Genomic DNA, 57313 nt, shown 5'->3' with positions numbered 1-57313 from the left:
CCACCACACACGGCGGACCGCCGAGCGCCCTACCGGGATTTTCGACACCAGGCCATCGGGGGACTTCATGGAGTTTCGGGAGACGCCGCCTGCACCGGCGCTGCGCTTCCAGGTACTCGGTCCGGTCCAGGCGTGGCTCGACGGCAAACAGCTCGCACTCGGCTCCCCCCAGCAACAGGCCGTCCTGACCACCCTCCTGCTGCACGCCGGACGCCCGGTCACCACCCAGGACCTGGTAGACGGCCTCTGGGGCGACCGGCCCCCCGCGCAGGCCATCGCGGCACTGCGGACGTACGTCTCCCGGCTGCGGACCGTCATCGAACCGCGCCGCGAGGTGCGCGCGCCCGCCGAACTGCTGGTCTCGGTCGCCGACGGCTACGCCCTGCACATCCCCGGGCAGGCCCTCGACGTGACCGTCTTCGAGCAGCTCGCCGCCGAGGCCGCCACCGCCCGGACCGCCGGCGACCTCGACCGCGCCCACCGGCTCCTGCTCCGCGCACTCGCCCTGTTCGCCGGCCGGCCGCTGACCGGTGTCCCGGGCCCGTACGCCGACGCGCAGCGGCTCCGCCTCGCCGAGCGGCAGGTCGCCGTCGCCGAGGACCGCTGCACGGTCGCGCTCGACATCGGCCTGCACGCCGAGGTGGTCGGCGAACTGAACTCGCTCACCGCCGAACACCCGCTGCGGGAGCGGCTGCGCGAACTGCTGATGCTCGCGCTCTACCGGTGCGGACGGCAGGCGGAGGCCCTCGGCGTCTACACCGACACCCGCAAGCTGCTGATCGACGAACTCGGCGTCGAACCGGGCTCCGGGCTCTCCGCGATGCACTCCCGCATCCTCGCCGCCGACCCGGCGCTGACCCTGCCGGCCGTCACCGCCCCGGCGCCCGTCGCCCGGGACGACGGCCCCGCCGCGCCGCCCGCGCCGGCCCAGCTCCCGGCCGACGTCTCGGACTTCAGCGGCCGCTCCGAGATGGTGGCCGACCTCTCCACCGTCCTGATGAGCGCCACCGGCCAGGCCGTGGTCGTCACCTCGCTGGCCGGCATCGGCGGCGTCGGCAAGACCACCCTCGCCGTGCACGTCGCCCACCGCGTCCGCGCCGAGTTCCCGGACGGGCAGCTCTACGTCGACCTCCGCGGCGCGGGCGCCTCGCCCGCCGACCCGGCGGTGGTGCTCGGCGACTTCCTGCACGCCCTCGGCGTCACCGAGAACCCCGACTCACTGGAGCAACGCGCGGCCCTCTACCGGTCGTTGCTCGCCAGCCGGCGGATGCTCATCCTGCTCGACAACGCCCAGGACGCCGAGCAGATCCGACCGCTCATCCCCGGCGTCTCCGGCTGCGCCGTGCTCGCCACCAGCCGCTCCCGGCTGGCCGGCATCCCGGGCGCGCACCTGGTGGACGTCGAGGAGCTGACGCCCGAGGAGGCGCTCGCGCTCTTCTCCGCCATCGTCGGCGAACAGCGCGTCGCCGCCGAACCCGAGGCGGCCATGGCGGTGGTGACGGCCTGCGGCTTCCTGCCGCTCGCCGTCCGCATCGCCGCCGCCCGGCTCGCCAGCCGGCCCCGGTGGAGCGTCTCGGACCTCGCCCGCCGCTTAGCCGACCAACGGCGCCGCCTCGACGAACTCCAGCTGGGCAACCTCGCCGTGGAGACCACCATCGGGCTCGGCTACGGACAGCTCTCCCCCGCCGAGGCCCGGGCCTTCCGCCTGCTCTCGGTCGTGGACTCGCCCGACCTGCCGCTGGCGGCGGTGACGGCGCTGCTCGGCGTCGACGAGAACGAGGCGGAGGACCTCGCCGAGGCGCTGGTCGAGGCCAACATGCTGGAGACCTTCTCGCCGGGCCGCTACCGGTACCACGACCTGCTCCGGCTCTACGCGCAGCGGCAGAACGAGCGGACCGGGGACACCGCCGAACAGCAGGCCGCCGTCCGGCGCCTGCTCGACCTGCTGCTCGCGACCGTCCGCAACGCGGCGCAGGCCGTCGAGCCCGACGACCAGCTGCCCGAACCGCTCAACGCGCCGGAGTCGGACGGCATCCCGCTGATCACCAGCGACTTCGCCCAGGAGTGGCTGCGGACCGAGACCGCCCTGCTGCTCAGCTCGGTCGAGGCCGCCGTCCAGGGACCGGGCGAGCTGCTGCGGCCCGCCGTCGACCTGCTGATCGTCCTGAACAGCCTGGTCGAGGACCCGACGCACGGCGCCCGGGTGCGCCACATGCTGGAAGCCGCCGACCGGAACGCCACGTCGCACGCGGACTCCGCCGCGCTCGCCCGGGTCCACTTCGCCTTCGGCACCCTGCAGTCGATCACCAACGACTTCCAGAGCGCCGAACAGTCCCTGCGCAAGAGCCTGGACCTCCAGGACGCCGAGAACATGACCGTCCTGCGCTCCGCGGCCGCCAACGACCTGGGGATCATCCTCAGCCTGGCGAACCGGCCCGCCGAGGCGCTGCCGTTCTTCGAGCTGGCGCTCGCCATCAGCCGGGTGGTCGGCGCACCGATCGGCGAGGCCCGGCTGCTCGGCAACATGGCCCGGGCCCAGCTCGGCCTCGGCTTGATCGAGACCGCCGTCCGCTCCGTCACGGACGCCGTCGCCACCGCCCGCGCGTCCAAGAACGGCCCCTGCCTGGCCGACACGCTCTACCAACTCGGCGTCGTCCTCTCCTCCGCCGACGACCCCGCCACCGCCGCCGAGCACCTGCGCGAGTCGCACCGGCTCTACCAGTCGCAGCAGAACCGGCTGCGCGAGGGCTACACCCTCGCCCGGCTCTCCTCGTCCCTCCTCGCCGCCGGCCAGCAGGCCGAGGCCGCCGAGGCGGCGGAGGAGTCCCTCGCCATCGGGCTGGAGATGGACTCCGCCTACTGCCAGGGCCTCGCCAACGCCGCGCTGGGCGAGGCGTTGCTCGGCCTCGCCCAGCCCGCACGTGGACTGGCGTGTCTGCGCGAAGCCCACGCCGTCTTCACGCGGCTCGGTGTGCCGGAGGCCTCCCCCGTGGCGGACCTCATCTCCCAGCAGCACACCGAGCCCCTCTCTCCCCCCGCGCCGTAGGCCCCCGCTCCCCCGTGTTCCCCCCTGGAGGCCTTCCCCCGTGTGCGTTCGGCGCTCCCGCAGCCCCCCGGCTGCGGGAGCGCCTTCAACGCTTCCCCGGCGCTGGACTCCACTGTGCACCGGACCGATTGACGTTCGATAAACGTCGGATAGTCAGCCCGCGGATCGATGAAATCGCAGGTCAGAGCCCCGGCAGGGCCGTTCCGCCCGGCGCGGGGGCGGAACCGCACCACCCCGGCCCGCGCCCCGCGCTTCCGGGGCAGGGGTGCAGCTCCGGCCAACCACCACGAGTTGGCCGGAAACGGACCCCACGGCGGAGTGATCACGCATATTCTCGGATGCCAGTACACACACGAGTGCACTTCTCCGGTGGACCATCGGGAAAAGGCAGCGCGGCGGCGCTCCCACAGTGCAGAGTGTCCCTGTGCAAAGAGTCTGTGCAAAGTGTCAGAGTGCAGTCAGTGTGACAGTGTGACGCGGGGAGCGTGACGTACCGCCACCGGCAGCAGGCCGGCGGGGCAGCGCGGGCGCCGGGAGGACGGCAGCCCGGCCTCGCGCCTCGTCCAGCCGTCCGGAGGCCCGGGTGGAAAGGTGCCTCTCAATCGTGACGACCGGACAGATATCCGATCCGTTCCCCGTCGACGGGGACGCGGGCGGTGACGGCGGGCCCGACGTCCTGCGCCGTCGCGCCGAACGCGCCCTGCAGGCCGTCGCCTTCGACACCATCGGCTCCGGCTACGGCGACGCGTTCCCCGCGAAGGACGGACAACTGGCCTGCGGCTCGCGACTGCTGGCCGGGCTCGAACCGGGTGCCGCCGTACTGGACGTCGGCTGCGGCAGCGGCGAGCCGACCGTCCGGCAGCTGAGCGCGGCCGGCATGCGGGTCACCGGGATGGACCTCTCGGACGTCATGCTGACACTGGCCCGGGAGTCCGCCTTCCCTGGGCCGCACCCGCCGGTCTTCCACCGCATCGACATGTACGACCTGGCCACCGACCGCGCCGACCGGGCCTGGAACGTGCCCGAACTCGGTCCGCGCGGGCACGGCACCTTCGCCGCCGTCACCGCCTTCTTCTCCCTGATCCTCCTCCCCCAGGACGAGATCCCCACCGTGCTGGCCCGGCTGCGCACCCTGCTGCGGCCCGGTGGACTGCTCGCACTCGGTATGGTCGAGGCCGATCTGGACCACGTTCCCCTGCCGTTCCTCGGGCGCGAGCTGCGGATCAGCGGGTACCTGCGGGAGGATCTGGAACGGGTCCTGGTCGCGGCCGGCTTCGCCGTCGAGGAGCAGGTCGGGCATCCGTACGCACCCGCCAGCACCTCGCTGCCGCCGGAGGAGCAGCTGTTCCTCTGCTGCCGGCGGGTCGGCTGACGACCGGACGGCCGGACCGGCCGCGGACGACGGGGGGAGGCGCGAAGACCGGGGAACCCGGAACCAGGAACCCACGACCCGCAGCCCACGACCCTCAGCCCAGGACCCGCAGCCCAGGACGCGGGGCACCCCCCGAAACGTCGCACCGCAGACAGACCCACAGACCAATACCGATCCCAGGACAGGCACCCGTGCGCGACCAGCTCAAACCCGAGGCCGGACAGCCGCCTGCCCTGCCCAGCCAGCGCCGGCCGCCGCCGGCCCAGCCGGGACCGGAGACCGAACCGGACGGCCACGACCCGGTCGCCGAGCGCCTCGCCTACCTCGACTCCGCGACCCGGCGGATCAACAGCGCGCTCGACCTGGCCGCGACCCTGCGCAACATCTGCCGCGTCCTGGTCCCGACCCTCGCCGACGCCGCCGTCGTCCACCTGCGCGACCCGCTGCCCAACGTCGAACGCGAACCCGGGTTCCCGGAGCAGCTGCGGATCCACCACAGCCACGGCACCAGGCTGGGCCGCCGCGGCCGCCCGGCCGGCGACGACCGGCGCGACTCCCGGTACGGCTCGCACTACGGCAGCCGGTACGGCGCCCGCTCCACCGCGGACACCGGGCCGCCCACCCCGGTCACCCGCGGCGGGGCGCTCGCGCACATCCTGCTCAGCCGCCGCCCGGCCGAACCGGTCGTCCTCGGCGCGGCCGACGACACCGGCAGCTCGCGCACCACCGAGCTGCTGCGCGAGCTGTACGGCGCCCGCGGCCTCTCCCGGCTCGGCCCCGGGAGCTCGGTCCTCGCCCTGCCGCTGCGCGGACGCAAGACCGTCCTCGGACTCCTGGTGCTGATCCGCCGGCCGCCCGAACGCACCGGCCGGCCCTCCTTCGACGCCGCCGACACCGCGACCGCCGCCCACCTCGCCACCCAGGCCGGACTCGCCGTCGACACCGCGCTCCGGTACGCCCGCGAGTGGGAGATAGCCAACGAACTCCAGCGCAGCATGCTGCCGTTGCGCCTCCCCCAGCCGCACGGCGTCCGGCTCGCCCAGCGCTACCTGCCCGGCGAGCGCGGCGCCCAGGTCGGCGGCGACTGGTACGACGCCGTGCCGCTGCCCGGCAACCGGGTGGCACTGATCGTCGGCGACGTGATGGGCCACTCCCTCACCTCGGCCGCCATCATGGGTCAGCTCCGCACCAGCGCCCAGACCCTCGCCGCGCTCGACCTGCCACCGCACGAGGTGCTCTACCACCTGGACGAACAGGCCCAGCGGCTCGGCCGCGAACAGCACCTGGCCACCTGCGTCTACGCGGTGTACGACCCGATCGCCAACCGGGTGGTGCTCGCCAACGCCGGACACGTGCCACCGGTGCTCGTCCAGCCGGACGGGACGGCCGAACTCCTCGACCTGGAGTCGGGTGCGCCGATCGGCGTCGGCGGCGTCGACTTCTCCTCCGTCGAACTGCCCGCACCGCCCGGCTCGGCCCTGCTGCTGTTCACCGACGGCCTGGTGGAGACCCGCAGCCGGCCGCTCAGCGACGGCCTGGAACTGCTCCGCGCCCGCCTCGCCAACGCCCACCGGCACTCGCCCGAGAACCTCTGCCAGGAGGCGCTGCGCATCCTGCCGCCGGGCGACCGCGGCGACGACATCGCCCTGCTGGCCGCCTGCTTCGACGGCATCCCGGCCGGGGACGTCGCGCACTGGTACCTCCAGCCGCGCAACGAGACGCCGGGGCGGGCGCGCCGGCTGGTCGCCCACACGCTGCGCCGCTGGGGGCTGGAGGCACTCACCGAGGCGACCGAGCTGATGGTCAGCGAGCTGGTCACCAACGCCGTCCAGCACGCGACCCGCCCGGTCACGCTGAGCCTGGTCCGCACCAGCCGGCTGCGCTGCGAGGTCGGGGACGACAGCCCGCTGCTGCCGCGTCCGCGCCGGACCGGGCCGGAGGACGAGCGCGGGCGGGGGCTGCAGATAGTGGCCCGGTGCGCGGAGCGGTGGGGCGCCACCCGGCTGGGCACGGGCAAGGTGGTCTGGTTCGAGCAGCGGCTGCCGTAGCGCGGCCGGCCGCCGGACGCGGCGGGACGGCGTTGTTGTGCCGCAGAGCGGCTCCCGGCAGGCCTGCCGGGAGCCGCTCTGCCCCGCCCGGCCCCGTCCGGGTGCGGACGGGGCCGGGGTCGGTCAGACCTGCTCGGGCACCCGGTCCGCGCCGCCGGTGGCGGATCCGTCGGCCGAGTCGTCCGCCCGACCGCCCGTACGGTCCGCGGCGGGGGCCCCGGTGCCGTCGCCGGCCGCGGGCTTCTCCAACCGGGCCAGCAGCTGCTCGCCCTCCATGTCCACCCGCGGCACCACCTTCTCCAGGCTCTTCGGGAACCACCAGGCGGCCTTGCCGAACAGCGCCATCGCGGCCGGCACCAGCGCCATCCGCACGACGAAGGCGTCCACCAGCACGCCCACGGCGAGCGCGAAGCCGATCGGCTGGACGATCGGGTCGTGGCCGAAGACGAAGGAGCCGAAGACCGCGATCATGATCAGCGCGGCCGCGGTGACCACCCGGGCCCCGTTCTTCACCCCGGCCACCACCGCCTCCCGCGGTGCCATGCCGTGCACGTGGTGCTCCTTCATCCCGGAGACCAGGAACAGCTCGTAGTCCATCGCGAGCCCGAACAGCACCCCGATCAGCAGGATCGGCACGAAGCTCACCACCGGGCCGACCTTCGGCACGTCGATCACACCGTCCAGCCAGCCCCACTGGTAGACGGCCACGACGGCGCCGAGCGAGGCGGTGATGGAGAGCAGGAAGCCGAGCACCGCCTTGAGCGGCACCAGGACGGAGCGGAAGGCCAGCGCCAGCAGCACCATCGCGATGCCCGCGATCACCGCGACGAACGGCGGCAGCGCGTCGGACAGCTTGGCGGAGACGTCGATGTTGGCGGCCGTGGTGCCGGTGACGTCGATCCGGGCGCCGGTGGAGGCCTTCAGCCCGTCGCGCTGCTCGCGGATGTCGGTGACCAGCTCCCGGGTGTCGGCGTGGTCCGGGCCGGTCTTCGGGATGACGGTGAGCAGCGCGGTGCCGCTCGTCCCGTCGACGGCCGGCGGCAGCAGCGTCTGCACGCCGTCGATGCCGGACAGCTTCTCGGCGACGCCCTGGACGGCCTGGTCCGGCCGGGCGGCCCCCTCGGTGTCGACGACGACCACCAGCGGTGCGTTGAACCCGGGGCCGAAGCTGCGGTCGATCAGGTCGTAGGCGGTCCTGGCGTCGGTGCCCTTGGCCTGTGAACCGCCGCCGGGCAGGCCGAGGGTGAGGCTCGCGGCGGGCACCGCGAGGGCGACCAGCGCGGTCAGGCCGGCGAGCAGGACGACCAGCGGGCGGCGGACCACCAGTTCCCCCCACCGCTCGCCGAGCGTGGTCCGGCCGGGGGCCTTGAGCGCGCGCCGCCAGACCGGCAGCCGGTCGATGGCCCGCCCGGTGAAGCCGAGCAGCGCGGGCAGCAGGGTGATCGCGACCAGCACCGCGACCACCACGGCGCCGGAGGCCGCCAGGCCCATGACGGTGAGGAAGGGCACGCCGGCGACGGCCAGCCCGGCCAGCGCGACGACGACGGTCAGGCCGGCGAAGACCACCGCGCTGCCGGCGGTCGCGTTGGCGCGGGCGGCGGCCTCGTCCGGTTCCAGCCCTTCGGCGAGGTGGCGGCGGTGCCTGGAGACGATGAACAGCGCGTAGTCGATGCCGACCGCGAGGCCGACCATCAGCGCCAGCACCGGCGCGGTGGAGATGATCTCGAACGAGCCGGCCAGTGTCAGCAGCCCGGCGAGTGCGACGCCGACCCCGACCAGGGCGGTGACCAGCGGCAGTCCGGCGGCGACCAGCGAGCCCAGGGTGATCACCAGGACCACTCCGGCCACCGCGAGGCCGACCGCCTCCCCGCCGTCGACCTGTGCCATCTCGTTGTACGCGTCGCCGCCGAAGGCCACGGTCAGCCCGGCCGCGCGGGCCGGTTCGGCGGCGGCCTTGACCTCGTCGCGCTGCTGGTCGGTGATGTCGCCGAGCTCGCGGTCGAAGGAGACCAGGCCCAGCGCGACCTTGCCGTCCGGGGAGAGCGCGCCGGTCGCGTACGGGTCGGGCACGGCCGAGACCCCGGGGACGGCGGCGATCCGGGCGACCGCCTCGCCGACGGCCCGGGCGGTGTCCGGGGCCGTGATGCCGCCGGCGCCGTCGGTGGCGAAGACCACCTGGGCGGAGCCGTGCCCCTGCTCGGGGAAGGTGTCCTTGATCCGGTCCAGGGTGGCCTGGGCCTCGGTCCCGGGGACCTTGAACTCGTCGCTGGTCTTGCCGGCGAACGCCCCCGCGGCGCCGCCGACGGCGATCAGCAGCGCGAGCCAGACGGCGAGCACGGTCCGCCTTCGGCGGAAGCAGAGGCGGCCCAGGCGGTACAGGTACGTGGCCATGCGTGCACCTTCGATCGGGTCGGTCGAGGCAGGCGGGTGCCTGAACAGGTCTCGGACCACCGTACGCGCAAGTTTGTCGCGTGACAAAGTCGGCCGACGCGAACGTTTGACGCATTCGATTGATCTGGTTGTGTGAACATGGCGATACCCTGGCCCAATGGCACATGTCCCCGCCTCCGAGAGACGCCCCCAACTGATCCAGGCCGCCATCGACCTGATGGCCCGCGAGGGAATCGCCGCCGGCAGCACCCGGGCGATCGCGGCCGAGCTGGGCGTGGCACAGGCGACGGTGCACTACACCTTCGGCACCAAGAAGGACCTCTACCGGGCCGTCGTCGAAGAGCTGACCGCCGAGTTCATCAACCAGGTCCGCGCCGCCTCACCGGGCGACGGGTCCTTCGGCGAGCAGGTCCGGACGATGGTCTACGCGCTCTGGGAGAGCGCCGTCACCGAGGGCGGGCGGTGCGCGCTGATCACCGAGTTCACGGCACTGTCGCTGCGCGACCCCGACCTGCAGGAGATCATGCGGGCGGTCCAGTACGAGATCGAGAGCACCGCCGCCGAACTGCTCACCGCGCTCGCCGACGCGCACGGCCAGACCCTGGCGGTCCCCGCCGACGAGATCGCGGTCCTCTTCCTGGTCGGCTTCAACGGCCTCACCGACCGCTACATGGTGCTGCGCCGGGCCGGCGAACGGCCCGACGCCGTGGCACTGCACACGCTCGACCTGCTGATCGCCACCACCATCGGACTCTGCCTGGGGGAGCCGGCCCGCCTCCCCTGACGGACAGCCCGCCCCCACCCCGGACCCCGCGCGGGGTGCGGGGCCCGGCCGGCGACCGGCCTCAGGCCACCAGCCGGACCGGCAGCTCGGCCAGCACCTCGCGCAGCGAGGCCGCGAACCGGTCGTACTCGGCACTGCGCGCCGACCCCGGCCGGGTGGCGAGCCCGATCCGGCGCCCCGGCGCCGGGGCCGCGAAGCGGACGGCGGCCAGCCGGTCGGTGCGGCCCGCCTCGACGTCCAGCGCGGTGGCGGGCAGCAGGGTCACCCCGAGGCCGCCGGCGACCAGCTGGACCAGGGTGGAGAGACCGGCGGCCCGGGTGGTGGCACCGGCCGGGTCGGCACCGACCTCGCGGCAGATGTCGAGGGCCTGGTCACGCAGGCAGTGCCCCTCCTCCAGCAGGAGCACGTCCAGGTCGAGCAGCACGTCGCGCGGCACGTCGACCCGGCCGGCCAGCTCGTGGTCGGCCGGCGTGACCAGGACGAAGTCCTCGTCGAACAGCGGGACGTCCCGGGTGGGCGCGGTCCCGCCGGCCGGCAGCGCCAGCAGCAGCACGTCCAGCCGCCCCGCGGCCAGCCCCTCCAGCAGCGAGGGCGTCCGCTCCTCGTGGACGTGCAGCTCCAGCTCCGGGTAGCGGTCGCGGACCAGCCGCAGCACCAGCGGGAGCAGGTACGGCGCGACGGTCGGGATGACGCCCAGGTGCAGCGGGCCGGTGAACGGGCGGCGGGCGGCCTCCACCTCCTCGGTCAGGGCCTGCAGGGAGGCGAGCACTCGGCGTGAGTGTTCGAGCACGCGCTCCCCCAATGGGGTGATAATCACCTTCCGCGTCGTACGCTCGACCAGCTGCGCGCCCAGCGACTCCTCCAGTGCCGCGACCGCGCCGGAGAGTGCCGGCTGGCTCGTCCCGGTGGCCGCCGCGGCCTCCCGGAAGTGCCGGTGCTCCGCCACCGCGACGAAGGCCCTGAGCTGGGCGACCGTGGGTGCGCGGGGGCTGCGGACTGTGGCACTCGCCACAGCGCCCTCGGGTTTGCGGGCGGGGACCCTGCGCCCAGTGGGGCGGGAGGGGTGCTTGGGGGTATTGATAACTCTCTCCGATCAGACACATCGAGTGTAGCTATTTCCCTGATCAGTCCACGATGTGGAATGGTGGAGACCGTTCCGCAAACCGGACAAACCCCCCTCAGTCTCACTTCAGGAGAAGCGAACGTGCTCACGATCGGTGACAAGTTCCCCGAGTTCGAACTCAACGCCTGCGTCGACCTGGACGCCGCGAACGCCTTCGCCGAGATCAACCACAAGTCCTACGAGGGCAAGTGGAAGATCGTCTTCTTCTGGCCGATGGACTTCACCTTCGTCTGCCCGACCGAGATCGCCGCGTTCGGCAAGCTGAACGACGAGTTCGCCGACCGCGACGCCCAGATCCTCGGCGTCTCCGGCGACTCCGAGTTCGTGCACCACGCCTGGCGCAAGGACCACAAGGACCTCCGCGACCTGCCCTTCCCGATGCTGGCCGACATCAAGCACGACCTGATGCGCGCCTGCGGCGTCGAGGCCGCGGACGGCACCGCACAGCGCGCCGTCTTCATCGTGGACCCGAACAACGAGATCCAGTTCGTCATGGTGACCGCCGGCTCCGTCGGCCGTAACCCCAAGGAGGTCCTGCGGGTGCTGGACGCCCTGCAGACCGACGAGCTGTGCCCGTGCAACTGGAACAAGGGCGAGGACACCCTCGACGCCCAGGCCCTGCTGGCGGGCTGACCCATGGCCCTCGACGACCTGAAGTCCGCACTCCCGGACTACGCCAAGGACCTCAAGCTCAACCTGGGCTCGGTGATCGGCAACTCCGACCTCCCCGCCCAGCAGCTCTGGGGCACCGTGCTCTCCTGCGCGATGGCCACCCGCAGCGGCGCCGTCCTGCGCGCGCTGGAGCCCGAGGCCAAGGCCAACCTCTCCCCGGAGGCGTACAACGCCGCCAAGGGTGCGGCCGCGATCATGGGGATGAACAACGTCTACTACCGGACGCTGCACCTGCTCTCCGACAAGGAGTACAGCAGCATGCGGGCCGGTCTGCGGATGAACATCATCGGCACCCCGGGCGTCGAGAAGGTCGACTTCGAGCTCTGGTGCTTCGCGGTCTCCGCGATCAACGGCTGCGGCCAGTGCCTCGACTCCCACGAGGGCGTCCTGCGCAAGGCCGGCGTCGACCGCGAGGTCATCCAGGCCTCGATGAAGATCGCCTCCGTCCTCCAGGCCGTCGCCGGCGTCCTCGACTCCGAGGCCGCCCTCGCGACCGTCGACGCCTGACCCCCCAGCACCACCCCGAACGGGCCCCCGGCCGGACGTCACGTCCGGCCGGGGGCCCGTTCGTGTGCCGGGGGCGGGGTGGTCAGGGTGTCGGTGGGGCCGGGGTGCGGGTGGCGGCTTCGCGGGCGGCCTCCAGGGCGGTGAAGACCGCCTGGCCCGCCTCGTTGCGGCGGCGCAGGTGGGTCACCACGGTGTTGGTGACCGCGATCAGCGGGACGGCGACGATCGCGCCGCCGATGCCGCCGATGATGGAGCCGGCGGCCACCCCGAGGACCACGCCGAGCGGGTGGACGCGGACCGCCCGGCCGAGGATGAGCGGCTGGAGGATGTGCCCCTCCAACTGCTGGACGGCGACCAGCACCACCAGCACCATCAGCGCGGTCCACGGCGTCGTGGTGACCAGCGCGATCAGGACCGCGACGGTCCCGGTGACCAGCGCGCCCACCAGCGGGACGAAGGCGCCCAGGAAGATGATCACCGCGAGCGGCAGTGCCATCGGCACCCCGAGCAGCTGGATGCCGATGCCGATGCAGACCGCGTCGATGAAGGCCACGCAGACGGTGCCGCGGACGTAGGCGGTGAGCGTCGCCCAGGCCTTCGGCCCGGCGCCGGCCATCGCGTAGCGCGAGTGCCGGGGCAGGCCGCGCAGCGCCCAGTTCCAGATCCGCTCGCCGTCGTAGAGGAAGAAGAAGGTCGTGAAGAACGCCAGCAGCACGGCGGTCAGCACTTCGACGGCGATCTGCGCGCCGGTCAGGCTGGCCGAGGTGATCTGCTCGGTGTTGGTGCTGATCGCCTTGGTGATCTGGTTGGCGAAGTCGGTGATCTGCTGCTCGGTCAGGTGCAGCGGCCCGGTGATCAGCCAGTCCCTGAGCTGGTCGACACCGGCCTTCACCTTGCTGGTGACGGTCTCCAGGTTGGTGGTCACCTGCCAGACCACGAACCAGCCGACCAGGCCGATTCCGGCCAGGCCGCTCATGAACACCCCGCCGGCGGCCAGTGAGCGCGGGACGCCGTGCCGGCGCAGCCACGAGACGGTGGGCTCCAGCAGCGCGGAGATCAGCAGCGAGGCGAGCACCGCGAAGGCGACCAGCCGCAGCATGTCGACGATGTAGAAGACGACGTACAGCGCGGCGCCGAGCAGCAGCAGCCGCCAGGTGGACTCGGCGGCCACCCGCAGGCTCCACGGCACGGCCTCGGCGGGGGTGGCGGGCCGTCCGAAGTGGCCGTGGGCCGCTCCCGGTGCGACCGGCGGGGCCGGGACGGCGGAGGCGGGGACCGGTGCGGCGACCGCGGCGGCCACCGGTGCGGTGGTGGCGGGCGCCGTCTCCTCGCGCGGTGCGGGCAGCACGGCGGGCAGTGCGGCGGAGTCCGGCACCGGCGCGGCCGGGAGCGGGGGTTCGTGGAAGTCGGCCGCCATCGCGGCCCGCCGGCGCCGCTCGATCACGGCGGCCGCACTCGCCACCACGGCCATGCCCTTGGCCACGGCCTTGAAGGCCTTTCCGCCCCGCGCCATGCTCGTTACCACTTCTCCCCGCCGGACCCGCCGTGTCCGGCGGGACGCCGTGGGTCCCGCCACGGCCGTCAGGGATGACGCTACCCGTCCGGGGGGCGTCGAGTCCGCCGGGCGGCCGGGTTCTTCGTACCCGACTGCGGAGAACGGCCCCGCGCCGGGTGGACGATTCCGGGGCGAACCCGCACCATCCGGGTGGTTTCAGGCGTCGGGCAGGGGGGAGGAGTCGGGCGGGACAGGAGCCAACTGTCGGCGGACCGGCCGGTGCGGAGGGCTACCAGGACCCCTCTCCGCGCCCCGCGTCCGCACCCAGGACCGCACCGCCCGTGGGCGCACTGGTCAGCGCAGCCCGGGCGGCGCGGCCCGCCCGCAGCGGGAAGCAGCACGGCCCCCGGTCGCGCGAGCAGCGCGGCCGGGGGCCGTGGTGAAGCCGGTGGGCCTAGTACCAGTGGTGCGACTGCCAGAACGACCAGGCGCCGCAGGGGCTGCCGTAGCGGCTGTTCATGTAGCTGAGGCCCCACTTGATCTGGGTGGCCGGGTTGGTGCGCCAGTCGGCGCCCGCCGAGGCCATCTTCGAGCCGGGCAGCGCCTGGACCAGGCCGTACGCGCCGGAGCTCTTGTTGGTGGCGGTGTAGTTCCAGCCGGACTCGCGCTTCACGATCTGGCTGAAGCACTGGAACTGGGCGTCGTTGCCGACGATCTGCTGGGCGAGCTCCTGGACGGAGCCGGGGCTGACCGAGACGGGCGGAGCCGCGGTGTCGGTGGCGGCCATCGCCGAACGCGCCTTGGAGCGGTTGGCGGCGGCCTCGTCGGCCTTCCGCTTCTCCTCGGCGGCCTTGGCTGCCTTCTCCGCGTCGGCCTTGGCCTGCGCCTCCTTGGCCTGAGCCTCGGCCTTGGCCTGGGCGTCGGCCTTCGCCTGGGCGTCCGCGGCGGCCTGCTGGCGCGCGGCCTCCTCGGCGGCCTTCTGCTCGGCGGCGGCCTTGGCGGCGGCGTCGGCTGCGGCCTGCTGGGCGGATGCCTGCGTGCCGATGTTGTCGCTGATGGTCTGCGCCTGGGCGCCAGAGGGGACTTCGGCAAGAAGGGTCGCGCCGGCGACGTCGACCGTCTGCGTCGTCTTGCCCTCGCTGCCCGACGCCATGCCCACGACGGCACCTACGGCGGTGACGGCGGTGGCGGAGGCGACAGCAACTCCCCGGACCGAGATCCGAGTCACATGGATTCCTTCCAGCATCGCCCACGCGTGACCGTACGGGCGCAACATGCCCCTTGGCGCTGCCCTCCGTAGGTGCTGGTCACGGGAGGTACTGACCCGGCGTCCGGTCACCGTGAGGCGATCGGGCGTTGAGATCGGGCGGCGTACGGCTCGCGGTGTTCAATTGTGCGTCTACCGACCGGAGTTGGTGGACCGTCCGGGCCGGACTTCCGGGTGTCCGGAAGCCCTGCCATGCCGTACGCGGGGCCTGACAGAACCCTCACCATGCCGCAAGGGGCACTGTCGACGCAATTCCCTGTTGCGTGGCGGATGTCACATTCACCGTGCCGGAGTTCGCCGGACAGAAAGCACTCGATGTGATGAAAGGGACGGGGCCCGCTCCGTCAGAAGCGGGCCCCGTCCCGGGAATTGACCCTTTTGTCCTGCTATGACCGGATCGCCCCGGTCGGGGGCCACCGACCGGCCAGGCCTACCGGGGATCGCCCCGGTCAGGGGTGGACGTCCTCCAGCATCTCCGTCACCAGCGCCGCGATCGGCGAACGCTCCGACCGGGTCAGCGTGATGTGGGCGAAGAGCGGATGGCCCTTCAGCTTCTCCACCACCGCCACCACCCCGTCGTACCGGCCGACCCGCAGGTTGTCCCGCTGCGCCACGTCGTGGGTGAGCACCACCCGCGAGCCCTGGCCGATCCGGGACAGCACCGTCAGCAGGACGTTGCGCTCCAGCGACTGCGCCTCGTCCACGATCACGAAGGCGTCGTGCAGGGAACGCCCCCGGATGTGGGTCAGCGGCAGGACCTCCAGCATGCCCCGGGAGATGACCTCCTCGATGACGTCCGGGGTGGTGACCGCCGAGAGGGTGTCGAAGACGGCCTGGGCCCAGGGGCTCATCTTCTCCGTCTCGCTGCCCGGCAGGTAGCCGAGCTCCTGGCCGCCGACCGCGTAGAGCGGCCGGAAGACCATCACCTTGCGGTGCTGCTGCCGCTCCAGCACGGCCTCCAGGCCGGCGCACAGCGCCAGCGCGGACTTGCCGGTACCGGCCCGGCCGCCCATCGAGACGATGCCGACCTCCGGGTCCAGCAGCAGGTCCAGCGCGACGCGCTGCTCGGCGCTGCGCCCGCGCAGCCCGAACGCCTCGCGCTCCCCGCGCACCAGCCGGACCCGGCCGTCGCCGGTGACCCGGCCGAGCGCGCGGCCGCGCTCCGAGGTGAGCACCAGTCCGGTGTGCACCGGCAGGTCGACGGCCCCCTCGATGTGCACCGCGGCGTCGTGGCCGGCCGAGAACAGCGCGTCCACGTCGTCGGCCGGGACGTGCAGCTCGGACATGCCGGTCCAGCCGGAGGTGATCGCCAGCTCGGCCCGGTACTCCTCGGCGAGCAGGCCCACCGAGCTCGCCTTGATCCGCAGCGGGAGGTCCTTGGAGACGACGGTGACGTCGTACCCCTCGGCCTGCAGGTTGCGGGCCACCGCCAGGATCCGGGTGTCCGCCTCGCCGCCCCCGACCCGGTAGCCGGCCGGCAGTATCGACAGGTCGGAGTGGTTGAGCTCGACCCGGATGGTGCCGCCGAGCTCCCCGACCGGGATCGGCTCGTCGAGACGGCCGAAGCGGATGCGGTAGTCGTCGAGCAGCCGCAGCGCCTGGCGGGCGAAGTAGCCCAGCTCCGGGTGGTGCCGCTTGGCTTCCAGCTCGGTGACCACGACCACCGGGAGGACGACCTCGTGCTCCTCGAAGCGGGTCATGGCGAGAGGGTCCGCCAGGAGCACGCTGGTGTCGAGAACGTACGTGCGCCGGTCTGGTGTCCGGCGGCTCTTGGAACTGACCACTAGGCCTCCAGGGCGGATGACCCTGCGTCATCCGCGGCAAGCCGGCCCCCGCTGCCCCGGTGGCCTCGGGGCCGGTCTGCTCGGAGTATTCCCAGGCGGGGGGCGGTGCATTCGCGTCCCCGGCGAACTGACGGATCATTGCCGGTGAACGTTTGGCCTCGCCCCGCCGCCGGGTAGATCAAACTCCTACGGCGGTCGCCCGCCGCCCCGGCCCGGAGACCTAGGGCCGGAGCCGGGCACGGGCCGGGACCGGGGCGGGCACGAACAGGGCCGGGCACGAACAGGGCCCGGCACGAGCCGACGCGAACCGGGCAGGAGCCGGGTCAGAGCCCCATCCGCCGGTGCCGCTCCTCGTACGCGCGCAGCGCCCGCAGGAAGTCGACCTTCCGGAACGCCGGCCAGTACGCCTCGCAGAAGTAGAACTCGCTGTGCGCGCTCTGCCAGAGCAGGAAGCCCGAGAGCCGCTGCTCGCCCGAGGTGCGGATGACGAGGTCCGGGTCGGGCTGGCCCCTGGTGTAGAGGTGCTCGGCGATGTGCTCGACGTCGAGGATCTCGGCCAGTTCCTCGATCGAGGTGCCGCGGCCGGCGTGCTCCTGGAGCAGCGAGCGGACGGCGTCGGCGATCTCGTGCCGGCCGCCGTAGCCGACGGCCACGTTGACGGTGATCCCGTCGATCCCGGCGGTCTCCTCGGCGGCCTTCTTGAGGACGTCGGCGGTGTGCAGGGGCAGCAGGTCCAGCGCGCCGACCGGGTTGACCCGCCAGCGGCGGGCGGCGGCCAGGTTGGTGACGGCGTCCTCGATGATCCCGAGCAGCGGGACCAGTTCGCCGACCGGGCGGGAGAGGTTGTCGGTGGAGAGCATCCACAGGGTGACGACCTTGACGTGGGTCTCGTCGCACCAGCCGAGGAACTCGCTGATCTTGTCGGCGCCGCGCTGGTGGCCGTAGGCGGTGGAGCCGCCGGTCGCCTTGGCCCAGCGGCGGTTGCCGTCGAGGATCACGCCGATGTGGTGCGGGGTGCGGGCGAGGTGCACCTCGACCCGGCGGCCGTACAGGCCGTACATCCCGTCCAGCAGGGTGCGCAGACCCGGCGTGCGTTCGACGACATCGCGCAGACCCATGGTTTTCGGCCCCTCCGTGCTCACTTCACCGGGTGCTTCACAGCCCCCGGCGCAGCCTACTCCGGCGCCGTGCCGCCAGGGAAAGCCGCAGGTCGCAGGAGGGTCACGGTCCGGTGGGGAGTCGGTTGCGACGGGTGTGGCGCGGATGGCCGGAAGGCGCCCGCGCGAACCCCCGGTGTCCGCCGGGGCCCCGGATACGGAACGGTCTCCGATTCCTTAAGGAATCCGTAAGCCGACGGTTCAATGCTTGACGACCGCCAATGGTCTAGTCCAGCTTTTGACCCAAGGCGGAACGAACACCCGGACCGCCCCCACTCAAGGCAGTACTGCGGACCTCCCCTCCCCCACACGCGGCCGCCGCGCCCCCCACCGCGGCGGCCGCTCCTCCCCCACAGGAGCGCACCTCCATGGCCCGTACGCTGAACCAGCCCGCGCACAAGCGTCGGCGCAGCCCCCTCCCGGCCCTCGCCGCCGGAGCCACCGCCCTCGCGCTGGCCGGCACCGGTCTCGCCCTCTTCGCCGGGGGTGCCAACGCGGCCGCCGGGAACCTCGTCGCCAACGGCGGTTTCGACTCCGGCTCGCTGAGCGGCTGGACCTGTACCGGCGCCGCCGGCGTCGTCTCCACCCCGGTCCACTCCGGCACCGGCGCGCTGCAGGCCACCCCGGGCGCCGCGGACACCGCCGAGTGCACCCAGACCGTCAGCGTGCTGCCCAACACCAGCTACACCCTCAGCGCGTGGGTCCAGGGCCCGTACGTCTACCTCGGCGCACGCGGCACCGGCGGCACCGACCCGAGCTCCTGGTCCAACCAGAACAGCTGGAACCAGCTCTCCAGCACCTTCACCACCGGCGCCAACGCCACCAGCCTCACCCTCTACCTGCACGGCTGGTACGGCCAGAGCGCCTACCTCGCCGACGACGTCGTGCTGAGCGGCCCGGGCGGCACCACCACCCCGACCCCGACCGCCACCCCGACCGTCACCCCCACGCCGACCGCCACGGCCACGCCGACCACGACGGCCTCCCCCACGGCCACCGCGACGCCGACCCCCACCGCGACGCCGACGGCCACCCCCACCCAGACGGCCACCCCGACCCCCACCGCGACCAGCACCGGCAACCCCAACACCGGCCTGCCGAAGCACGTCGTCACCGGCTACTGGCACAACTTCGACAACAAGGGCAACAACCTCCAGAAGCTGAGCGACGTCCAGAGCGCGTACGACATCATCGCGGTGTCCTTCGCCGACTCCGTCGCCAACCGCCCCGGCGCCATCACCTTCAAGCTGGACGCCGAGCTCTCCGCCGGCCTCGGCGGCTACACCGACGCCCAGTTCCGCGCCGACGTGAAGGCCAAGCAGGCCGCCGGCAAGAAGGTCATCATCTCCATCGGCGGCCAGAACGGCGCCATCCACGTCAACGACGCGGCCGCCGCGAGCGCCTTCGTCGAGACCGCCTACGCGGTGATCAAGGACTACGGCTTCGACGGCCTCGACGTCGACCTGGAGAACGGGCTCAACCCGACCCACCTGGGCAACGCGCTGCACGCGCTGCAGGCCAAGATCGGTCCGAGCTTCATCCTGACCATGGCCCCGGAGACCATCGGGATGTACTCCACCGCCGGTTCCTACTTCCAGCTGGCGCTGAACACCAAGGACATCCTGACCGTCGTCAACACCCAGTTCTACAACTCGGGCGGCATGAACGGCTGCGACGGCAAGGTCTACAACCAGGGCACCATCGACTTCATCACCGCCCAGGTCTGCACCCACATCCAGGGCGGCCTGCGGCCCGACCAGGTCGGCATCGGCGTCCCCGCCTCCTCCAAGGCGGCGGGCGGCGGCTACGTCTCGCCGAGCGTCGTGAACAACGCGCTGGACTGCCTGGCCACCGGCAAGAACTGCGGCAGCTTCGTCCCGCCGGCCAAGTGGCCGACCATCCGCGGCGCGATGACCTGGTCCACCAACTGGGACTCCGTGAACGGCAACGCGTTCTCCAACGCGGTCGGCCCGTTCGTCCACCAGATGCCGTAATCCCCCACGGCGCGCCGCTCCTTGAGGGTGGAGCCCGCGCGCCGGCGCCGGGCCCGCCGTACCTGACCGGTACGGCGGGCCCGTCCGCCGTTTCCGGCCGACCGCACGGCCCGTCCCGGTTCCGGCCCCTCCCGCCCCGGCCCGGCCCGCCTCACGCGCCCGACGCTACGGCTGGGCCAGCACCGCCAGCAGCGTGCCGAGCAGCAGGAACGGGCCCATCGGGACCTCCAGGCCCCGCACCGGGCGGCGGCGCACCAGGGCCGCCACCAGCACCCCGACCGACCAGAGCCCGGCGAGCAGCACGACGGCGAACAACCCGGTCAGCGCCGCGGACCAGCCGTACCGCCCGAGCAGCGCCCCGAGACCGAGCGCCAGCACGCTGTCCCCGGGGCCCATCAGCCCCAGCCAGAAGGGCAGTTCGAACAGCGCGCCGGCCGCCAGTGCCACCAGCAGGCAGCGCAGGAGCACGCCCGGGCGGCCGTCCGCCAGCTCCAGCACCGTCAGCAGCACCGCCAGGCCCGCCGCCAGCGTCAGGCTCAGCGGGTACGGCAGCCGGTGCACCCGGGCGTCGGTGAAGCCGAGCACCACCCCGACGCCGGCCGCCCAGAGCAGCAGCAGCGCGTCGGCCGGGTGGCCGGCCGCCAGCGCACCGGCGGCCGCGGCGGCGGTGACCGCCTCCACCTGCCAGGCGCCCGGCCCCAGCCTGGTCCGGCAGCCCGGACAGCGCCCGGTCGGCGGCAGTCCGCGCAGCTCCCGCGCGCAGGACGGGCAGGCGGTGCACCACGGCTCGCCCTCGGGCACCGCGTACCGGACCACCAGGCCGCGCACCGCGGGTGCCGCCAGCACCCCGGCCAGCACCGCCCCGATCAAGCTCGCGATCACGGTGTCCCCTCCTCTCTCCCCGGCGACGGTACGATCCGGCGCCCCGGTCCGGAACCGCCCGGACGCCGTCCGCGTCCGACTCTGGCGGTGCCCCGTCGTCCCGGGCGCCGCACCGACCACATCATCCACGGGGGAGACACACCTTGACGAAGCATCGGACCACCCTGCGCGCGGCCGTCCCGATCGCGGCCCTGGCGCTGGCGCTGACGGCCTGCGGGCCGGAGAACGACGACCCGGCCGTCGCCGCCCCGACCGCCGCCGGCACCGCGGCGGGCGCCCCCACGACCGCCCCGGCGGGAGCCCCGACGGCCGCTCCGACGGGAGCCCCGACCGCGGCGGCCCCCACCGGCGGCGCGGCGGGCGGTGCCGGCGGCACCGGCGGCACCGCGACCGCCAACCCCGTCCCCTCGGCCGCCACCAGCGGCAACCCGATCGGCGGGGCGAGCGGCGGTGGCAAGAACGGCTTCGACAGCCCGCTGCCGCTGACCGCCACCGGCAGTTACCTCGGCAAGACCAAGGCCGACGTGACCCCGGTGTCGGTGGTCAAGGGCACCGCCGCCGAGGTCGCGCCGTTCAACTTCAAGCCCGCCGACCTGGCCGGCAGGACGCCGTACTACGTGACCGTCTCGTTCACCAACAGGACGGGCGCCCCGCTGACCGACGAGTACTTCATGATGCGCTTCAAGGTGCACACCGACGCCAAGGCCTCCGGCATCCTGGCCGCCCCGACCGTCATGAAGTCCATCCCGGCCTGCGACGCCGGCAAGAAGCCCGGCACGCTGGCCGACGGCCAGAGCCAGCAGCAGTGTGCCGTCTATCTCGTGCCCAATGACACACCGCCGCAGTTCCTCGCCTTCGGCAGCGTTCTGGACACCCAGCCACTGATCTGGAAGGCGAGCTGAGGTCTCCGCCTCCCGATCGAAGGAGTAGCGGAGCAGTAGCGTCCGGGCGGTCCGGCGGGTGTCCCACGACACGCGCCGGACCGCCCGGTTCTGCCCCTAAAGTAGGCAGGCATGCAGGTCATCCAGTCCAGCAAGCTCGCCAACGTCTGCTACGACATCCGCGGCCCGGTGCTCGACGAGGCGATGCGGCTGGAGGAGCAGGGCCACCGCATCCTCAAGCTCAACACCGGCAACCCCGCGCTGTTCGGCTTCGACGCGCCCCCGGAGATCCTCCAGGACATCCTGCGCAACCTCTCGTCCGCGCACGGCTACGGCGACTCCAAGGGGCTGCTCTCGGCCCGCCGCGCCGTGGTGATGCACTACGAGGAGCGCGGCCTGCACGGCCTCGGCGTCGAGGACGTCTTCCTCGGCAACGGCGTCTCCGAACTGATCCAGCTCGCCATGACCGCGCTGCTGGACGACGGCGACGAGGTGCTCGTCCCCGCCCCGGACTACCCGCTCTGGACGGCCTCCGTCTCGTTGGCCGGCGGCACCGCCGTCCACTACCGCTGCGACGAGCAGTCCGAGTGGTACCCGGACCTCGCCGACATCGAGTCCAAGGTCACCGACCGGACCAGGGCGCTGGTCGTGATCAACCCCAACAACCCGACCGGCGCGGTCTACCCGCGCGAGGTGCTGGAGGGGCTCGCGGAGATCGCCCGCCGCCACCAGCTGGTGATCTACGCGGACGAGATCTACGACAAGATCCTCTACGACGACGCCGAGCACGTCCCGCTGGCCACGCTGGCCCCCGACCTGTTCTGCGTCACCTTCAACGGCATGTCCAAGTCCTACCGGGTGGCGGGCTTCCGCTCCGGCTGGATGGTGCTCTCCGGGGACCGGCACCGCGCCCGCAGCTACGTCGAGGGCCTGACCGTGCTCGCCTCGATGCGGCTCTGCGCCAACATGCCGGCCCAGCACGCGGTGGCCGCGGCGCTCGGCGGCCGGCAGTCGATCAAGGACCTGGTGCTGCCCGGCGGCCGGCTGCTGGAGTCCCGGGACGCCGCGTACCGGCTGCTCAACGAGATCCCCGGGGTCAGCTGCGTCAAGCCGAAGGGGGCGCTCTACGCCTTCCCCCGGCTGGACCCGAAGGTCTTCAAGATCAAGGACGACGCCCAGATGGTGCTCGACCTGCTGCGCGCCGAACGGATCCTGCTGGTCCAGGGCACCGGCTTCAACTGGCCCGAGCCGGACCACTTCCGGCTGGTCACCCTGCCGCGCCCGGAGGAGATCACCGACGCGGTCACCCGGATCGGCAGCTTCCTGAGCGGCTACGCGCAGCCCTGACGGGGCCCGCCCGGAGGGGCCTCCGGGGGAAAAGTGCTACGGCCGGAGTCCCGGTCCGGACGATCTCCTTGGTCGGGGAAAGATCGTCCGGCGGGGCTCCGGCCGTCCGGTCGCTCGGTCGGTGCGCGATTCGTGCCACGCACCCACCACTACTCGCCGCGCTGAGGCTCAGGCTCAGCCGAGGCGGGCGACCAGGTCTCGGTACTCATCCCACAGCTCGGTGGGGGTGTGGTCGCCGAACAGCTCCAGGTGGGCCGGGACGAGCGCGGCCTCCTGGCGCCAGATGTCGGCGTCGACGGTGAAGAGCAGGTCGAGGTCCTCCTTCGACAGCTCCAGGCCGGCGAGGTCGAAGGACTCGACGGTCGGCAGCACGCCGATCGCCGTCTCGACGCCGTCGCCGGTGCCCTCCAGGCGCTCGACGATCCACTTGAGCACGCGGCTGTTCTCGCCGTAGCCGGGCCAGACGAACTTGCCCTCGCCGTTCTTGCGGAACCAGTTCACGTAGTAGATCTTCGGCAGCTTCGCGGCGTCCGCCTGGGCGCCGACCTTCAGCCAGTGGGCGAAGTAGTCGCCCATGTTGTAGCCGCAGAAGGGCAGCATCGCGAACGGGTCGCGGCGCAGCTCGCCGACGGTGCCCTCGGCGGCGGCGGTCTTCTCGGAGGCGATGTTGGCGCCCAGGAAGACGCCGTGCTGCCAGCCGAAGGACTCCGTCACCAGCGGGACGGCGGTGGCGCGGCGGCCGCCGAACAGGATGGCCGAGATCGGCACACCCGCCGGGTCCTCCCACTCGGGGGCGATGGTCGGGCACTGCGCGGCCGGGACCGCGAAGCGGGCGTTCGGGTGGGCGGCCGGGGTGCCGGACTCCGGCGTCCAGTCGTTGCCGCGCCAGTCGGTGAGGTGGGCCGGCGCCTCGTCGGTCAGGCCCTCCCACCAGACGTCACCGTCGTCGGTCAGCGCGACGTTGGTGAAGACGGTGTTGCCCCACAGCGTGTCGATCGCGTTGGCGTTGGTGTCGACACCGGTGCCGGGCGCGACGCCGAAGAAGCCCGCCTCGGGGTTGATGGCGTACAGGCGGCCGTCGGCGCCGAAGCGCATCCAGGCGATGTCGTCGCCGATCGTCTCGACCTTCCAGCCCGGGATGGTGGGCTGGAGCATGGCGAGGTTGGTCTTGCCGCAGGCCGACGGGAAGGCGGCCGCGACGTACTTGACCTCGGACTCGCCCGTCGGGCCGGCCGGCGGGGTGAGCTTCAGGATGAGCATGTGCTCGGCCAGCCAGCCCTCGTCGCGGGCCATGGTCGAGGCGATGCGCAGCGCGTAGCACTTCTTGCCGAGCAGGGCGTTGCCGCCGTAGCCGGAGCCGAAGGACCAGATCTCCCGGCTCTCCGGGAAGTGCGAGATGAACTTGGTGCTGCTGCACGGCCACGGGACGTCCGCCTGTCCCTCGGCCAGCGGGGCCCCGACGGTGTGCACGGCCTTGACGAAGTCGCCGTCCTCGCCGAGCTGGTCCAGCACGGCCCGGCCCATGCGGGTCATCACGCGCATCGAGACCGCGACGTAGGCGGAGTCGGTGATCTCGACGCCGTACGCGGCGAGCGGGGAGCCGACCGGGCCCATCGAGAAGGGCACGACGTACATCGTGCGGCCCTTCATCGAGCCGCGGAACAGGCCGTCCGTGCCCTGGAAGATCTCCCGCATCTCGGCGGGGGCCTTCCAGTTGTTGGTCGGGCCCGCGTCCTTCTCCTGCTCGGAACAGATGTAGGTGCGGTCCTCCACGCGCGCCACGTCCGTGGGGTCCGAGGCGGCGTAGTAGGAGTTGGGGCGCTTCTCCTCGTTGAGCTTCCTGAAGGTGCCCTGGGCGACCAGCAGGTCCGCGAGGCGCTGGTACTCCTCGTCCGACCCGTCGCACCATTCGACGCGGTCCGGCTGGGTGATCTCCGCGATCTCGCTCACCCAGGCCAGCAGACGCTGGTGGCGGGTGGGCGCGGCGCTGAGAGCAGCCGAGTTCTCGTTCGACACGATCGCTCCGTTTCACGCCATCCCGGCGGGGAGATGGCGTAGCGGGGTTTGAGGGTGCTTGCAGCGTAGCTCCGGCCTCAAGACCCGAATACGGCGCCTCGGCGAAATTGACGCATCTTTTACTACTTTTAGGATAATTACTTACTGGTAGCGGGCCATCTTCGGCACGTCCGGGGCTCCCTCGCCCCGACCCGGAACACTCCAAAACGTCCAAGAGTGATGGCCGCCACTTCCTACGAGTCGGTAACCTACGGATCCGTAGGTAGCGGGTAGCATGCCGGACATGACTGCTGAGCTCCTGCAGAGCACGGAGTGTGTCGAGCCCAAGCCGAAGTGGCGCGGCTGGCTGCACGCCGGAATGTTCCCCGCCGCGCTGGCCGCCGGGATCGTGCTGATCTGCCTGGCCGACTCGGGGCCCGCCAGGATCGCCTGCGCGATCTACTCGGTCAGCGCCTGGCTGCTCTTCGGGGTGAGCGCGGTGTACCACCGCTTCACCTGGGGCCCGCGCGGCGACGCGGTCCTGCGCCGGCTGGACCACGCGAACATCTTCCTGATCATCGCGGGCACCTACACCCCGTTCACCATCCTGCTGCTGGACGGCGCCGACCGGCAGCTGCTGCTCTGGGCGGTCTGGGGCGGTGCGCTGGCCGGGATCGCGTTCCGGGTGTTCTGGGTCGGCGCGCCGCGCTGGCTCTACACGCCGGTGTACCTCGCGCTGGGCTGGGCCGCCGCGTTCTTCCTGCCCGACTTCCTGCGCACCGGCGGGGTCGCCGTCCTGGTCCTGATGATCGTCGGCGGCGTGCTCTACAGCGTCGGCGGCGTGGTGTACGGGCTCAAGCGGCCCGACCCGTCACCGCGCTGGTTCGGCTTCCACGAGGTGTTCCACGCCTTCACCCTCGGGGCCTTCATCACGCAGTACGTCGGGATCTCACTGGTGGCCTACAGCGCGGCCGGCTGAACCCGGCGCCCCGTGACGGGCGGTCGACCGGTCCCCGGACCGGGCGGCCGCCCGTTCGGCCGTCCACTCGCGGGCCGGGCGGTCGTGCGGCGCCGCGGACTCGTGACCACCCCGGGACTCGTGACCACCCCGGGACTCGTGACCACCCCGGGAGTCGTGACCGCCGTGCGGCTCGCGGCCGCCCCGGGAGTCGTGGCCGCCGTGCGGGTCCTGCGCCGACGGGCGCCCGTGACCGTGGGCGTCGTGCGGCGCCTGGTGCCCGTGCGCCGACCGGTGGTGGCCGACCGACCGGTCGTACGACCGGTGCTCGCGGGCCGGGCGGGCGGGAGGCGCGGACTCGCGCCCCTGGACCGGCAGGGACCGCCGGGCCCGCTCGGCCTGCCGCGCGTCGATCGCCTCGCGGGCCCGGCGGCAGCGCTCGCAGTGCGCGGCGTCCGGAATGCCGCCCGCCGGCCGGTGGCCGCGCGCGGGTTGCCGCCGCTCCGGCCGCGGCACCTGGTGCAGCAGCTGCCAGCGCCAGCCGACGTAGACCATCAGCAACAGCACTTCGACCCCGGCGACCAGCAGCACCAGTCCGGCGCCGTCGATCAGGTAGGCCGCGACCACCGCCAGCGCCGAGGCCACCACCACTACGGCACCCCAGACCTGGGCGCCCGACTTCCGATCAGCCATTCTCGGCTTCCCCTTCCTGCGCCGGGCTCGTGGTCGGCTCCTGCCGCCCCACCCCTTCTCCGCTCTCGGCACGCACCGGCCCGCACTGACCGACCGCCACATCGTATCTACCGTCAGTCACCCGAAACCGCCCGAAAGCGGCGAACGACAGATCAACGTTGCGTCAATTCCCCGTGCGGAACGCGCACTTCCAGGACACATCACCCAGCGTGACGGGGCATCGCCGGCCGGACGTTGACGGTGGCCGTCATTTGGGGGTTACTGTCATTTGACAGTGACTCCCCCTCAGGTCTCCGGAGGTTTCCGTGACCACCCCGCCCACCGATCAGGCACAGGCACCACCCGGACCCGACCCGCGGCGCTGGCTCGCGCTCGTCGCCGTCGCCCTCAGCGTCCTGGTGATCAGCTTCGACATGACGGTCCTCAACGTGGCGCTGCCCACCCTGGCCTCGCAGTTGGAGGCCACCACCGGGCAGCAGCAGTGGATCGTCGACTCCTACACCGTGGTCTTCGCCGCGGTGATGCTCCCGGCCGGACTGATCGGCGACCGGTTCGGGCGCCGCTTCACCCTGACCCTCGGCCTCGCCCTGTTCGGCCTCGCCTCCGCCGTCGGCATGCTCGCCGACAGCCCCGCCACGCTGATCGCCGCGCGCGCCGCGATGGGACTGGCCGGCGCCCTGGTGATGCCGATGTCCCTGGCCGTGATCCCCGGGCTCTTCCCGCCCGGCGAGCAGCGCCGCGCCACCTCGCTGCTGGCCGCCGCGCTCGCCGTCGGGACCCCGCTCGGCCCGCTGATCGGCGGTTTCCTGCTCCAGCACTTCTGGTGGGGCGCGATCTTCGCCATCAACCTCCCGCTGGTCGCGATCGGCATCACCGCCTGCCTGATCCTGCTGCCGGAGACCCGCAACCCCGCCGCGCCGCGAATCGACCTGCTCGGCACCCTGCTCGGCGCCGGCGGGCTCGCCGCGCTCACCTACGGCATCATCGAGGGCCCCGAGCGCGGCTGGTCCGACCCGCTGGTGCTCGGCATGATCGGCGGCTCGCTGGTCGCGCTCACCCTCCTGGTCCTGCGCAGCCGCCGGCAGCGCGACCCGATGCTCGACCTCACCCTGCTCGCCGACCTCGCCTTCCGCTGGTCGGCGGTGGCCGCGACGCTGGTCTCGGTGGTGCTGTTCGGCGCGTTCTTCGTCCTTCCCCTCTACTTCCAGAGCGTGCTCGGCTCCGACGCGTTCGGCACCGGCCTGCGGCTGATGCCGATGATGGTCGGCCTGATGGTGGCCGCCCGGATCAGCGACAAGCTGGTCACCCGGACCGGCCCCCGGGCGGTGATCACCCTCGGGCTGGCCGTCCTGGCCGTCGCCCTGCTGCTCGGCAGCCGCACGGACGCCTCCGACGGCTACGGCCTCGCGGCGGTCTGGCTCACCCTGCTCGGGTTCGGCATGGGCCTGTCCCTGATCACCGCGCAGGCCACCGCCCTGCTCACGCTGCCGCCCGCCCGGGCCGGCGTCGGCTCCGGGCTGCTCCAGACCTTCCGCCAGGTCGGCGGCGCGATCGGGGTCGCCCTCTTCGGCAGCCTGCTGGCCGACTCGTACCGGGGGGCGCTGGACACCGCCGGGCTCGCGGCGGACACCGCGGACCGGGCCGGGCAGTCGGTGGTGGCCGCCGACGCGGTCGCCGCCGGGACCGGGGACCAGGCGCTGGCCGCCTCCGCGCACACCGCCTACGTGCACGGGATGACCGTGGTGCTGCTGGTCGCCGGGGTGGTCGCGGTGCTCTCGGCGGTGCTGGTGGCCCTGCGGATGCCGTCCGTCGAGCCCGCCGGGCCCGCGCAGCCGGCCGCCGGCGAACCGGACACCGGCGGTCCCGGGACCGAACCCGGCGGCGAACGCGGTCCCGGGACCGAACCCGGACCGTCCGCCGTGCCCGCGGCCGATCACGGATAATCGAAGGTATGAGCGCAGCGCAGCCGACAGCGGCACCCCCGGCGGGCCCGGCCAACCCGGTCCAGGCCTTGTTGGAGGCGCCGCTGTCGCTGCGTGAACGGAAGAAGCTGAAGACCCGCCAGGCCATCCGCCGCGAGGCGTACCGGCTCTTCACCGAACAGGGCTACGAGAGCACCACGGTGGACCAGATCGCGGCCGCCGCCGAGGTGTCGCAGTCCACCTTCTTCCGGTACTTCGCCACCAAGGAGGACGTCGTCCTCACCGACGAGTACGACCCGGCGATGATCACCGCCCTGCTGGCCCGGCCCGCCGACGAACCGTTCCTGCGCTCCTGCCGCGAGGCCCTCATCGAACTGATCCGCGAGCTGCTCCAGCACGAACGCGACGAACTCCTCGCCCGGATGCGGCTGGTCGTCGAGGTCCCCGCGCTGCGCGCCCGGATGCACGACACCGCCAACGACCCGCGGCAGCTCTACCTCACCGTGCTGATGCGGCGGGCCGGCGTCCAGGAGCCGACCTTCGGGATGCGGATCACCGCCGCCTCGCTCAGCGCGGCCACCACCGAGACGGTGCTGCGCTGGGCCGAGGGCGGCGGCAGCGAGGACATAGCCGAGCTGGTCGACCACGCCTTCGCGATCCTGGAGAACGGCTTCACCGACCTCCGGTAGGGCCCTGCCCCGTACGGTCCCGCACGTGCGGCGGGGCCCGGTCGCCGCACCGGACCCCGCCGCCCCGCCGCCCGGCGCTACCCGCGCCGGACCCCCGCCCGCCGCCGCAGTGCGAGGCCGGCCCCCGCGATCGCGGTGACGCTCAGGGCCGCGGCCGCCGTGGCGGCGGGCAGCACGCTGCCGCCACCGCCGTCGGCCGGTTCACCGGCGGCGTCCGGGCGGTAGCCGCCGCCCTTGCCCGCGCGGTCGTACGCCGAGCCGGGCAGCTTGTCGCCGTACCGGTCCCGGACCAGTTGCCGGTACGCCGCCAGGCTCACCCCGGAGGCGCCCACCGAACGACGGGCCTCGTCGTCCAGCGGCAGCACCCGGCCGTCCCGCAGCACGTACCAGGCGTTGAGCTGCGGCTCGCGGAACGCGGTCCCGCCACCGGTGCGGGCGGCCTGCGCCGCGTAGTCGCCCTCGTCGCCGCCGGAGGCGATGTTGACGACCCGCCAGGTGTCGCCCTGCTTCACCGTCCAGACCGAGGCCACCTGCCCGTCCGCCGAGACCACCCGGCTCGCGGTGAACTCCGCCCTGGCCACCGGCGCTCCCGGGGTCCCGGCCACGAAGGCCGCGTCCAGGGTGTAGACCGGCACGGTCTCGCCGGCCAGCCGCGGGGCGGCCGCGCTCGCCGCCCGTGCCTCCTCGGCGGCGCCGACGGTGAGCTGCCCGGTCGGCGGGACGCCCTTGCGGGCGAAGAAGCGGCCGAGCTGGTCGAGCACGGCCGGGCTCTGCACCGCGCTCCTGGCCTGCGCCAACTCGGCGGCGGAGACGGGTGCGGGGCCCTGCGCGGGCTCGGCCGCGGTGGCCGCGGGAGCGACGGCCAGGCCCAGCCCGGCCGCCAGCAGGACGGCGGCGGCGGCGTTACGGATGCTGGTCATGGTCGCCCCTCACGCGCCGATCCGGTACAGGGAGTGGGTCCAGGAGAACGTGCCGTTGGACACGTAGTAGTTGTAGTCCGCCCAGTTGTAGCGGTTGTTGGACGGCCACGGGTCACCCCAGTAGACCCAGTTCTCGGCGGTGTCGAACCCGTAGAGCACGTGCATGTGGCCGCCGCCGGAGCTCCACTGGATCCGGGTCTCGATCGGCCGGTTGGCGTTCACCTCGGTCTGCACCGTGCTGTACCGCAGGTAGCCGGTGACGTACGAGCCCGGGTTGATGCCGACCCACCGCAGGCCGTTCTGCACGTCGCCCAGGGTCGCCTGGCTGTTGGGGCAGCCGGAGTTGGTGGAGCGGCCGAACGCCGCGTTGCAGAACTGGTTCTGGCTGTAGTTGTAGCCGTACCAGGTGGCGATGGTGTTGCCGCTCGCCGCCCAGCACCAGTTGGTCTGCTGTTGCTGCTGCATGGTGATGTTGAGCCGCTTGAAGGTGGCGGCCAGATCGGCCGTGGCACCCGCCGCAGCGGCGGGCCTGACCTGCGAGGTCCCGGCGAGGCCCGTGGGGGAGGCCTGGGCCGGGGTGACGGCCGCGACGCTGAGCGCCGGACCGAGGACGCCGAGCGCGAGCACCGAGACGGCGCGACGCAGGCGTGTCCGAGGAACTGACATGGGGGATTTCCTCCTTGCGACAGGCAGAGGAGTCGAGAGGTGTGGGGGTGCGGTCCGGATCGCGCCATGAGCATCGCGCCGTTGACATGGCCGGTCAACGCCCCTCGGAGGCCGGCCGACCCGGGTGTGAACGGCCCGCCCCCGGTGTGAACGCCGCCCCGGAACCCCCGCCGGGAACGCCCCTGCCGGTGACAAACCCCCTTCCACATGTGAATATTCACGACCAGCCGGGCCCGCCCCGTCCGCCACCCGAGGAGGCCGCCATGCAGCGGACCGACCACCCCGACCTCGCCACCGCGCTGCGCACCGGCCCGTTCCACCTCGCCCTGCGCACCGCCATCGCCGCCCGCGGCCTCGCCCTGCACCGCGTCCGCGAACACCTCGCCCTGCGCGGCGTCCACATCGGGGTCACCAGCCTCAGCTACTGGCAGCAGGGTCACCGGCGCCCCGAACGCACCGAATCCCTGCGCGCGGTCCGGGCGTTGGAGGAGGTGCTCGACCTCCCCGAACACTCCCTCACCCGGCTGCTCGGCCCCCGCCGCAGCACTCCCGCCGACCCGGCCGGCCCCGCCGTCCGCCCCTACCGCGACCTCATCACCCCGCCCACCGCCGTCGACGACCTGCTCGCCACCATCGCCGGCCCGCGCGACACCGGGCTGCACACCATCACCCACATCGAACGGATCCGGATCGGCCCCGAACGCCAACTCGTCCGCCGGGACTCCCAGCACGCCCTGCGCGCCCACCGCGACGGCATCGACCGCTACCTCGCCATCCACCAGGGCGACCCCGGCAGCGACATCGCCCGGGTCGGCGTCAGAGCCGAGGAGAACTGCCGCCCCGGCCGGATCCGCCGAGACCAGGCCCACGACCTGCTGGTCGCCGAACTCCTCCTGGACCGCCGCCTCCGCGCCGGCGACACCCACCTGCTCGGCTACGGCTTCGACGACGCGCCGTCACCCACGCCCAGCTGCGAGTACGTCCGCGGCTTCAACTCCGGCGCCGGCCAGTACGTCCTCCAGGTCACCTTCCACCCCGCCGCCCTCCCGGTCCGCTGCCGCCGCTTCGCCCGCCGCTCGCCCGGCGAGAAGCCCTACGAGAGCGAGGAGTTGACCCTCGACGGCCACCACTGCGTCCACCTGGTGGCCACCGCGCTGCAGCCGTGCCTGCTCGGGATCCGGTGGGACTGGGAGTAGCCGGCCGGGGTGCTCCGTGGTGCCGGACCCTCGGGGCGCGCGCCCCCGCGGCGCCCGGCGTCCTCAGGCCGCCGGGTCGTCGGCCGTGCGGCGGGTGTCGTACGAGGGGTCGACGGTGCCGAACAGCCGGTCCCAGACGGTGGTGTAGAAGCCCAGGTTGACCCCGGGATCGAGGTGGTGGCCGACGTGGAACATCGGCAGCGCCACCCAGCGGAACACCGCGAGCCGCCGGACCCGGGCCGGGAAGGGCTCCACCCCGAGGTGGCCGAGCAGGCCGAAGACCAGGTTGACCACGATGTAGCCGGCCAGGGCGAGGGCGGAGATCTCCCAGAGGCAGAGCACCGCGAGCCAGGTCCCGCCGAAGCCCAGCACCTCCAGCGGGTGCAGCACGAAGAGGGTGGACGGGCGCGGGTCCGGGTAGCGGTGGTGCATTTCGTGCGCCAGGCGGTAGAGCCGGCGGCGGTGGGCGAGCCAGTGGCCCGCGTACATCAGGGCGTCCATCACCAGGGAGAACAGCAGCAGGTCGACCAGCGCGCGCAGGCCGGTGTCCGCCGACAGCCGCAGCCGGCCGTCCCGCCAGAGCACCCAACCGGCCACCCCGACGGCGGAGTTGAGCAGGACGGCGGTGGCCGTCAGCAGCCACTCGCGGCGGTCCGGCGGCGGGGGCTGCGGGGCCACCCTCCGGTCGCCGAAGCGGCGGACCAGCAGGCCGCCGGCGACCACCGCCACGGCGAACAGCGCCAGGTTTCCGGCCAGCGCACCGGCCACCACCTCCACCGGGCCGAGCCGGCCCGCCCACCCGAGCAATCCGTCCAGCGTCACGGTCGCCTCCCCCGGCCGTCGTCACGGCCGCCCCGTCCGGATCGGACGCCGGCCCGGCACGGGCGGTTCCCCCGCCCGGTCCGGGTGCCGGCTCCGGCTCCGGCTCCGGCTCCGGCTCCGGCTCCGCTCAGGCTACTCGGGCGGCTCAGACCCGGAACTCCAGCACGGTGCAGTCCTCCACCGGCCGGTAACCGATCTGCTGGTAGATCGAGTTGCTCGTCGGGTTGCCGAGGTCGGTGTACAGCAGCACCTCCGTCGCGCCGAGCCCCAACACGTGGGCCGAGGCGGCCGCCGTGACGCCGCTGGCGTAACCGCGCCCGCGGTGCTCGGGCGGGGTGTAGACCGGGCCGATCCGGGACATCCCGGCGACCACCGGGCTGTGCCCGGCGAGCGCGACCGGCTGTCCGTCGTCCTCCCAGAGATGCAGCTGCCGGCCGGCGATCCGGTCGGCGGCGAGTGCCGCGACGCCGGCGGCCGGCACCCCGGCCTCGACCACGAACCGTCCGAGCCAGTCGACCACCGTCTCCCGGTCGGCCGGACCGGCGAGCCGGGACCGGCCGGCCGGCGGGCGCGGCGGTTCGGTCAACCCGCCCAGCCGGTAGAGCCGTTCCCTGGTCCGGACCGACCCGGTGGCACCGGTGGCGGCCTGCCAGGCGGCGGCGAACACCGCCGCGGCCGCTTCGCCGCCGGCGACCTGCCCGATGTCCGCGAGACCTGCCCCGGCCCTGGCCCCGGCCGCCGTTCCGTCCTCGGCCCCGCCCGCCGCCCCGGCCCCGGGCCCGGCCCCGGCCGCCGCAAGCTCGACAGCCAGCTCGGCGGCCGCCGGCTCCGGCATCTCCCCGAGCCGCAGTCCGAACGGGGGCGTCCGCACGAAGGCGCCGCCGACCGGCCCGCCGGGCTCGGGGCGCCACCAGCCGAAGAGCGGCGTCTCCGGGCCGTAGTAGTGCGGACCGCGCTCCCGCAGCCGGTCCGCCACCGTGAGCAGCACGGTGTTCCGGGCCGGACTCGCGGCGAGGAACCCGCCCGCCCGGGAGTGGAAGTCGTCGACGGAGGTGCTCAGGGTCCAGGCCATGGCCCATCCTCGCCCGGCGCCTCCTCCGCCCACCACCCGATTACCGGGCGGCGGTCACGAGTCCGCGCCGCCCGCCTCCGCCGACACTCCCAGCCGCTCCGCCAGCACCGCCGGGTCGGTGGTCGGCGCGTCGCAGGCGAAGTGCCGGCAGACGTACGCGGTGGGCGCCCCGCCCACCAGCGGCCGGTCCGTCAGCAGCGGCACCTCGTCGCCGCCCGCGCCCGGCTCGCCGAGCGCGACCACCGCGCCGGGCGCGGTGCCCAGCAGGGCGGCCCGGTGCAGCGCGGCCGTCGCCCGGTCCCCGGCCGGACCGACCACGGCCACCTCGCGCGGCCCGTCGGCCAGTGCCTCGGCGGCGGCCAGGCCCCAGCCGATGAACCGGGGCGCACGCGGCGCGAGCGCGCCGACGATGGCGAGCGCCCGCTCGGCGGCGGTCCGGTGGCGGGCCGAGCCGGTGTACGCGGCGTACGTGAGCAGGGCGTTGGCGGCGGCGGTCCAGCCGGAGGGGGTGGCGTTGTCGGTCGGGTCCTGCGGACGCCGGATCAGCTCCTCGGCGTCGTCGGCGGTGTCGAACAGCGCGCCGGTGGTCTCGTCGGCGAAGTGCTTCAGCACGGTGTCCAGCAGCCCGCCGGCCAGGTGGAGCCACTCGGCCTCCCCGCTGACGGCGAACAGCGCGAGGAAGCCCTCGGCGGTGTCGGCGTAGTCTTCCAGCACGCCCGCGTTGGTGCCCGGGCGGCCGTCCCGGGAGGTGCGCAGCAGCCGGCCCTCGGGGGTGAGGTGGACGGCGAGCAGCAGGTCGGCGGCGCGTTCGGCGGCCTCGACGAGGTCGGGCCGGTCCAGCAGGGCGCCGGTCTCGGCGAGGGCGGCGACGGCCAGCCCGTTCCAGGCGGCGACCACCTTGTCGTCCCGGGCGGGTGCCGGGCGCGCGGCCCGCGCCTCGAACAGCCGGGCCCGGACGCGCTCGTACGCGGCTTCGTCCGCGGGGTCGGCGAGCAGCTGGAGCACCGAGGTCCCGTGCTCGAAGGTCCCCGCCCCGGTCACCTCGAACAGCTCGGCCGCGTACCGGCCGTCCTCCTCCCCCAGGACCTCGGCCAGCTGGGCGGGCGTCCACACGTAGTACGCGCCCTCGACCGAGCGGCCGGTCTCCGGGTCCGGGCTGTCGGCGTCCAGCGCCGAGGCGAACGCGCCCTCGGGGGTGCGCAGTTCGCGCAGCAGGAAGTCCGCGGTGGTCAGCGCGGTGCGGCGGGCGAGCGGGGATCCGGTGGCCCGCCACAGGTGCAGGTAGGCGCGGAGCAGCAGCGCGTTGTCGTACAGCATCTTCTCGAAGTGCGGGACGACCCATCCGGCGTCCACCGCGTACCGGGCGAAGCCGCCGCCGAGCTGGTCGTGGATGCCGCCGCGGGCCATCGCGTCCCCGGTGCGGACGGCCATCTCCAGCGCCGCCTCCGAACCGGTCCGGGCGTGGTGGCGCAGCAGGTACTCGACGACCATGGCCGGCGGGAACTTGGGCGCCCCGCCGAATCCGCCGCGCCGCTCGTCGAAGTCACGGCTGAGCGCGACCAGTGCCTCGTGCAGCCCGGTCTCCCCGGGCGGCTGGTGGACGCCGCTGCCGACCGCGTACACCGAGGCCCGGTCGGCCAGGTCGGCCCGGATCCGGGCGGCGACCTCGCCGACCTCGTCGCGCCGGTCCCGCCAGGCCGCGTGCACGCCCTCCAGCACCTGGCGGAAGGACGGCATGCCGTGCCGCGGCTCGGGCGGGAAGTAGGTGCCGAAGTAGAACGGCTCCTTGTCGGGCGTCAGGAAGACGGTCATCGGCCAGCCGCCCTGCCCGGTCGCCGCCTGCACCGCCTCCATGTACACGGCGTCGACGTCCGGGCGTTCCTCGCGGTCGACCTTCACCGCCACGAACCGCTCGTTGGCGTACGCCGCCAGGGCCTCGTCCTCGAAGGACTCGTGCGCCATCACGTGGCACCAGTGGCACGCCGCGTAGCCCACGCTCAGCAGCACCGGCACCCCGCGCCGTTCGGCCTCCGCGAACGCCTCGGGGCCCCACGGCCACCAGTCCACCGGGTTGTCGGCGTGCTGCTGGAGGTACGGGGACGTCGCGTCGGCGAGGCGGTTCGGCATGCCCCCATCCTTGCGCATCCGGCGCGTCGGAGGGGGCCGACCTCACTCCTTCGGAGCCTCCGGCTGCTCGACGAAGTCGACCTTCTTGAACTGCCGGTTCATCGACTTGGCCAGGAACCAGGTGGCCACGCCGAGGGCGGCGAAGACGACGAAGCCCAGCAAGCCGGGAGTGACCTTGGCGTCGTCGACGGCGAGCTCGGCGGCGAGGTGGGTGAGGTTCACGGAGGCGCTCATATCTCTATGGTGGCCCGGCTCACGGGGAGCCGGGCCGTCGGGGGGTGGTTCAGTCGCGCGTGTCGGCCGCGTCGGCCGCCAGGCTGGGGGTGCGAAGGCCGGCGAACAGGTCGTCCTCCGGCAGGTCCACGTCGATCAGGGTACGGGCGAGCTCGTAGTCCTCGGTGGGCCAGACCTCGCGCTGGACCTCCAGCGGGACGCGGAACCAGGGGCCGTCCGGGTCGATCTGGGTGGCGTGCGCGATCAGCGCGCGGTCCCGGGTCTCGAACCAGTCGTCGCACCGGACCCGGGTGGTGATCTCGCGCTCCTTGCGGCCGCTCTTCTCCCAGCCGGCGATCCACTCGCCGTAGGGGGACTCGTGGCCGTTCTCGGTGAGGTACTGGTGCAGCGCGCGGATCCGGCCCATCGGGAAGCCGTGGTTGTAGTAGACCTTCAGCGGCTGCCAGGGCTCACCGGCGTCCGGGTAGGCGTCCGGGTCGCCGGCGGCCTCGAAGGCCACCATGGTGATCTTGTGGGTCATGATGTGGTCGGGGTGCGGGTAGCCGCCGTTCTCGTCGTAGGTCGTGATGACCTGCGGCTTGAACTCCCGGATCAGGCGGACCAGTGGTTCGGCCGCCTCCTTCACGTCCTGGAGGGCGAAGCACCCCTCGGGCAGCGGGGGCAGCGGGTCGCCCTCCGGCAGGCCCGAGTCCACGAAGCCCAGCCAGGCCTGCTCGACCCCGAGGATCGCGCGGGCCTCGTCCATCTCCTTGGCCCGGACCTCGTGGATGTTCTCCTCGATCTCCGGCCGGCCCTGCAGCTTGGGGTTGAGAACCGACCCGCGCTCCCCCCCTGTGCAGGTGGCCACGAGCACGTCCACCCCCTGGTCGACGTACATGGCCATGGTCGCCGCGCCCTTGCTGGACTCGTCGTCCGGGTGGGCGTGCACCGCCATCAGTCGCAACTGCTCAGTCAACGCGTGCGTTCCTTCCACAATGTCTGGGCGTCCCGCGCAAACCGGTCTGCCCACCGTCTGAGCCGCTCGGTACGGGGACCGCGTCACCGCGGGACCGGCCGCCGCACCTGTCGCCGACACGGCCGAGCCCCGCCCCCGCCGGACCGGCCGTGGGCGTGCCCCTCCTATAGTGACGGACAGGAGGAGCACCGCATTCCCCCGCACCACCCGCGCGGCTCCCTCCCCACGAGAGGACTGAGCCCGATGACCGCAGGCACCCGGACGCCGCAGCTGCCCGAGGGGCGTTACGGACGGCGCGGCGACCGCGAGGCGGACCGCCGGCTCAAGGTGGTCGGTGCGGTCTGCGGAGTGCTGGCCCTGGGCCTGATCACCTGGCTGGGCGCTTCCTACCTGATCCGCGAGACGAAGATCAACGGCGCCGTGCCGTCCTTCGAGGCGGTCTCCGACACCGAGATGCAGCTGCACCTGTCGGTGCGCAAGAGCGACGGCACCGCCGGCAGCTGCACCGTCCGCTCGCAGAGCGAGAACGGCGCGGTGGTCGGGGTGGCCGACTTCCCGGTGCCGGCGGACGGCTCCGGCTACGACGCGGTGGTCAGCCTGCGCACCACCTCCCGCGGCACCACCGCCCAGCTGCTCGGCTGTACTCCCGAGTAGCCTCCCGCGGGGGGCCTCCCGCCGGTATTCGGTGGCGGCGCCGCCCGCCCGGGGCGCATATTCGATCAGGAGAGCGGGCATCCGTAGGGGAAGTCCCGCGCACCGATCCTGTACACCTCGGCGCAACGCCGATGTCAATGACGCGCCAACGACCCTCCCGCTTGTCGGCGGGAGTTGTTAGGCTCGTGGTTTCGCCCCTTCCGCACCAGCTGGTACGGGAGCGGGCGTTGCTTTGTAGTTAAGACCGATATCAGCACCACCAGACGCGCTGACGACTCACACCCTCAGCACAGCCCCAGCACCTACGAGGAGCACCCGTGACCCAGACCAGCGAGAACGTGACCTGGCTCACTCAGTCCGGCTACGACCAGCTCAAGGCCGAGCTGGACCACCTGACCGGCCCCTGGCGCATCGAGATCGCTCAGAAGATCGAGGCCGCGCGCGAAGAGGGTGACCTCAAGGAGAACGCCGGTTACCACGCGGCCAAGGAGGAGCAGGGCAAGTACGAGCTGCGCATCCGCCAGCTCACCCAGCTGCTGGAGCGCGCCAAGGTCGGCGAGGCTCCCGCCGACTCGGGCGTGGTGGCTCCGGGCATGGTCGTGACGGTCGCCTTCGACGGCGACGAGGACGACACCATGAAGTTCCTGCTCGGCTCGCGCGAGGTGGCCGGCGACGACGACCTGGACATCTACTCGCCGCAGTCCCCGCTGGGCCGTGCCATCGACGGCAAGACGATCGGCGACGAGGCCACCTACGAGCTGCCGAACGGCAAGCAGGCCATGGTCAAGATCGTCGAGGTCAAGCCCTACACCGGCTGACCCGGCCGACCGGCCCGCGCGCCCGGCTGACGAACACCGCCGGGCCCGCGCGCCGACCGATCCGCAGCGCGCGGGTACGCGCCACAGGGGTCCGCGCCGCAGCGCCGCAGCGCGCGGGTCCGCGCCGCAACGGTCCGCGCCGGCGGCCGACGAGGCCGCAGCGGCCGGCACCGGCCGGTACCGGCCCCGACCCCGCAGAACGCCGCCGAGGGCGGCCGTGGCACTTGTCCACGGCCGCCCTCGCGCGTACCCGCCCCCGGTCAGCCCACGGCCGAGCGGTACTTGCGCACCGACAGCCAGGAGAACACCGCGATGATCGCCAGCGACCAGAGCACCGACATCAGCTCCGCGTGCTGCATCGGCCAGGCGTCGTCCACCGGCCCCACCTGGTTGCCGAAGAGGTTCCGACAGGCCTGCACGGTGGCGCTGAACGGGTTCCAGTAGGCGATCCCCTGCAGCCAGCCCGGCATCGAGCTGACCGGCACGAAGGCGTTCGAGATGAAGGTCAGCGGGAAGAGCCAGATCAGCCCGGCCGAGGTGGCCGCCTCGGGGCTGCGCACCGAGAGGCCGATCAGCGCGCCGATCCAGGAGAAGGCGTAGCCGAGCAGGAGCAGCAGCCCGAACGCGGCCAGCGCGGACAGCAGCCCCTCGTGGATCCGCCAGCCGACCAGCAGCGCCACCAGTGCGAGCACCACCAGGGTGACCGCGGTCTGGACGAGGTCGGCGAGGGTGCGGCCGACCAGCACCGCCGAGCGGGCCATCGGCAGCGCGCGGAACCGGTCCACCAGGCCCTTGGACATGTCCTCGGCGATGCCGGCGGAGGCGCCGGCCGTGGCGAAGGTGACCGTCTGGGCGAAGATGCCGGCCATCAGGAACTGGATGTACGTCGAGGAGCTGGACTGCGTCCCGGGGATCTGGATCGCCCCGCCCATGACGTACGAGAAGAGCAGCACGAACATCACCGGCTGCATCAGGCCGAACACCACGATCTCGGGTATCCGGGTCATCCGCCGCAGGTTGCGCTTGGCTACCACCCAGGAGTCGTGCAGGGTGGCGGCCGCTCCCCGGCGCTGCTTGGGCACCGCCCCGCCGATGGCGTGCTCGGTGGCGGTCGTCATGTCACAGCTCCTTGCCGGCCGCGACGGCCTGCTTGTCCGGACCCCGGCCGTCCGCGCCCGCTCCGTCGTGGCCGCCGCGGCCCTTGCCGCGACCGCCGCCGCCCTTGCCGGCGGCGCCGTTCTCCTCCTCCGCCACCTCGGTGGCGTGGCCGGTGAGCGACAGGAAGACGTCGTCCAGGGTCGGACGGCGCAGGCCGATGTCGTCGATCTCGATCGAGCGGGTGTCCAGCTCGCGGATCACGTCGGCGAGCACCCGCGCACCGCCGCTGACCGGCACCGTGATCCGGCGGGTGTTGCGCTCCACGGTCGGCTCGCCCTGGGCGTACCCGGAGAGCGCGGCGAGCGCGTCGGCGACCAGGTCGGCGCGGTGCACGACGACCTCGATCCGCTCGCCGCCGATCTGCGCCTTGAGCTGGTCGGCGGTGCCGCGCGCGATCACCCGGCCGTGGTCGACGACGGCGATGTCGTGGGCGAGGCGGTCGGCCTCCTCCAGGTACTGGGTGGTGAGCAGCAGCGTGGTGCCCTGGTCGACCAGGGTCTCGATGACCTCCCACAGGGCGAGCCGGTTGCGCGGGTCGAGGCCGGTGGTCGGCTCGTCCAGGAACATCACCGGGGGGCGGACCACCAGGGCGGCGGCGAGGTCGAGCCGGCGGCGCATGCCGCCGGAGTAGGTCTTGGCGATGCGGTCCTTGGCCTCGGTGAGGTTGAACCACTCCAGCAGTTCGAGCGCGCGGGCCTTCGCCGCCCGGGCGGGCATCTGGTAGAGCTCGCCGACCATCTGGAGGTTCTCGAAGCCGGTGAGGTACTCGTCGACCGCCGCGTACTGGCCGGACAGGCCGATCAGGCTGCGGACCCGGTTGGGGTGCTTGAGGACGTCGACGCCGGCGACCACCGCGCTGCCGGAGTCGGGGCGGAGCAGGGTGGTGAGGACGCGGACGGTGGTGGTCTTGCCGGCGCCGTTCGGGCCGAGCAGCCCGAGCACCGTGCCCTCGGGGACGTCGAGGCTGACGCCGTCCAGGGCTCGTACGTCGCCGAAGGTCTTCACCAGGTTCTCGGCTTGGATGGCTGGCGCCATGGCCTGCCTCATCTCCTCGGACGGTTATGAGCGGGTCTGTCCCACTCTGCCCCGAGTGCGGGCATGCGGGCGACTCGGCTCCCGTCCTCAGGAGCAGGTGGGGGCGGCCCCGCCCCCGGCCCTACCGGGAGACCACGTACCCCGCGTCCCGCAGCTCGCCCAGCACCGCCGCGCAGTGCTCCGGCCCCTTGGTCTCCAGGTGGAGGTCCACCTCGACCTCGGTCAGCCCCAGCTGCGGGTCCACCCGCACGTGCGCCACGTCCAGGACGTTGGCGTCGACCCTCGTCAGCACCCCGAGCAGGCCGGCCAGCGCCCCCGGCTTGTCCGCCAGCCGCACCCGCAGCGACAGGTAGCGGCCGGCCGCCGCCAGGCCGTGCCGCAGCACCCGCTGCATCAGCTGCGGGTCGATGTTGCCGCCGGAGAGCACCGCCACCACCGGGCCCTCGAAGGAGTCCGGCTGCTCCAGCAGCGCCGCCACCGGGCTCGCCCCGGCCGGCTCCACCACCAGCTTCAGCCGCTCCAGCCCCAGCAGCAGGGCCCGCGAGAGCGAGTCCTCGGAGACCGTCCGGACGCCGTCCGCCAGGGTGTTCACGATCTCGAACGGGATGTCCCCCGGCCGGCCGACCATGATCCCGTCCGCCATGGTCGCGAACCGTTCCAGCGAGACCGGGCGCCCGGCCGCCAGCGAGGGCGGGTACGCCGCCGCACCCGCCGCCTGCACCCCGACCACCCGCACGTCCGGCCGCAGCGGCTTGACCGCCGCCGCGATCCCGGCCAGCAGGCCGCCCCCGCCCACCCCGGCCAGGATGGTGCGCACCTCCGGGCACTGCTCCAGGATCTCCAGCCCGACGGTGGCCTGCCCGGTGACGATGTCCCGGTGGTCGAAGGGGTGGATGAACACCGCGCCGCTCGCCTCCGCGAACCGCTGCGCGGCCTGCAGCGCCTCGTCCACGGTGGTGCCGTGCAGCCGGACCTCGGCGCCGTACTCACGGGTCGCGGCGATCTTGGGCAGCGGCGCGGCCACCGGCATGAAGACGGTCGAGCGGACCCCGAGCAGCGAGGCGGCCAGCGCCACCCCCTGGGCGTGGTTCCCCGCGCTCGCCGCGACCACCCCGCCCGCCCGCTGCACCGGCGAGAGGCCGGCGATCCGCACGTACGCCCCGCGCAGCTTGAACGAGCCGGTGCGCTGCAGGTTCTCGCACTTCAGATGGACCGGTGCGCCGACCAGTGCGGACAGGTGCCGGCTGCCCTCCATCGGTGTCACCCGGGCGACCCCGGCGAGCATCTTCTGGGCGCCGCGGACGTCGTCGAGGGTGATCGGCCAGCTGTGCATGACAGCAGCGTATGCCTTCGCGGAGCACCACCCGGGGACGTCGGACCTGTTCCCGGGCCCGCCCGGCCCGCGTACGCTGCTGGTTCTGAGCCTCTCTCACCGCACGACGATCGTGAGCCGCGATGACGACGACCTCGCCCCAGGCCACCCACCTCACCGACCCCGTGCACACCCAGCTCCAGTACCAGCTCGCCGTGTTCGCCCGCCGGATGGAACAGGTCCGCGGCTCCGACGGGGTGGCCGCCCTCGTCCGGGCCGCCTACCTGCTGCTGGAACGCCTGGAGCGGGTCGGGCCCGCCAACGTCAAGGCCCTGGCGGACGCGCTCGGCGTCGACTCCTCCACCGTCACCCGGCAGGTCGCCCCGCTGGTGGCGGCCGGCCTGGTCGGCCGGGTGCAGGACCCGGCCGACCGGCGCGCCGTACGGCTCGCACTGTCCCCGCTCGGCGCCGACCGGCTGGCCGAAGTCCGCGCCGGCCGGGCCGAGTTGACGCGGCAGCTGGTGGCCGACTGGCCACCGGAGGAACAGCGCGCGTTCTGCGCCCTGCTGGCCCGCTTCAACCACTCCATGGAGTCGTACACGGCGGGCCGGCAGAGCGCTTAGGGGCCCGGGGCCCAGGGGTCGTGCTCCGGGCGGGAGCTCAGCCCAGCGCCTGCGTGAGGTCGGCCAGCAGGTCGTCGATCGACTCGATGCCGACCGAGACGCGCACCAGGTCGGCCGGCACCTCCAGGGCCGAGCCGGCCACCGACGCGTGGGTCATCCGGCCCGGGTGCTCGATCAGCGACTCCACGCCGCCCAGCGACTCCCCGAGGGTGAACAGCTGCGCCCGGTTGCAGACCTCGACCGCCGCCTCCTCGCCGCCGTTGACGCGGAACGACACCATGCCGCCGAACGCCTTCATCTGCTTGGCGGCGATGTCGTGGCCGGGGTGCTCGGGCAGGCCCGGGTAGAGCACCTGGCTGACCTTCGGGTGGCCCGCCAGCAGCTCGGCGACCTTCTCGGCGTTGGAGCTGTGCCGGTCCATCCGGACGCCCAGGGTCTTGATGCCGCGCAGCACCAGCCAGGCGTCGAACGGGCCGGAGACCGCGCCCATCGCGTTCTGGTGGTAGGCGACCTCCTCGCCCAGCGCCGCGTCGGCCAGCACCAGGGCGCCGCCGACCACGTCCGAGTGGCCGCCCATGTACTTGGTGGTCGAGTGCACGACCGCGTCGGCGCCGAGCGCGATCGGCTGCTGCAGGTACGGGCTGGCGAAGGTGTTGTCGACCACCAGCAGCGCGCCGGCGCCGTGCGCGATCTCGGCCAGCGCGGCGAGGTCGGTGATGCCCAGCAGCGGGTTGGACGGGGTCTCCACCCACACCGCGCGGGTGTTGGGGCGCAGCGCCTCGCGGACGGTCGACAGGTCCTGGGTGTTGGCGACGGAGAACTCGACGCCCCAGCGGGTCAGCACCTTGGCGAAGAGCCGGAAGGTGCCGCCGTAGGCGTCGTTGGGGATGACGATGTGGTCGCCCGGCTTGAGGATCGTCCGCAGCAGGGTGTCCTCGGCGGCGAGGCCGGAGGCGAAGGCGAGGCCGCGGGAGCCGCCCTCCAGCGCGGCGAGGCACTCCTCCAGCGCGGTACGGGTCGGGTTGGCGCTGCGGCTGTACTCGTAGCCGCCCCGCAGGCCGCCCACCCCGTCCTGCTTGTAGGTGGACACCTGGTAGATCGGCGTGACGACGGCCCCGGTCTGGGGGTCTGCTTCCTGACCCGCGTGGATGGCGAGGGTCTCGAAGCCCTGGGGAAGCTGGTGCTCGGTCATGCTCCGAGCGTAGTCGGCGAACGGCGGGGTGCCGCCCCGAAGGCCCCGGGCGCCCCGGATCCCGGCCCCGGGAGCGGCCCCGGAATCAGCGGCGGCCCGTCCGCGTTGGAACCTCCGCAACCCTTCCCGACCAGCTGGAGCAGGCCGTGCTGTTCAACCGCCACAAGACCTCGCTCGTCCCCGCCGACCAGGCGCTGCCCGGCCGGGAGGCCCCGGCCTTCACCCTCCGCGAGCCGCACACCGTGCTCGGCCACCCGCTCACCGGCCCGTACCCGGAGGGACTGGAGGTGGCCGATTTCGGGCTGGGCTGCTTCTGGGGCGCCGAGCGGACGTTCTGGCGCCTGCCGGGCGTCTGGACGACGCTGGTCGGCTACCAGGGCGGCCACACCCCGAACCCGACGTACGAGGAGGTGTGCAGCGGTCTGACCGGGCACACCGAGGCGGTCCGGGTGGTGTTCGACCCCGCGGTGATCTCCTACGAGCAGTTGCTGAAGACCTTCTGGGAGGCGCACGACCCGACCCAGGGCAACCGCCAGGGCAACGACGTCGGCACCCAGTACCGGTCCGCGGTCTACACCCACTCCCCGGCCCAGGCGGCCGCCGCCGTCTCCACCCGGGACGCCTTCCAGCCGGCGCTCACCGCGATCGGGCTCGGCCCGGTCACCACCGAGATCGCCCCGGCCGGCCCGTTCTACCCGGCCGAGCCGTACCACCAGCAGTACCTGTCCGACGCCAAGAACCCGAACGGCTACTGCGGCCTCGGCGGCACCGGCGCCAGCTGCCCGATCGGGGTGGCCCGGACGACCGGGGCCTGAGCCCTCCGGTCCCTCCCGGGTGTCCGGCGCCGCTCCGCGGGCGCAGACTGGAAGGACCAGTAGGGCGGCCCCGTCACCCCTCCTGGTGGCGGGGCCGCCCCGTTCCCGAGGAGCCCCTCATGGCCGGCCTCATTCGCAGAAGCTTCGACACCGATCCCGAGGAAGTCCGCCCCTTCGAGGAGGGCAAGGGAGAGGTGCGTCTGGTCAATCTGGACGGCGGCGCCGTCGGACGGGGGGTGTTCGAGCCCGGCTGGCAGTGGTCGAAGCACATCAAGCCGATCGCGGGGACCGACAGCTGCCAGGCCGCCCACGTCGGCTACGTCGTCTCCGGCCGGATGACGGTCGTCATGGACGACGGCGAGCAGGCCGAGTTCGGCCCCGGTGACTTCATGATCTGCCCGCCGGGCCACGACGCCTGGGTGGTGGGCGACGAGCCGGCGGTCGTGCTGGACTGGCAGGGCTTCGGCGACTACGCCAAGCGCGCCTGAGCGCCGCCGCCCCGCCACTCCCCCGTCCCCCGTCCCTGTTCCCCGCCCCCGTTCCCCCGGGCGCGGTCAGCCCCGCCGGACCTCGTGCATGAAGCACCCGTAGTCCACCGCGCGGACGTGCACCACCGCCACCTCCGGGTCGGCGAGCAGCGCCGCCGCGCCCGCCTCGGCGGTCTCCGGGACGACCTGCACGCCGCCCAGGATGTGCCCGCGCCGGTCGTAGGCGCGCAGCACCCGCTCACCTCCGTGGAAGCCGGTCGGCCAGCCCCCGCCGGGAGCCCCGGCGCACGGCCCGTCGTGCACGAAGACCGGTCCGATCTCGTCGTACGGGCCCGGCTCGGCCCCGGTCTCGGCGGCCCAGCGGCGCAGCGGCGCGTACCCGAGCAGGGCGATCCGGTCGCCCGGCAGGGCCCTGGTCAGGCAGCAGCGCAGCGGTGCGCCGCCGGTCTCGTCGACGGAACGGACGGGGGTACGGCCCGCGTCGTCGCGCTCCAGCAGGGCGCGGTGGACGGCCGGGTCGATCGGGCGGACGGCCAGGGCGGGTTCGGTGGTGGTTGTCGTCATGCGGTCCACCTTGCCGCCGCGGCCGCGCCGGGTCCGGCGGATTTCGGCCGTCGCGTTCGGCGGCCCGGGGTGTCCCGGGCCCGGCCGGGACGGGGTCAGAGCGCGCTGCCGGCCTTCCAGTCGGCCCAGCCCATGTTCCAGCCGTTGAGCCCGTTGGACGGGACCACCGTCTTGTCGCCGGAGTTCACGACCTCGACCACGTCGCCGACCATCGAGCTCTTGAAGAACTTGTAGCCGTCGGCGCTCTGGTCCTGGCCGCCCTTGACGTCGCGCAGGCCGATGCAGCCGTGGCTGGTGTTCTGGCTGCCGAAGATCGACGGCGAGGACCAGTAGTTGCCGTGGATGAAGGTGCCGGAGGTGCTGAGCCGCTGGGCGTGCGGCACGTCCGGGATGTCGTACTCGCTGCCGAGGCCGACGGTCTGCGAGTTCATCCGGGTCTGCTGGTACTGCTCGGTGATCACCATCTTGCCGCCCCAGGTGCGGTACTCGGGCGAGCCGCCGGAGATCGCGTAGACGGCGCTCACCCGGCCGTCGGTGGTGACGGTGAGCTTCTTGGTGGCGAGGTCGGCGACGCTGGTCTGCGCCCGGCCGACGGTGAAGCGGACGTCCTTGGACTGGGTGCCGTAGACGCCCCTGGCGCCCTGGACGTCCTTGAGCCGGAGCTTGACGGTCACCTTGGTGCCCTTGGCCCAGTACTCCTGCGGCCGGAAGTCGAGGCGGGTGCTGGAGAACCAGTGCCCGACGATCTCGACGCCCGGCTCGGCTATGACGGTGATCGCCTGCTGGACGGTCTTGCGGTCGGTGACCGGCTTGCTGAAGTTGATCGAGACGGGCATGCCGACGCCGACGACCGAGCCGTCCTCGGGGGTGAAGTAGCCGACGAAGGTGTTGGCCGGGGTCGCCGTGGTGAAGACGGCGTTGGCGTCGGACTCCAGCTTGTCCTTGTCGGTGGCGGCGGCGGTCACGGTGTACTTGGTGCCGCTGGTCGGCGCGGCGGCCGAGGTCCAGCTGCCGCCGTCGGCGGAGAGCTGGCCGGCGAGCGCCTTGCCGGCGGCGTCGGTGACCTTGACCGAGGTGAGGGTGCCGTTCGTGACGGTGACCTTCACCGGGTCGCTGAAGCTGGCCGCGGTGGCGCCGTCGGCGGGCGTGACGGTGATCACGGCGACCGAGGTCTTCGGCGAGCTGGTGGCGCTGGGCGTCGCCTGGCCGCCGGAGCCACCCGCACCCGTGGTGCCGGTGGCCGGACCTCCCGTGCTGCCGCCGGAGCCTCCGCTGCCGCCGCTGCCGCTCTCGCCGCTCTTGGTGTCGTTGCAGGCCGCCAGCAGCAGGACCGGGGCCCCGATCAGGCCGGCCAGTACACCGCGCCGGCTCCAGCTGCCTCCGGCCGCCCGGCCCCGACCGTCCCCTGCCGTCACGTCGCCCACTCCCTGCTGATCATTCGGGCATTACGGATAGAGAAACGCATTCTGCGTGTTCACGGTTCCAACACCAACGGGTAGCGATCGTACGAGATGACGAAACTTACCGCCAAATATGGACAAAACGCCCGGCCTGTGAAACACAGACCGGGCGATCACGAGCCGTGACGAGCACGCCCTACTCGGCGGCCTCCTCCACGGTGTACTCGTCCCACTCGTCGCCCTCGGGGTCGAAGTCGGTCTTCGCGGACTCCCAGGTCGCCGAGGCGAGCTCGACACCCGGGACGTCGCCGAGCAGCGCCACCGGGTCGATGAAGTGGGCGAGCGAACCCGACGGGTCCACCTCGATGGCCTCGACGGACTGCGCGCGCTCGTCGTCGTCGAGGTACTCGTCCGCCGCCACCTGCTGCAGGGCGGCCGCCTTCAGCGCCCCCTCGTCGGTGATCTCGGCGATGAGCTCGATGTTGAGCCGGACGTAGCGCGGGGCGTCCTGGCCGTTCGTGTCAGTGCTGGTCATGCGTGCGAGGTTACGGGAAACCGCCCCGGGCCGAGGGGCGCGCGGGCGCCGGGAGCGACGCCGCCACGAACGGGGCACCGGCGCGGGAGCGGGGAACGCCGGCCCCGGGCCGCAGCGCCGGGGGCGAGCAGGTGGGCGCGTGAGCGGGCGGGCGAGCAGGCGAGCGGAGGAGCGGGTGGGCGGCGACACGGGAAGGGCCGGTCCCTCCGAAGAGGGACCGGCCCTGCCGCCTCCGCCGGGCTCCCCCACCCGGGAGCCGCGGAGACGCGCCAAGCGGCGCGGTCGCCACGGGAGCCGCCGCACCCTGGGACCGGCCGGAGCCGGACAGGGGCGGGACGACGGCGTCTCCCGCGGGCAAGGACACCGCCGGCCGGGTCAGGGCCGGCCGTAGTGCCCGGAGACGAACGGCGCCGCCGGGGAGCCGCTCCCGGACGGTCGTCGTCGCCTCGCTCGGCGTCTTGCCGTTGACCCCAACGATGCCGCAGCGTTGTTAAGCGCGTGCTGCGCGCAGGTGACGCCGGTGTACCAGTTCGCCCGGAAACGGAACCTCAGCCGTCCGGTCGGGGTGGGCGGCTGACTGTCCCTCGACGGCGGGCGCTCAGTGCCCGCCGCGGCTGCCGGCGAGGAAGCCGAGCAGGTCCTGGCGGGTGACGATGCCCTGCGGCTTGCCCTCCACCAGCACCACCGCTGCGTCGGCCTTCTCCAGCACCGACATCAGGTTGGTGACGGTCTCGCCCGAGCCGACCACCGGCAGCGGCTTGGACATCACCTTGTCCAGCGTGTCGGTCAGCTGGATCTCGTTCGCGAAGACGCCCTCCAGCAGCAGCTTCTCCGCCACCGAGCCGATCACCTCGCCGGCCATGATGTCCGGGTGGCCGGCGCCCGGCGAGACCACGGGCATCTGCGAGACGCCGTACTCGCGCAGCACCCGGACCGCCTCGGCGACGGTCTCGCTGGGGTGCATGTGGACGAACTGCGGGATGCCCTCGTGCTCGATGGCGTCCTTGCGGGCCAGCACCTCGCCGATGTGCGCCTCGTCGGTGGCGGACGGCAGGAAGCCGTAGTCGGCCATCCAGTCGTCGTTGAAGATCTTCGACAGGTAGCCGCGGCCGCCGTCCGGCAGCAGCACGACGACGACGTCGTCCGGGCCGAGCTTCTTGGCGACCTCCAGCGCGGCGACGACCGCCATGCCGCAGGAGCCGCCGACCAGCAGGCCCTCCTCCTTGGCGAGGCGGCGGGTCATCTGGAAGGAGTCCTTGTCGGAGACGGCGACGATCTCGTCCGCGACGCCGCGGTCGTAGGCGGTCGGCCAGAAGTCCTCACCGACGCCCTCGACCAGGTACGGCCGGCCGGTGCCACCCGAGTAGACGGAGCCCTCGGGGTCGGCGCCGACCACCTTGACCTTGCCGCCCGAGGCCTCCTTCAGGTAGTTGCCGGTGCCCGAGATGGTGCCGCCGGTGCCGACGCCGGCCACGAAGTGGGTGATCTTCCCCTCGGTCTGCTCCCACAGCTCCGGGCCGGTGGAGTGGTAGTGCGAGGCCGGGTTGTCCGGGTTGGAGTACTGGTCCGGCTTCCAGGCGTTGGGGGTCTCCCGGACCAGGCGGTCGGAGACGTTGTAGTACGAGTCCGGGTGCTCGGGGGCGACGGCGGTCGGACAGACGACCACCTCGGCGCCGTACGCGCGCAGCGTGTTGATCTTGTCGGTGGAGACCTTGTCCGGGCAGACGAAGATGCACTTGTAGCCCTTCTGCTGGGCCACGATCGCCAGCCCGACACCGGTGTTGCCGGAGGTCGGCTCGACGATGGTGCCACCGGGCTTCAGGGCGCCCGAGGCCTCGGCGGCCTCGATCATGCGCATCGCGATCCGGTCCTTCACCGAGCCGCCGGGGTTGAAGTACTCGACCTTCGCGAGCACGGTCGCGCTGATCCCCTCGGTGACCTTGTTCAGCTTGACCAGCGGGGTGTTGCCGACCAGGTCGATGATCGAGTTGTGGTACCGCACGGGGGTCCTCCCGGTCTGTGGGCATGCGAGTTCTTTTCGGTACTGCAAAGCCTAGGCCGTGCCACCGGCCCCAGCCCGCCCCTTCCTCCCCACCCCGCCCGCGGGCCACACCAGGAGCCCGCCCACCCCTTTCCACGCGCGTGCGCGGAGGCCCCCGGACCCCCTCCCGCCCCGAGCCGACGACACCCCGCTCCGCATCCTCCCCGACGGCCGTCCGGCCCCGCCCGCCGCCACGAACGGCCCACCCCCGTCGTAGCCCGGCGCCAACCCGGGTAGGAGGGGTGTACACGCATCGGCAACGGCCCCCGTCGGGGTGGCACGAGGACGCGAAGGGGGCACCGGATGCCAGGGGCACACGAGTCGCGAGCCCGGGTGGCCCGCCGGATCGCCACCGCGGCGGCGTACGGCGGCGGCGGGCTGGGCCTCCTGGGCGTGGGCCTGGTCGGCCTGCTGCTGACCGAGAGCAAGCTGGCCGTCCAGGCCATCGGCATCCTGGAGGGCGACCCGCCCCGGGCCGACGGCATCTACGGCGAGGCCTTCGCCGACACCTCCGCCGGGTCGCAGCCCCCGCTGGTGCTGGCCTTCCTCGGCGACTCCACCGCCGCCGGCCTCGGCGTGCTGCGGGCCCGCGACACCCCGGGCGCACTGCTGGCCGCGGGCCTGGCCTCGGTGGCCGAGCGCCCGGTCCGGCTGGTCAACGTGGCGTTCTCCGGCGGCCGCTCCGCCGACCTGTCCGGCCAGCTGGAGCTGGCGCTGCCGCACCGCCCGGACATCGCCGTGATCATGATCGGTGCCAACGACGTCACCCGGCACAGCCCGGCCCAGCTCGCGGTGCGCCAGCTCGGCGAGACCGTCGCGGCCCTGCGGGCCGCCGGCTGCGAGGTGGTGGTCGGGACCTGCCCGGACCTCGGGACGATCAAGCCGGTCCGCCCGCCGCTGCGCTGGGTGGCCCGCCGGCTCAGCCGCCAACTGGCGGCCGCGCAGACCATCGCCGTGGTGGAGGCGGACGGCCGGACGGTCTCCCTGGGCTCGCTGCTCGGGCCGGAGTTCGCCGCCCGGCCGGAGATGTTCGCCGCCGACCGCTACCACCCGTCGGCCCAGGGGTACGCGACGGCCGCGATGGCCGTGCTGCCCTCGCTCTGCGCCGCGCTGGGCCTCTGGCCCGAGGAGGACCGGCCGGCCGGCCGGGCGCAGGGCGAGACGGTGCTCCCGGTGGCGGTGGCCGCGGCGGCCGCGGCCGGCCGGTCCGGCACGGAGGTGGCGGCGGTCGGGGCCGAGGGCGCGGTCCGGCGCTGGGCGCTGCTGCGGCACCGGCTGCGGGTCGGCCTGCCCGGCTCCTGGGCGGCCGGGGAACCGGACGCCGGGCAGGACGCCGGCCCCGACCCCGCCCGACCCCCTGCACCGCCCCCCGCACAGGCCGCCCCGGCGCAGGTCGCGGAGGACGGCAACACGTCGGCCAGCTCACACGCCGCGGCGGGTGACGCCTGACCTACCAGACGGTAACTTTCCTCCCGGGCGCCCGTCGTCCGGCCCGCGCCCACCCGGCCCGGGGCCGTCCCGGGCACCCCGTAGCCGAAGGTCACCCAGCGAGGAGCCCGCCATGCCCGAAGCCGTCATCGTCAGCGCCGCCCGTTCGCCGATCGGCCGGGCCTTCAAGGGCTCCCTCAAGGACGTCCGCCCCGACGACCTGACCGCGCACGTCATCGGCGCCGCACTGGCCAAGGTGCCGCAGCTCGACCCCCGCGAGATCGACGACCTGATGCTCGGCTGCGGCCTGCCCGGCGGCGAGCAGGGCCACAACCTGGCCCGCATCGTGGCCGTGCAGATGGGCATGGACTACCTGCCCGGCGCCACCATCACCCGCTACTGCTCGTCCTCCCTGCAGACCACGCGGATGGCGCTGCACGCGATCAGGGCCGGCGAGGGCGACGTCTTCATCTCGGCGGGCGTGGAGACCGTCTCGCGCAGCGTGAACGGCTCCTCCGACGGCATGCCGGGCACCATGAACCCGCTCTTCGACGAGGCCCAGGCCCGCACCGCCAAGCGCGCGGCGGAGGGCGGCGGCACGTGGCACGACCCGCGCGAGGACGGCCTGCTGCCGGACGCCTACATCGCGATGGGCCAGACCGCCGAGAACCTCGCCGCACTCAAGGGCATCACCCGCGCCGAGCAGGACGAGTTCGGCGTCCGCTCGCAGAACCTCGCCGAGGCCGCCATCGAGGCCGGCTTCTGGGAGCGCGAGATCACCCCGGTGACGCTGCCCGACGGCACCGTGGTCTCCAAGGACGACGGCCCGCGCGCCGGCGTCACGCTGGAGGGCGTCTCCGGCCTCAACCCGGTGTTCCGCCCGGACGGCACCGTGACCGCCGGTAACTGCTGCCCGCTGAACGACGGCGCCGCCGCGCTCGTCGTGATGTCCGACACCAAGGCCCGCGAGCTGGGCATCACCCCGCTCGCCCGGGTGGTCTCCACCGGGGTCAGCGCGCTCTCCCCCGAGATCATGGGCTACGGCCCGGTCGAGGCCTCGAAGCAGGCCCTCAAGCGGGCCGGCCTGACCATCGGCGACATCGACCTGGTCGAGATCAACGAGGCCTTCGCCGCCCAGGTCATCCCGTCCTACCGCGACCTCGGCGTCGACCTGGACCGGCTGAACGTCAACGGCGGCGCCATCGCGGTCGGCCACCCCTTCGGCATGACCGGCGCCCGGATCACCACCACCCTGATCAACTCCCTGCAGTGGCACGACAAGCAGTTCGGCCTGGAGACCATGTGTGTCGGCGGCGGCCAGGGCATGGCGATGGTCATCGAGCGGCTCAGCTGACCTCCCGGCGTCAACCCCGAAGGGTCCAGACCACCCATTTGGAGTGACACTGCGTAATTGAGGGCCGGATCACACCGCGAGGTCGATCCGGCCCTCGATTCTTTCATTTCCGGGCCGAAAATCGACGGTGCGGAGCGGATCAACTCCGCAGCGTAGAACGGTGTTACCTAACAATTTGGGGACAAGAGCGAAAGTCACAGACAAATCAGACATTGGCCACTGCAGTAACACGCCCGTATGCGGCAGTGTGGAGACGTAACCCCGTTCCACTCCTCCCTAGGAGTACGTTCCGTGAGCGCCGTCTACACCGTCCTGCTGCTGATCCCGATCGCCGTGTCGACCGCCGTCCTCTTCCACCTCCGGGGAATCACCCGCCGGTTGGACGCCCAGGCCGCCGCCGCCGACCCGGCCCCCGCCCCGGTCGACGAGGCCGCGATACGCCGGGCCGTCGCCGAGGCCCTGGCCGCCGACCGCGAGCGGGAGATCACCGAGGCCCGGGCGTTCTGGGCCGAGCAGGAGGCCCGCGCGGCCGAGGACGCGCCGCTGTTCGACTCCCCCTTCGCCGGTGTCTTCAGCAGCGCCGAGGAGTGGCCGCTCTTCTTCCCCCGGCCGACCGGCCCGCAGGAGGCCGCCGACAACGCCGGCACCATGGACCCGGAGTTCGGCGAGGCACTGCGCTCCGCGCTGGAGGACCTGATCAACGAGGGCGGCACCCACCCCGTCCACCCCGCCGAGCCCGGCACCGACGGCGGCACCCCGCTGCGCCCCGGTCACCCGGCCGGCCACCCCTCCGGCCACCCGGCCGGCGAGACCGCCGGGGACGCCCGCGCCCGGCGCGAGGCGGACCTGCTGGCCACCGGCCTGGAGGCCGGGCTGCTGGACACCGAGTCGGCCGTCGAGGAGGCCCCGGTGGCCGCCCCCGACCCGCGCCGCCACCCCTCGCACCCCGACTTCGTGCCCAGCCAGGCGCCGTCCCGCGAGTGGACCGACACCCGGCTGACCGCGCTCGCCGAGGAGGGCACCGCCCTGGTCGACGTCCGCCCCGGCCCGCTCGGCACGCTGGACGTGTACGCCTTCGCCGACGGCACCACCCTCTGCGTCGCCCCGGGCGACCGCGAGGCCGCCTACCGGCTGATCGACGCCGTCCGGGCCGGCGAGAACGTCCGGCTGCTCGGCGGCTCCCGGTTCTCCGGTTCCTACTCGCTGACCTTCTCCACCGACGAGGACGCCGTGTACGTGCTCGCCGACCGGGTGGTGGCCAGCATCTGACGCAGTGACGGAGAGGCCGGCCGGGTCAAGGGGTTACCGACCCGGCCGGCCTCCGGCATGTCCGGGGCCGGGACGCCCCGCGGGCGGGCGGGCGGGGCAGGGCAGGGCAGGGCAGAGCCTGGTCGGGGACCGGCGTTCAGCCGCAGAGCGCGGCCGTCTCCGCCACCCGGGCCGACGCCTCGGCCCGCACCGCCGCGACGGCCACCGGGCCGCCGAGCTCCGCCGGCAGCGCCACCTCCCCGTCCTCGGGCAGCGCCGCCAGTGCCGCCACCAGGTCGTGCCCGACCACCGCGAGCTGGTCGCCGACCGCGAACGCCCCGGCCTCCGGGAGCTCCCGCACCGGCCCGCCCTCGGCCGCCTGCGCCGCCGTGGCCAGCCACCGGGCCAGTGCCAGCGCGGCCGCCGTCCGCGTCGGGTGGCCGGGGACGACGCCGTGCAGCCGGCTCTGCGGCATCGAGCGGAACCGGTCCGCCAGGGCGTCGACGGCTTCGGCCAGGGTCTTCTCATCGGGCATGCCGCGAGCATACGGCCCGGTCCGCGGGGAGGTTCCCGCAGGAAAGCCGCCGGGCCCCGGAGCGAGTGCTCCGGGGCCCGGCGGCAGTGTGCGCGAGTCGCGCGGGACGCGCGGGGACTAGTGAGCTGGTCTTGAGATCTGCGGTCGCCACGTGAGTCGCTTTGCGTCGCAGTTTCAGCGTTCTCGTTGCGGCAGGTGGTGACGTGGGGTCAGCTCTGAGGTCTGCTGTCCGTATGGGTGACAGCAGACTGCAGCCGCTGATCTTGTCCGATGTCGAGCGGCTGACTTTGCAGGGATGGGCGACCCGGCGCAGGACCGCCCAGGGGCTCGCGATGCGCGCGCGGATCGTGCTGGCGTGCGCGGAAGGCGGCAGCAACGTCGCGGTGGCGGCCCGGCTGGGGGTGAACCGGGGCACGGTCAACCGGTGGCGGGCCCGGTTCCTGCGCGAGCGCCTGGACGGCCTGGCCGACGAACCCCGGCCCGGAGTCCCCCGCACCATCACCGACGCCCAGGTGGAGGAGGTGGTGGTTCGCACGCTCGAGGAGACGCCGGAGGGCTCCACCCACTGGTCCAAGCGGGAGCTGGCCGCGAAGGTCGGCATCTCACCGTCGAGCGTGCTGCGGATCTGGCGGGCTTTTGGGCTGCAGCCCTGGCGGACGGAGACCTTCAAGATCTCTCCGGACCCGCTGCTGATCGACAAGATCCGGGACGTGGTCGGCCTCTACCTGGCCCCTCCGGCGAACGCGGTGGTGTTCGCGGTGGACGAGAAGCCGCAGATCCAGGCCCTGGAGCGGACCGCTCCGGTGCTGCCGATGGTGCCCGGGACCCCTGAACGCCGCAGCTTCGACTACGTCCGCCACGGCACCGTGGACCTGTTCGCCGCACTGAACGTCGCCACCGGCAAGGTCATCAGCCGGCTGTCCGCCCAGCACCGCGCCGTCGACTTCCGGGACTTCCTCGAGGAGATCGACCGCCAGGCCGAGCCGGGCCTGGCGGTCCACGTGATCTGCGACAACCTGTCCACGCACAAGTCGCCCGTGGTGCACCGCTGGCTGGTGGCGCATCCCCGCGTCCAGCTGCACTTCACGCCGACGTACTCGTCCTGGATCAACCAGGTCGAGCGGTGGTTCGCAGAGCTGGAACGGCGCTGTCTCGAGCGCGGCGTGTTCTGCTCGCTCGACGACCTGAAGACCGCGCTTGAGGACTGGATCATGCACTGGAACGACAGCGCCCACCCGTTCAAGTGGAGCAAGACCGCCGACCAGATCATCGACCGAATCTGCCGCTACTGCTCACGCATCTCCGGACCAGCTCACTAGTCGTCGCCGCGCAGGATCGCGATCAGCCGGAGCATCTCGACGTAGATCCAGACCAGCGAGAGGGTGAGCCCGAAGGCGGCCCGCCAGGCCTCCTTCTGCGGCGCGCCGTGCGCGATGGCCTCCTCGACCGCGGCGAAGTCCAGCGAGAGGAAGAAGGCGCCGAGGCCGATGCCGAGCAGGCCGACCACGATGCCCAGCGGGCCGGAGCGCAGGCCCATGTCCGCGCCGAACAGCGACGCGACCATGTTGACCATCAGCAGCAGCACGAAGCCCATGGCGATCGCGATGCCGATCCGCGTGTAGCGCGGGGTGACCCGGATCCGGCCGGACTTGTAGGCGATCAGCATCGCCGCGAAGACCGCCGCGGTGCCCAGCACCGCCTGGATCGCGATGCCCGGCAGGGCGGTGTTGAGCACCTTGGTGATCACACCGAGCGCGACGCCCTGCAGGCCCGCGTAGGTGAGGATCAGCGGCGGGCTGACGCTCCGCTTGAACGAGATCACCATGCCGACCACGAAGGCGACCAGCGAGGCGCCGACGGCGAGGCCGTAGTTCCGCTCCGGGAGGGCGAACCAGGCCAGGCCGCCCGTGGCGACCAGGGTGAGCAGCGTCATCGCGGTGCGCGCGACGACGTCGTCGAGCGTCATCCGGCCCGTCTCCAGCGGACCGGCGGACGGCGCCCGGTACATCTCGACCAGCTGCTCGTCGGTCAGCGGGGCGGGGCCCTGCGGCTGCTGCGCGTAGGGGCTGCCGGCGTACGGGTTGTTGCCGTACGGGTTGTTGCCGTAGGGGTCGGTCGCGGACGGGCTCCCGGCCGGCGGGGTCTGGGTGGTCCCGAAACCCGCGTAGCCGGACTCGCGGGTGAAGGATCCCTCCCGCGAGAAGACCGGGTTGCTGCTTCTCATTGCTCATTCCCTCCGTGGCGGCACTGCACCGCCCGAACCACAAGGGTAATGGCTTGGCAAAAAAACCAACATCCGCCGCGAGGAGGATCCGGCGGGGAACGTCCGGCGGGGACGCCGGTCGGCGTCCCCGCGGGTCGGTCAGTGCCCGGAGCCGGACTCGAACCGGCACGGCCTCACGGCCAAGCAGTTTTAAGCTGCCCGTGTCTGCGTTCCACCATCCGGGCGTCCTGTGGACCCGGCCTCGCCTGCGGATCGGAGAGCAGCGCTCCACCCCCGTGCGGGCCACCCCTGAGCCTAGTCTCCCGGCCTCCCCTTTCGCATGTTCCGAGCCAGGGAAGTTGTCATGTTTCCTTGCCATCTGACGAACAGTTCGTGATTTGGCCATCCGAGGCGTGCGATCCGGCCACCGGCATTCCGGTCAGGGTCGGTGTCATACCGCAGGAGGAGGGCGTCAGCTGGGCGTACGCCCAGCGGTGGTCAGGCCAACCGTCCGGCGGAGCGACGAGAAACCATGATCACGTGGTCGAGCATGGAGGTACGGCTGGACGCCCCTGGGAGGGGGCCCCGGCCGGCCAACGACTTCCCGGCACCGCCCGGGCCCGTCCTGCCCGCGACCACAAGGAGCACCCCGTGACCACGTCGACCGCAACCGCCGTCCGCACCGGCCGGGCGGCCGCCCGCGCCACCGGCCTCAACAAGGTCTACGGGGAGGGCGAGACCCGCGTCGTCGCCCTGGACAACGTCAGCGTCACCTTCCCGCAGGGCGAGTTCACCGCCATCATGGGCCCCTCCGGCTCCGGCAAGTCCACCCTCATGCACTGCATGGCCGGCCTCGACACCGTCTCCTCCGGCTCCTCCACCATCGGCGACACCGAACTCGTCGGCCTCAA

At 73.1% G+C, this 57313-nt stretch carries 49 protein-coding genes and 1 tRNA gene; 23 read left to right on the top strand and 27 right to left on the bottom strand.

The window, feature by feature from the left end; all coding sequences use genetic code 11:
- Positions 1–67: 67 nt before the first annotated feature.
- The 3 genes from AC067J_RS12415 (at position 68) to AC067J_RS12405 (ending at position 6466) form a co-directional block, all read left to right on the top strand.
- A complete protein-coding gene (locus tag AC067J_RS12415; RefSeq protein ID WP_478298294.1) occupies positions 68–3046 on the top strand; it encodes an AfsR/SARP family transcriptional regulator in 2979 nt (992 codons plus the stop codon).
- Between the two features lie 604 nt (positions 3047–3650).
- Positions 3651–4418, top strand: a complete 768-nt coding sequence (locus tag AC067J_RS12410) for a class I SAM-dependent methyltransferase (protein ID WP_478298293.1) — start codon at positions 3651–3653, stop codon at positions 4416–4418.
- Between the two features lie 191 nt (positions 4419–4609).
- Positions 4610–6466, top strand: coding sequence for a SpoIIE family protein phosphatase (locus AC067J_RS12405; RefSeq protein ID WP_478298291.1), 1857 nt, complete (start codon positions 4610–4612; stop codon positions 6464–6466).
- A gap of 123 nt (positions 6467–6589) precedes the next feature.
- Here AC067J_RS12405 and AC067J_RS12400 read toward each other — a convergent pair whose 3' ends face one another.
- Entirely contained in the window at positions 6590–8857 is a 2268-nt protein-coding gene (locus AC067J_RS12400) for an MMPL family transporter (protein ID WP_478298289.1), read from the bottom strand.
- Positions 8858–9014: 157 nt separating this feature from the next.
- Between AC067J_RS12400 and AC067J_RS12395 the strand changes: the two genes are divergently transcribed.
- The gene (locus tag AC067J_RS12395; RefSeq protein ID WP_478298287.1) at positions 9015–9641 is read left to right on the top strand and encodes a TetR/AcrR family transcriptional regulator; all 627 of its coding nucleotides are present in this window, start codon (positions 9015–9017) and stop codon (positions 9639–9641) included.
- 61 nt (positions 9642–9702) lie between these two features.
- On the opposite strand, the gene AC067J_RS12390 is transcribed toward AC067J_RS12395, so the two are convergent.
- On the bottom strand, positions 9703–10653 hold the full coding sequence (locus AC067J_RS12390) for a LysR substrate-binding domain-containing protein (RefSeq protein WP_478298286.1): 951 nt from the start codon (positions 10651–10653) through the stop codon (positions 9703–9705).
- Positions 10654–10845: 192 nt separating this feature from the next.
- Here AC067J_RS12390 and AC067J_RS12385 point away from each other — a divergent pair, with 192 nt between their 5' ends.
- Positions 10846–11397 carry a peroxiredoxin gene (locus AC067J_RS12385; protein ID WP_478298284.1) on the top strand — a complete coding sequence of 184 codons (552 nt, stop codon included), beginning with the start codon at positions 10846–10848 and terminating at the stop codon, positions 11395–11397.
- Between the two features lie 3 nt (positions 11398–11400).
- Positions 11401–11943, top strand: coding sequence for an alkyl hydroperoxide reductase (locus AC067J_RS12380; RefSeq protein WP_478298282.1), 543 nt, complete (start codon positions 11401–11403; stop codon positions 11941–11943).
- Positions 11944–12025: 82 nt separating this feature from the next.
- Here AC067J_RS12380 and AC067J_RS12375 read toward each other — a convergent pair whose 3' ends face one another.
- The 4 genes from AC067J_RS12375 to AC067J_RS12360 form a co-directional block, all read right to left on the bottom strand.
- Complete coding sequence (locus AC067J_RS12375; protein WP_478298280.1) at positions 12026–13456, bottom strand: AI-2E family transporter; 1431 nt, start codon at positions 13454–13456, stop codon at positions 12026–12028.
- A 436-nt stretch (positions 13457–13892) separates the two neighbouring features.
- Positions 13893–14666: an aggregation-promoting factor C-terminal-like domain-containing protein gene (locus AC067J_RS12370; RefSeq protein WP_478298278.1), complete on the bottom strand. Its 774-nt coding sequence runs from the start codon at positions 14664–14666 to the stop codon at positions 13893–13895.
- Positions 14667–15154: 488 nt separating this feature from the next.
- The gene (locus tag AC067J_RS12365; protein WP_478298276.1) at positions 15155–16489 is read right to left on the bottom strand and encodes a PhoH family protein; all 1335 of its coding nucleotides are present in this window, start codon (positions 16487–16489) and stop codon (positions 15155–15157) included.
- A 323-nt stretch (positions 16490–16812) separates the two neighbouring features.
- Positions 16813–17607 carry an isoprenyl transferase gene (locus AC067J_RS12360; RefSeq protein ID WP_478298274.1) on the bottom strand — a complete coding sequence of 265 codons (795 nt, stop codon included), beginning with the start codon at positions 17605–17607 and terminating at the stop codon, positions 16813–16815.
- 407 nt (positions 17608–18014) lie between these two features.
- Here AC067J_RS12360 and AC067J_RS12355 point away from each other — a divergent pair, with 407 nt between their 5' ends.
- A complete protein-coding gene (locus AC067J_RS12355) occupies positions 18015–19640 on the top strand; it encodes a chitinase (RefSeq protein ID WP_478298272.1) in 1626 nt (541 codons plus the stop codon).
- Positions 19641–19805: 165 nt separating this feature from the next.
- Here the strand turns inward: AC067J_RS12355 and AC067J_RS12350 are convergent, their stop codons facing one another.
- Positions 19806–20522, bottom strand: coding sequence for a prepilin peptidase (locus AC067J_RS12350; protein WP_478298270.1), 717 nt, complete (start codon positions 20520–20522; stop codon positions 19806–19808).
- A 143-nt stretch (positions 20523–20665) separates the two neighbouring features.
- Here AC067J_RS12350 and AC067J_RS12345 point away from each other — a divergent pair, with 143 nt between their 5' ends.
- Together AC067J_RS12345 and AC067J_RS12340 are read left to right on the top strand one after the other, a co-directional pair.
- On the top strand, positions 20666–21424 hold the full coding sequence (locus AC067J_RS12345) for a hypothetical protein (RefSeq protein ID WP_478298268.1): 759 nt from the start codon (positions 20666–20668) through the stop codon (positions 21422–21424).
- Between the two features lie 111 nt (positions 21425–21535).
- Entirely contained in the window at positions 21536–22750 is a 1215-nt protein-coding gene (locus tag AC067J_RS12340) for a pyridoxal phosphate-dependent aminotransferase (protein ID WP_478298266.1), read from the top strand.
- Positions 22751–22924: 174 nt separating this feature from the next.
- Here AC067J_RS12340 and AC067J_RS12335 read toward each other — a convergent pair whose 3' ends face one another.
- Positions 22925–24766: a phosphoenolpyruvate carboxykinase (GTP) gene (locus AC067J_RS12335; RefSeq protein ID WP_478298264.1), complete on the bottom strand. Its 1842-nt coding sequence runs from the start codon at positions 24764–24766 to the stop codon at positions 22925–22927.
- Positions 24767–25040: 274 nt separating this feature from the next.
- Between AC067J_RS12335 and trhA the strand changes: the two genes are divergently transcribed.
- Positions 25041–25724 carry a PAQR family membrane homeostasis protein TrhA gene (trhA, locus tag AC067J_RS12330; RefSeq protein WP_478298263.1) on the top strand — a complete coding sequence of 228 codons (684 nt, stop codon included), beginning with the start codon at positions 25041–25043 and terminating at the stop codon, positions 25722–25724.
- Here trhA and AC067J_RS12325 read toward each other — a convergent pair.
- The gene (locus AC067J_RS12325; protein WP_478298261.1) at positions 25695–26396 is read right to left on the bottom strand and encodes a hypothetical protein; all 702 of its coding nucleotides are present in this window, start codon (positions 26394–26396) and stop codon (positions 25695–25697) included. The two genes, trhA and AC067J_RS12325, sit on opposite strands and share 30 nt — an antisense overlap.
- A 305-nt stretch (positions 26397–26701) precedes the next feature.
- Here AC067J_RS12325 and AC067J_RS12320 point away from each other — a divergent pair, with 305 nt between their 5' ends.
- Both AC067J_RS12320 and AC067J_RS12315 read left to right on the top strand, forming a co-directional pair.
- Positions 26702–28339, top strand: a complete 1638-nt coding sequence (locus AC067J_RS12320; RefSeq protein WP_478298259.1) for an MFS transporter — start codon at positions 26702–26704, stop codon at positions 28337–28339.
- A gap of 8 nt (positions 28340–28347) precedes the next feature.
- Positions 28348–29007 carry a TetR family transcriptional regulator gene (locus AC067J_RS12315; RefSeq protein ID WP_478298257.1) on the top strand — a complete coding sequence of 220 codons (660 nt, stop codon included), beginning with the start codon at positions 28348–28350 and terminating at the stop codon, positions 29005–29007.
- 77 nt (positions 29008–29084) lie between these two features.
- Here AC067J_RS12315 and AC067J_RS12310 read toward each other — a convergent pair whose 3' ends face one another.
- Together AC067J_RS12310 and AC067J_RS12305 are read right to left on the bottom strand one after the other, a co-directional pair.
- Positions 29085–29927, bottom strand: coding sequence for a hypothetical protein (locus AC067J_RS12310; RefSeq protein WP_478298255.1), 843 nt, complete (start codon positions 29925–29927; stop codon positions 29085–29087).
- 9 nt (positions 29928–29936) lie between these two features.
- Positions 29937–30593 (bottom strand): papain-like cysteine protease family protein, encoded by a 657-nt coding sequence (locus AC067J_RS12305; protein WP_478298253.1) that lies wholly within the window; start codon positions 30591–30593, stop codon positions 29937–29939.
- A gap of 263 nt (positions 30594–30856) precedes the next feature.
- Here AC067J_RS12305 and AC067J_RS12300 point away from each other — a divergent pair, with 263 nt between their 5' ends.
- The gene (locus AC067J_RS12300; protein ID WP_478298251.1) at positions 30857–31789 is read left to right on the top strand and encodes a hypothetical protein; all 933 of its coding nucleotides are present in this window, start codon (positions 30857–30859) and stop codon (positions 31787–31789) included.
- A gap of 63 nt (positions 31790–31852) precedes the next feature.
- Here the strand turns inward: AC067J_RS12300 and AC067J_RS12295 are convergent, their stop codons facing one another.
- The 5 genes from AC067J_RS12295 to mca form a co-directional block, all read right to left on the bottom strand.
- Positions 31853–32611 (bottom strand): sterol desaturase family protein, encoded by a 759-nt coding sequence (locus AC067J_RS12295; RefSeq protein ID WP_478298250.1) that lies wholly within the window; start codon positions 32609–32611, stop codon positions 31853–31855.
- A gap of 145 nt (positions 32612–32756) precedes the next feature.
- Positions 32757–33683 (bottom strand): GNAT family N-acetyltransferase, encoded by a 927-nt coding sequence (locus AC067J_RS12290; RefSeq protein WP_478298248.1) that lies wholly within the window; start codon positions 33681–33683, stop codon positions 32757–32759.
- Between the two features lie 54 nt (positions 33684–33737).
- Positions 33738–35810: a thioredoxin domain-containing protein gene (locus tag AC067J_RS12285; RefSeq protein WP_478298246.1), complete on the bottom strand. Its 2073-nt coding sequence runs from the start codon at positions 35808–35810 to the stop codon at positions 33738–33740.
- A 42-nt stretch (positions 35811–35852) separates the two neighbouring features.
- A complete protein-coding gene (locus tag AC067J_RS12280) occupies positions 35853–36044 on the bottom strand; it encodes a hypothetical protein (protein WP_327680241.1) in 192 nt (63 codons plus the stop codon).
- A gap of 49 nt (positions 36045–36093) precedes the next feature.
- The gene (gene mca / locus AC067J_RS12275) at positions 36094–36999 is read right to left on the bottom strand and encodes a mycothiol conjugate amidase Mca (RefSeq protein ID WP_478298244.1); all 906 of its coding nucleotides are present in this window, start codon (positions 36997–36999) and stop codon (positions 36094–36096) included.
- Between the two features lie 243 nt (positions 37000–37242).
- Between mca and AC067J_RS12270 the strand changes: the two genes are divergently transcribed.
- On the top strand, positions 37243–37653 hold the full coding sequence (locus tag AC067J_RS12270) for a DUF4307 domain-containing protein (protein WP_478298243.1): 411 nt from the start codon (positions 37243–37245) through the stop codon (positions 37651–37653).
- Positions 37654–37970: 317 nt separating this feature from the next.
- Complete coding sequence (gene greA / locus AC067J_RS12265) at positions 37971–38471, top strand: transcription elongation factor GreA (protein WP_478298242.1); 501 nt, start codon at positions 37971–37973, stop codon at positions 38469–38471.
- 260 nt (positions 38472–38731) lie between these two features.
- Here the strand turns inward: greA and AC067J_RS12260 are convergent, their stop codons facing one another.
- The 3 genes from AC067J_RS12260 to ilvA all read right to left on the bottom strand — a co-directional run bounded on the left by AC067J_RS12260 (position 38732) and on the right by ilvA (position 41997).
- Positions 38732–39589, bottom strand: a complete 858-nt coding sequence (locus tag AC067J_RS12260) for an ABC transporter permease (protein ID WP_478298240.1) — start codon at positions 39587–39589, stop codon at positions 38732–38734.
- A gap of 1 nt (position 39590) precedes the next feature.
- Positions 39591–40664: an ATP-binding cassette domain-containing protein gene (locus tag AC067J_RS12255; RefSeq protein ID WP_478298238.1), complete on the bottom strand. Its 1074-nt coding sequence runs from the start codon at positions 40662–40664 to the stop codon at positions 39591–39593.
- A 121-nt stretch (positions 40665–40785) separates the two neighbouring features.
- Positions 40786–41997, bottom strand: a complete 1212-nt coding sequence (gene ilvA, locus AC067J_RS12250) for a threonine ammonia-lyase (protein ID WP_478298236.1) — start codon at positions 41995–41997, stop codon at positions 40786–40788.
- Between the two features lie 122 nt (positions 41998–42119).
- On the opposite strand from ilvA, the gene AC067J_RS12245 reads away from it, so the two are divergent.
- Entirely contained in the window at positions 42120–42599 is a 480-nt protein-coding gene (locus AC067J_RS12245) for a MarR family winged helix-turn-helix transcriptional regulator (RefSeq protein WP_478298235.1), read from the top strand.
- Positions 42600–42636: 37 nt separating this feature from the next.
- Here AC067J_RS12245 and AC067J_RS12240 read toward each other — a convergent pair whose 3' ends face one another.
- A complete protein-coding gene (locus AC067J_RS12240; RefSeq protein ID WP_478298233.1) occupies positions 42637–43791 on the bottom strand; it encodes a cystathionine gamma-synthase in 1155 nt (384 codons plus the stop codon).
- Between the two features lie 146 nt (positions 43792–43937).
- On the opposite strand from AC067J_RS12240, the gene msrA reads away from it, so the two are divergent.
- Together msrA and AC067J_RS12230 are read left to right on the top strand one after the other, a co-directional pair.
- Complete coding sequence (msrA, locus tag AC067J_RS12235) at positions 43938–44606, top strand: peptide-methionine (S)-S-oxide reductase MsrA (RefSeq protein WP_478298231.1); 669 nt, start codon at positions 43938–43940, stop codon at positions 44604–44606.
- A 119-nt stretch (positions 44607–44725) separates the two neighbouring features.
- Entirely contained in the window at positions 44726–45094 is a 369-nt protein-coding gene (locus AC067J_RS12230; protein WP_478298229.1) for a cupin domain-containing protein, read from the top strand.
- Positions 45095–45160: 66 nt separating this feature from the next.
- Here the strand turns inward: AC067J_RS12230 and AC067J_RS12225 are convergent, their stop codons facing one another.
- The 4 genes from AC067J_RS12225 to AC067J_RS12210 all read right to left on the bottom strand — a co-directional run bounded on the left by AC067J_RS12225 (position 45161) and on the right by AC067J_RS12210 (position 49595).
- A complete protein-coding gene (locus AC067J_RS12225; protein ID WP_478298227.1) occupies positions 45161–45658 on the bottom strand; it encodes a DUF1203 domain-containing protein in 498 nt (165 codons plus the stop codon).
- Positions 45659–45753: 95 nt separating this feature from the next.
- On the bottom strand, positions 45754–47073 hold the full coding sequence (locus AC067J_RS12220; protein WP_478298225.1) for a L,D-transpeptidase: 1320 nt from the start codon (positions 47071–47073) through the stop codon (positions 45754–45756).
- Positions 47074–47254: 181 nt separating this feature from the next.
- The gene (locus AC067J_RS12215; protein ID WP_478298223.1) at positions 47255–47593 is read right to left on the bottom strand and encodes a hypothetical protein; all 339 of its coding nucleotides are present in this window, start codon (positions 47591–47593) and stop codon (positions 47255–47257) included.
- A 598-nt stretch (positions 47594–48191) separates the two neighbouring features.
- Positions 48192–49595, bottom strand: coding sequence for a cystathionine beta-synthase (locus tag AC067J_RS12210; protein WP_478298221.1), 1404 nt, complete (start codon positions 49593–49595; stop codon positions 48192–48194).
- 342 nt (positions 49596–49937) lie between these two features.
- Between AC067J_RS12210 and AC067J_RS12205 the strand changes: the two genes are divergently transcribed.
- The 3 genes from AC067J_RS12205 to AC067J_RS12195 all read left to right on the top strand — a co-directional run bounded on the left by AC067J_RS12205 (position 49938) and on the right by AC067J_RS12195 (position 53685).
- The gene (locus tag AC067J_RS12205) at positions 49938–51083 is read left to right on the top strand and encodes an SGNH/GDSL hydrolase family protein (protein WP_478298219.1); all 1146 of its coding nucleotides are present in this window, start codon (positions 49938–49940) and stop codon (positions 51081–51083) included.
- A gap of 112 nt (positions 51084–51195) precedes the next feature.
- Positions 51196–52416 carry an acetyl-CoA C-acetyltransferase gene (locus tag AC067J_RS12200; protein WP_478298217.1) on the top strand — a complete coding sequence of 407 codons (1221 nt, stop codon included), beginning with the start codon at positions 51196–51198 and terminating at the stop codon, positions 52414–52416.
- A 291-nt stretch (positions 52417–52707) separates the two neighbouring features.
- Positions 52708–53685 (top strand): hypothetical protein, encoded by a 978-nt coding sequence (locus tag AC067J_RS12195; RefSeq protein WP_478298215.1) that lies wholly within the window; start codon positions 52708–52710, stop codon positions 53683–53685.
- Between the two features lie 136 nt (positions 53686–53821).
- On the opposite strand, the gene AC067J_RS12190 is transcribed toward AC067J_RS12195, so the two are convergent.
- Entirely contained in the window at positions 53822–54199 is a 378-nt protein-coding gene (locus tag AC067J_RS12190; protein WP_478298213.1) for a hypothetical protein, read from the bottom strand.
- A 233-nt stretch (positions 54200–54432) separates the two neighbouring features.
- Here AC067J_RS12190 and AC067J_RS12185 point away from each other — a divergent pair, with 233 nt between their 5' ends.
- Positions 54433–55518, top strand: coding sequence for an IS630 family transposase (locus AC067J_RS12185; RefSeq protein ID WP_478298211.1), 1086 nt, complete (start codon positions 54433–54435; stop codon positions 55516–55518).
- Here the strand turns inward: AC067J_RS12185 and AC067J_RS12180 are convergent.
- Together AC067J_RS12180 and AC067J_RS12175 are read right to left on the bottom strand one after the other, a co-directional pair.
- Entirely contained in the window at positions 55515–56423 is a 909-nt protein-coding gene (locus AC067J_RS12180) for a Bax inhibitor-1/YccA family protein (RefSeq protein ID WP_478298210.1), read from the bottom strand. The two genes, AC067J_RS12185 and AC067J_RS12180, sit on opposite strands and share 4 nt — an antisense overlap.
- 142 nt (positions 56424–56565) lie before the next feature.
- Positions 56566–56647 (bottom strand) — tRNA-Leu (locus AC067J_RS12175).
- A gap of 406 nt (positions 56648–57053) precedes the next feature.
- On the opposite strand from AC067J_RS12175, the gene AC067J_RS12170 reads away from it, so the two are divergent.
- The coding region (locus AC067J_RS12170) for an ATP-binding cassette domain-containing protein (protein WP_478298208.1) at positions 57054–57313 on the top strand (260 nt) is incomplete at its 3' end.

This window comes from Kitasatospora sp. NPDC042419, assembly GCF_056437345.1.
Note: the sequence above shows the minus strand (reverse complement) of the source record. Positions and strands in the feature narration are given on the sequence as shown.

Bases quoted from the DNA above. Each gene is read 5' to 3' on its own strand.
- AC067J_RS12415 (WP_478298294.1), top strand. From the start codon at position 68: ATGGAGTTTCGGGAGACGCCGCCTGCACCGGCGCTGCGCTTCCAGGTA.
- AC067J_RS12400 (WP_478298289.1), bottom strand. From the start codon at position 8,857: ATGGCCACGTACCTGTACCGCCTGGGCCGCCTCTGCTTCCGCCGAAGG.
- AC067J_RS12395 (WP_478298287.1), top strand. From the start codon at position 9,015: ATGGCACATGTCCCCGCCTCCGAGAGACGCCCCCAACTGATCCAGGCC.
- AC067J_RS12380 (WP_478298282.1), top strand. From the start codon at position 11,401: ATGGCCCTCGACGACCTGAAGTCCGCACTCCCGGACTACGCCAAGGAC.
- AC067J_RS12375 (WP_478298280.1), bottom strand. From the start codon at position 13,456: ATGGCGCGGGGCGGAAAGGCCTTCAAGGCCGTGGCCAAGGGCATGGCC.
- AC067J_RS12360 (WP_478298274.1), bottom strand. From the start codon at position 17,607: ATGGGTCTGCGCGATGTCGTCGAACGCACGCCGGGTCTGCGCACCCTG.
- AC067J_RS12355 (WP_478298272.1), top strand. From the start codon at position 18,015: ATGGCCCGTACGCTGAACCAGCCCGCGCACAAGCGTCGGCGCAGCCCC.
- AC067J_RS12340 (WP_478298266.1), top strand. From the start codon at position 21,536: ATGCAGGTCATCCAGTCCAGCAAGCTCGCCAACGTCTGCTACGACATC.
- trhA (WP_478298263.1), top strand. From the start codon at position 25,041: ATGCCGGACATGACTGCTGAGCTCCTGCAGAGCACGGAGTGTGTCGAG.
- AC067J_RS12325 (WP_478298261.1), bottom strand. From the start codon at position 26,396: ATGGCTGATCGGAAGTCGGGCGCCCAGGTCTGGGGTGCCGTAGTGGTG.
- AC067J_RS12315 (WP_478298257.1), top strand. From the start codon at position 28,348: ATGAGCGCAGCGCAGCCGACAGCGGCACCCCCGGCGGGCCCGGCCAAC.
- AC067J_RS12310 (WP_478298255.1), bottom strand. From the start codon at position 29,927: ATGACCAGCATCCGTAACGCCGCCGCCGCCGTCCTGCTGGCGGCCGGG.
- AC067J_RS12305 (WP_478298253.1), bottom strand. From the start codon at position 30,593: ATGTCAGTTCCTCGGACACGCCTGCGTCGCGCCGTCTCGGTGCTCGCG.
- AC067J_RS12300 (WP_478298251.1), top strand. From the start codon at position 30,857: ATGCAGCGGACCGACCACCCCGACCTCGCCACCGCGCTGCGCACCGGC.
- AC067J_RS12290 (WP_478298248.1), bottom strand. From the start codon at position 33,683: ATGGCCTGGACCCTGAGCACCTCCGTCGACGACTTCCACTCCCGGGCG.
- AC067J_RS12285 (WP_478298246.1), bottom strand. From the start codon at position 35,810: ATGCCGAACCGCCTCGCCGACGCGACGTCCCCGTACCTCCAGCAGCAC.
- AC067J_RS12280 (WP_327680241.1), bottom strand. From the start codon at position 36,044: ATGAGCGCCTCCGTGAACCTCACCCACCTCGCCGCCGAGCTCGCCGTC.
- AC067J_RS12270 (WP_478298243.1), top strand. From the start codon at position 37,243: ATGACCGCAGGCACCCGGACGCCGCAGCTGCCCGAGGGGCGTTACGGA.
- AC067J_RS12260 (WP_478298240.1), bottom strand. From the start codon at position 39,589: ATGACGACCGCCACCGAGCACGCCATCGGCGGGGCGGTGCCCAAGCAG.
- AC067J_RS12255 (WP_478298238.1), bottom strand. From the start codon at position 40,664: ATGGCGCCAGCCATCCAAGCCGAGAACCTGGTGAAGACCTTCGGCGAC.
- ilvA (WP_478298236.1), bottom strand. From the start codon at position 41,997: ATGCACAGCTGGCCGATCACCCTCGACGACGTCCGCGGCGCCCAGAAG.
- AC067J_RS12245 (WP_478298235.1), top strand. From the start codon at position 42,120: ATGACGACGACCTCGCCCCAGGCCACCCACCTCACCGACCCCGTGCAC.
- AC067J_RS12240 (WP_478298233.1), bottom strand. From the start codon at position 43,791: ATGACCGAGCACCAGCTTCCCCAGGGCTTCGAGACCCTCGCCATCCAC.
- AC067J_RS12230 (WP_478298229.1), top strand. From the start codon at position 44,726: ATGGCCGGCCTCATTCGCAGAAGCTTCGACACCGATCCCGAGGAAGTC.
- AC067J_RS12225 (WP_478298227.1), bottom strand. From the start codon at position 45,658: ATGACGACAACCACCACCGAACCCGCCCTGGCCGTCCGCCCGATCGAC.
- AC067J_RS12215 (WP_478298223.1), bottom strand. From the start codon at position 47,593: ATGACCAGCACTGACACGAACGGCCAGGACGCCCCGCGCTACGTCCGG.
- AC067J_RS12205 (WP_478298219.1), top strand. From the start codon at position 49,938: ATGCCAGGGGCACACGAGTCGCGAGCCCGGGTGGCCCGCCGGATCGCC.
- AC067J_RS12200 (WP_478298217.1), top strand. From the start codon at position 51,196: ATGCCCGAAGCCGTCATCGTCAGCGCCGCCCGTTCGCCGATCGGCCGG.
- AC067J_RS12190 (WP_478298213.1), bottom strand. From the start codon at position 54,199: ATGCCCGATGAGAAGACCCTGGCCGAAGCCGTCGACGCCCTGGCGGAC.
- AC067J_RS12185 (WP_478298211.1), top strand. From the start codon at position 54,433: ATGGGTGACAGCAGACTGCAGCCGCTGATCTTGTCCGATGTCGAGCGG.
- AC067J_RS12180 (WP_478298210.1), bottom strand. From the start codon at position 56,423: ATGAGAAGCAGCAACCCGGTCTTCTCGCGGGAGGGATCCTTCACCCGC.